At 69.3% G+C, this 57,671-nt stretch carries 28 protein-coding genes (2 of these 28 only partly in view); 25 read left to right on the top strand and 3 right to left on the bottom strand.

The genetic code is table 11. From position 1 onward, the window contains the following. The 3 genes in view from secY to map are tightly spaced (at most 29 nt apart) and all read left to right on the top strand, a layout consistent with a single transcriptional unit that may run on beyond the window. Positions 1–406, top strand: partial view of a preprotein translocase subunit SecY gene (gene secY, locus OHA40_RS11430; RefSeq protein ID WP_330233031.1) — the final stretch only. Its footprint begins 917 nt before the window's first position; 406 of the gene's 1,323 nt are visible here — the last part of the coding sequence; its start codon lies off the left edge, out of view; it ends in the stop codon at positions 404–406. Next, positions 403–948, top strand: coding sequence for an adenylate kinase (locus tag OHA40_RS11425; protein WP_330233030.1), 546 nt, complete (start codon positions 403–405; stop codon positions 946–948). Before secY ends, OHA40_RS11425 begins: the two co-directional genes overlap by 4 nt. A 29-nt stretch (positions 949–977) precedes the next feature. Then, on the top strand, positions 978–1,775 hold the full coding sequence (gene map, locus OHA40_RS11420) for a type I methionyl aminopeptidase (RefSeq protein ID WP_330233029.1): 798 nt from the start codon (positions 978–980) through the stop codon (positions 1,773–1,775). Between the two features lie 761 nt (positions 1,776–2,536). Here the strand turns inward: map and OHA40_RS11415 are convergent. From OHA40_RS11415 to OHA40_RS11405, 3 genes are all read right to left on the bottom strand, one after another. Then, positions 2,537–2,965 carry a DUF4254 domain-containing protein gene (locus OHA40_RS11415; protein WP_330233028.1) on the bottom strand — a complete coding sequence of 143 codons (429 nt, stop codon included), beginning with the start codon at positions 2,963–2,965 and terminating at the stop codon, positions 2,537–2,539. After that, positions 2,962–3,420: a DNA-directed RNA polymerase subunit beta gene (locus OHA40_RS11410; protein ID WP_330233027.1), complete on the bottom strand. Its 459-nt coding sequence runs from the start codon at positions 3,418–3,420 to the stop codon at positions 2,962–2,964. The genes OHA40_RS11415 and OHA40_RS11410 overlap by 4 nt, the downstream gene beginning before the upstream one ends. A 356-nt stretch (positions 3,421–3,776) precedes the next feature. Further along, a complete protein-coding gene (locus tag OHA40_RS11405) occupies positions 3,777–5,300 on the bottom strand; it encodes a hypothetical protein (protein WP_330233026.1) in 1,524 nt (507 codons plus the stop codon). 165 nt (positions 5,301–5,465) lie between these two features. Here OHA40_RS11405 and dtd point away from each other — a divergent pair, with 165 nt between their 5' ends. The 22 genes from dtd to OHA40_RS11295 all read left to right on the top strand — a co-directional run. Next, positions 5,466–5,909: a D-aminoacyl-tRNA deacylase gene (dtd, locus tag OHA40_RS11400; RefSeq protein WP_330233025.1), complete on the top strand. Its 444-nt coding sequence runs from the start codon at positions 5,466–5,468 to the stop codon at positions 5,907–5,909. Positions 5,910–6,116: 207 nt separating this feature from the next. Further along, positions 6,117–6,443, top strand: a complete 327-nt coding sequence (locus OHA40_RS11395) for a WXG100 family type VII secretion target (protein ID WP_330233024.1) — start codon at positions 6,117–6,119, stop codon at positions 6,441–6,443. 18 nt (positions 6,444–6,461) lie between these two features. Continuing rightward, positions 6,462–6,989: a YbaB/EbfC family nucleoid-associated protein gene (locus OHA40_RS11390; protein ID WP_330233023.1), complete on the top strand. Its 528-nt coding sequence runs from the start codon at positions 6,462–6,464 to the stop codon at positions 6,987–6,989. 14 nt (positions 6,990–7,003) lie between these two features. Continuing rightward, on the top strand, positions 7,004–25,981 hold the full coding sequence (locus tag OHA40_RS11385) for a WXG100-like domain-containing protein (protein WP_330233022.1): 18,978 nt from the start codon (positions 7,004–7,006) through the stop codon (positions 25,979–25,981). Positions 25,982–26,018: 37 nt separating this feature from the next. Further along, positions 26,019–26,315 carry a hypothetical protein gene (locus OHA40_RS11380; RefSeq protein ID WP_330233021.1) on the top strand — a complete coding sequence of 99 codons (297 nt, stop codon included), beginning with the start codon at positions 26,019–26,021 and terminating at the stop codon, positions 26,313–26,315. A 298-nt stretch (positions 26,316–26,613) separates the two neighbouring features. Continuing rightward, complete coding sequence (locus OHA40_RS11375) at positions 26,614–28,203, top strand: hypothetical protein (RefSeq protein ID WP_330233020.1); 1,590 nt, start codon at positions 26,614–26,616, stop codon at positions 28,201–28,203. Between the two features lie 42 nt (positions 28,204–28,245). Next, the gene (locus tag OHA40_RS11370) at positions 28,246–28,554 is read left to right on the top strand and encodes a hypothetical protein (protein WP_330233019.1); all 309 of its coding nucleotides are present in this window, start codon (positions 28,246–28,248) and stop codon (positions 28,552–28,554) included. 114 nt (positions 28,555–28,668) lie between these two features. Next, positions 28,669–28,995 carry a hypothetical protein gene (locus OHA40_RS11365; protein ID WP_330233018.1) on the top strand — a complete coding sequence of 109 codons (327 nt, stop codon included), beginning with the start codon at positions 28,669–28,671 and terminating at the stop codon, positions 28,993–28,995. A gap of 17 nt (positions 28,996–29,012) precedes the next feature. After that, a complete protein-coding gene (locus OHA40_RS11360) occupies positions 29,013–29,537 on the top strand; it encodes a YbaB/EbfC family nucleoid-associated protein (protein WP_330233017.1) in 525 nt (174 codons plus the stop codon). A gap of 18 nt (positions 29,538–29,555) precedes the next feature. Continuing rightward, entirely contained in the window at positions 29,556–48,281 is an 18,726-nt protein-coding gene (locus OHA40_RS11355; RefSeq protein ID WP_330233016.1) for an alpha/beta hydrolase, read from the top strand. After that, positions 48,278–48,970, top strand: a complete 693-nt coding sequence (locus tag OHA40_RS11350; RefSeq protein ID WP_330233015.1) for a hypothetical protein — start codon at positions 48,278–48,280, stop codon at positions 48,968–48,970. Before OHA40_RS11355 ends, OHA40_RS11350 begins: the two co-directional genes overlap by 4 nt. Before the next feature lie 244 nt (positions 48,971–49,214). Beyond that, positions 49,215–51,071 carry a hypothetical protein gene (locus OHA40_RS11345; protein WP_330233014.1) on the top strand — a complete coding sequence of 619 codons (1,857 nt, stop codon included), beginning with the start codon at positions 49,215–49,217 and terminating at the stop codon, positions 51,069–51,071. Further along, a complete protein-coding gene (locus tag OHA40_RS11340) occupies positions 51,068–51,850 on the top strand; it encodes an ESX secretion-associated protein EspG (protein WP_330233013.1) in 783 nt (260 codons plus the stop codon). Before OHA40_RS11345 ends, OHA40_RS11340 begins: the two co-directional genes overlap by 4 nt. A gap of 443 nt (positions 51,851–52,293) precedes the next feature. Then, positions 52,294–52,608: a hypothetical protein gene (locus OHA40_RS11335; protein ID WP_330233012.1), complete on the top strand. Its 315-nt coding sequence runs from the start codon at positions 52,294–52,296 to the stop codon at positions 52,606–52,608. Between the two features lie 14 nt (positions 52,609–52,622). Beyond that, a complete protein-coding gene (locus OHA40_RS11330) occupies positions 52,623–52,928 on the top strand; it encodes a YbaB/EbfC family nucleoid-associated protein (RefSeq protein ID WP_330233011.1) in 306 nt (101 codons plus the stop codon). A gap of 129 nt (positions 52,929–53,057) precedes the next feature. Continuing rightward, positions 53,058–53,375, top strand: coding sequence for a type VII secretion target (locus OHA40_RS11325; protein WP_330233010.1), 318 nt, complete (start codon positions 53,058–53,060; stop codon positions 53,373–53,375). Continuing rightward, positions 53,372–54,652 carry a hypothetical protein gene (locus OHA40_RS11320; RefSeq protein ID WP_330233009.1) on the top strand — a complete coding sequence of 427 codons (1,281 nt, stop codon included), beginning with the start codon at positions 53,372–53,374 and terminating at the stop codon, positions 54,650–54,652. The genes OHA40_RS11325 and OHA40_RS11320 overlap by 4 nt, the downstream gene beginning before the upstream one ends. A 12-nt stretch (positions 54,653–54,664) precedes the next feature. After that, a complete protein-coding gene (locus OHA40_RS11315; RefSeq protein WP_330233008.1) occupies positions 54,665–54,958 on the top strand; it encodes a PE family protein in 294 nt (97 codons plus the stop codon). Between the two features lie 12 nt (positions 54,959–54,970). Continuing rightward, entirely contained in the window at positions 54,971–55,951 is a 981-nt protein-coding gene (locus OHA40_RS11310; RefSeq protein ID WP_330233007.1) for a PPE domain-containing protein, read from the top strand. Between the two features lie 259 nt (positions 55,952–56,210). Beyond that, positions 56,211–57,002: an ESX secretion-associated protein EspG gene (locus OHA40_RS11305; protein WP_330233006.1), complete on the top strand. Its 792-nt coding sequence runs from the start codon at positions 56,211–56,213 to the stop codon at positions 57,000–57,002. An 86-nt stretch (positions 57,003–57,088) separates the two neighbouring features. After that, the gene (locus OHA40_RS11300; RefSeq protein ID WP_330233005.1) at positions 57,089–57,385 is read left to right on the top strand and encodes a WXG100 family type VII secretion target; all 297 of its coding nucleotides are present in this window, start codon (positions 57,089–57,091) and stop codon (positions 57,383–57,385) included. 37 nt (positions 57,386–57,422) lie between these two features. Continuing rightward, a protein-coding gene (locus OHA40_RS11295) for a WXG100 family type VII secretion target (RefSeq protein ID WP_330233004.1) crosses the window boundary here: on the top strand, positions 57,423–57,671 show its 5' portion. 39 nt of this gene lie beyond the right edge of the window; 249 of the gene's 288 nt are visible here — the first part of the coding sequence; it begins with the start codon at positions 57,423–57,425; its stop codon lies beyond the right edge, outside the window.

Genomic DNA, 57,671 nt, shown 5'->3' with positions numbered 1-57,671 from the left:
CATCCAGAAGTACCTGGTGAATCCGAGCAACCCGGTCTACATCGGGATCTACTTCGGTCTGATCGTCTTCTTCACCTACTTCTACGTCGCGATCACCTTCAACCCGGAGGAGCGCGCCGACGAGATGAAGAAGTTCGGTGGCTTCATCCCGGGCTATCGCCCCGGCAAGCCGACTGCCGACTATCTCAACTTCGTCCTGAGCCGTATCACCCTCCCCGGCTCGATCTATCTCGGTCTGGTCGCTGTGCTGCCGAACGTGTTCCTCGACATCGGCTCCGCCGGTGGCGTGCAGAACCTTCCGTTCGGCGGTACCGCGGTGCTGATCATGGTGAGCGTTGGTTTGGACACCGTGAAGCAGATCGAGAGCCAGCTGATGAATCGAAATTACGAAGGGTTCCTCAAGTGAGAGTTGTACTGCTCGGTCCGCCGGGCGCCGGCAAAGGCACCCAGGCTGTCCTGCTGTCGGAGAAGCTGGGCGTTCCGCACATCTCCACCGGGGACCTGTTCCGTGCGAATATCAGCCAGCAGACCCCACTGGGTCGCGAGGCGCAGAAGTACATGGATGCCGGCGACTTGGTGCCCAGCGACGTGACCAACCGGATGGTCGAAGCCCGGGTCAACGAGCCCGACGCCGCGAACGGTTTCGTGCTCGACGGCTACCCGCGCACGGTGGACCAGGCCGACGCGCTGGAGAAGATCCTCAAGGACATGGACACCAAGCTCGACGCGGTGCTGTGCTTCGTGGTGCCGGAGGACACGGTGGTCGGGCGGATGCTCTCCCGCGGTCGCGCCGACGACAACGAGGACGTGATCCGCAACCGGCTCCGGGTGTACCGCGAGGAGACCGAGCCCCTGCTCGAGCACTACGACGGCCTGGTCGTCTCGGTGGACGGCGTCGGCGATGTCGACGACGTCAACGCCCGCGCACTGCGTGCGCTCGGCCACTGATGCCGCTCACGATGGAGCGCTGAGGCCGCATGGTCTTCCACCGCAAGAAGAAGGTCGTGCCGTTCCGGACAGCCGGTGAACTGGATGCCATGGCGGCGGCCGGCGCGATCGTCGGTCGCGCCCTGGTCGCCGTGCGGGCGGCCGCCAAGCCCGGGGTGTCCACTCTGGAGCTGGACGAGGTCGCCGAGCAGGTGATCCGTGACGCGGGCGCGGTGCCGTCGTTCAAGGGCTACCACGGTTTCCCCGCGTCCATCTGCGCCTCGGTCAACGATCGTGTGGTGCACGGAATCCCGACCGGCGAGGAGATCCTCGCCGAGGGTGACCTGGTCTCCATCGACTGCGGGGCGATCCTCGACGGCTGGCACGGTGACTCGGCTTGGACCTTCGGTGTCGGCACGATCATCGAGGCCGATCGGTTGCTCAGCGAGGCCACCAGGTTGTCGATGGAGGCCGGTATCGAGGCAATGCTGCCCGGTAACCGGCTGACCGACGTCTCGCACGCCATCGAACTGGGCACCCGCGCGGCGGAGAAGCAACACGGACGGGCCTACGGCATCGTCGACGGCTACGGTGGGCACGCCATCGGGCGGGAGATGCACCTCGATCCTTTCCTCGCCAACGAAGGTGAGCCGGGCAAGGGCCCGAAGCTGGTGGTGGGGTCGGTTCTCGCGATCGAGCCGATGCTTACGCTCGGCACCACCCAGACCAAGGTGCTCGATGACGACTGGACCGTGGTGACCACCGACGGCAGTCGTGCGGCACATTGGGAGCACACTGTCGCCGTCACCGATGACGGCCCGCGGATCTTGACCCTGCGTCCGGAGTAGTACCCGGCGGTCGCCTGTCGGACGTTCGATTCGGTGACACTGCGCGGCGAGGATCCGAGCCGCACCGACGCCAGGCATCCTGGTCGATCTCGCCGCGTGTCCCGTGTCGGCGCCACGCGCCGACCGCGGATCACCGGACGATACCCAGCTTGCGCTGGATCGGTGACGTCGTTCCTTGCGCCCGCGTCCTGTGCGTCCAACCGAAGCGATATGCCCGCGGCTGTGCCGGTGCGGTGTGTTCGCCCTCCTTCGTGCCGACTGTCCTGAACGATGCCGTCAGCGTATGGCGGGTCCGGTACCGGGCACCTGAGTAGATCGGTACTCGAATTCGATTGGCGCACCACGCAGTTCGATTCCGGGTACCATGCGCGCCGATTCGCCTGCGGTGACGGAAACCGCCGTGGGGTGCATATTTCGTATGCCTAGGTAGCGAGTCGAGGGCGCAGTGGTGCAGCGCCGCGATCACTCCGATCGCGGCCGGGTGCTGAGCCGATGTGGGCGCTGCCGATCCGAATCTGGGTGCGGGGATATGGAGACGCGCGGAATCCCGCCGACTCGACGCGGCTCAACGGCACCCGGTTGGCGCGGCGCGGCGCGACTCGACGGCACCCGGTTGGCGCGGCATGGCGCGGTTCGCCGATGAACCGGCCGCGGTGTGGGCGCCGAGTTCGCCCTGCTGGCGCAGGGTGCGGTGCCCGCGTCGCGACCAGTCCAACTCCCCAGGGCGTCCCACTCGTGGGATGGAACGTCGCAGCGGAACTCTACGAGGCGCCGGGCAATCTGCGGACGCCCGCGCTGACCTCGGCGGCCAAGTCGTCGTAGCCGACGGCCAGTTCGGCCAAGCGCTGCCAGGCGTCCCACAGATCCCATTCCGAGGCGCTGGCCAGCGCCGCATAGGCGTGCGCGGTGAACTTGGCCATGCGGTCGATCACGGCACCCATGGTCTCGGTGTGCACATGCGCCGCGCCGTGCGCGGGTGGCAGCTGAACGGTGATCCAGCGATCGATATCGCGAACCAGGCTCGCGCGCAGCGCATCGATCTCGTCCATCGACTCGCATCCCGCGCTGAGTCTGCGCTCGTGCAGCGCGGTGAGCTCGTGTGCGCAGCGCAGCATCGGGTTGCCTTCTTGGAGTTCACCGCGGCAGGCTTGCAGCACCTGATGTTTTGCGGGCAGGGCCCCGGTGTTCATCGCTTCCCTGCTTTCGCGCAGGACCGGACGGTGTCGACGATGGATGAGCCGTAGGGGCGGAAACCGTTGCGTGGGGCCACGATCCAGTTCCGATAGCGGCCCTTGACATCGGCGGGCGATGGCAACGCGATCTCGCCGCCGCTGGGCACGATCGAGACGTTGAGACGGAACATCTCGGCGAACAACCGGACGTCGTCGGGCAGATCCGGACGGGTCAGGAAGGTCCACCGTTCGGACCGTACGTGAGAGATGATCGGACCCAGCCCGGTTCGGTGGGCGGTGAGATCATCGCGGACCTTTTGTCCGAGCGCGGCGGGCATCGTGATCGCGCCGACCAATCCGGCGCGGACGATGATTCGGCCGATCTCCGGATGGACTCCGGCGGGCAGGTCGCAAGTGCGTCGATAGTAGGCGCATCGGGCGGTCGGGGTATCCGCCAACGCCGTTTGGTCCATGGGGCCCTCGGGTAACTTCGTGTGACAATTTCTGAGCTGCCCGGTCGGTGATGTGGCATCAGTGCTGTGATCCGTAACACCATTGGGCGCTGTCTCAGTAGAGCACTCCATGGAAGGGGATAAACATTCCGTTCAATTAGTTCGCAAGAATTTCGGACGCATATCAGTTACCGGTAGTTTCGGTAAATATTGCGGTTCAGCGCGAAGTGCCATCGTCACGGCGGCTTACCTAACATCTGGTCAGATGACCTGGGTGGAACCGGAGTTCGGACCTCCGGAATTTTGTTCACCGACGGCCCGGGCCGGTGCCCCGTATTGCGGGAAATCAGCCGACTCGGCGTCCGCCTGAGGGGCGATCAGGGCGTGGTGCGGAAGAACAGCACACGGTCGCCGTGCTCGGACAGCGGCGTGTTGACACTGATCTGGCGCAGGCCGCTGTCGGGCAGATATGTGAGGTTGGCGAACACCTTCGTGTTGCCGAACGCCGCGCGCAGCTTGGTCTCGGTCGCCCGGTCGGGGTTGTACAGGGCCAGCGTCTCGAAGTCCAGTGGCGCGAGCGGTTTGTCGAGCGGAGCCTGTCCGGCCGGACGGCCGAGCGCGGCGTATTGGGTGGCCGCGCCGTGTTCGTACCAGCACAGCTCGTAGGCCACGTTCTCGGTGACCGTGATCGCCGCCACCGGCCAGTCCTGGGAGAGACGCAGGGCCAGCGGATGTTTCGCCACCGGGGTGAGTTCCCAGTTCAGGCTCAAGACGGTCACCCAGCCGCCGTAGGGCTGATCGATCAGCACGATGTCGTCGCCGAGGGTGGTCGACGTGTTCTGCTCGGGCTCGCGGATCTTCCACTTCGACTCGTGCGTACCGAGGTAGCTCTCGCGGTCGAGGGGGTAGGCGTCATCGATGGCGTATGCCGCGATGATCGCGGCGCGCACCTGGGAGATGGCATCGCGTTCCGGGCAGTACACGCTCATCGCGCCGAAGGTGGCGCCGATGTGCACCGGCGTCGACGGCTGATCCGGCTCCGCGCCCGGTGCGAGCGGCCGCAGGCCGACCAGCGCCAGCTTCCAGTTGATTTCTTCGACGGTGGACAGGTCACCGGAGGACTTGAACATGATCTGCTGCTGGGTCAGCCGTCCGGCCTGCTCCAGGGTGCGGCAGCCCAGCTCGAGCAGCGCCCGGTGCGACTTGGGTGTGAGATCCAGATCCTGGACGCCGCACGCGCGCAATCGGATCGACATGGTGGTCGAGGTGAGCGCGGCGTACCGTTCCCGATACATGGCGATGGCCTGCTTGCGCGAGCGACCGATCATGAGCGTGCGCAGCAGGGTGCTCAGGCTGGCCAGATACTTGCCGGACAGCTCGGGGTTCGCCGCGGCCAAGCCGGCCCGAATGCGAGCGGCTTCCTCGGTCGCCGCCACCGCGGCGTCCTGGTCCAGCCTGCCCAGCCACACGCCGCATTTGGACAATCCGTCCGCGCATGGACCCGCGACGTCCGGATGTGCCTGCGCCACCTGGCGATAGACGTCGCAGGCGCGGCGGATCGTCGTGGTCGCGAGTTCCCGGCGACCACTGTGCCGCGCCGCCTGCTCGAAGGAGCGCAGCGCATCGTTCAGTTCGCCGGCCAAGCGGGCGGTCAGCACCTGGCCCCGGGACAGCAGGCGCAGCCGGATCGCCACCGCTTCCTCGGCGGGCGCCAGCGCCTCCCTGGTCCGGTCCCGCACCGAGCCGTTGGTCTTCGTGGCGATCAGACCCTTGGCGAGTTCGCCGAGAGAGGTGGCCAGACGCAGCTCGGACTCGACCGAACGGTCGAGTGCCGCATACCGATCCGCCGCGATCTGGCGCTCCAACGCGTCCAGATCCATCGCGCTCCTCGTTTCCAGCATGATCCTCCGCCACCGCGCGGCACCCGCGCACGCATCCTTCTGCGCACCGAGTTTGTCATGGTTGCCGCCTGCGCGCATCTGTATCCGGCCAGGCCGATCAGGCTGGGCGGTGCGGGCCCACCCATGTGCTCGGCCAGGCTGGGTGAGGCGGCATGATCGAGTCTTGTGCGAGCCATTTTGCAGCGTGTGAGTTCGGCGCGGGTGACCGTCGACGACCAAGTCGTCGGCCGCATCGATCCGGTGTCCGACGGTGTACCGCACGGCCTGGTCGCCCTGGTCGGCGTGACGCACTCCGACACCGAGGCGACCGCGAAGGCGTTGGCCGACAAGGTGTGGCGGTTGCGCATCCTCGACCGCGAGCGGTCGGCCGCGGACCTGCGGGCCCCGATTCTGGTGGTCAGTCAGTTCACGCTGTACGCGGACACCGCCAAGGGCAGGCGCCCGTCCTGGTCGGCGGCCGCGCCCGGCGCTGTCGCCGAACCCCTCGTGGAAGCGTTCGAGCGGGCACTGCGCGAACTGGGCGCTACCGTGGCCACCGGGCGATTCGGTGCGCATATGCACATCGATCTGGTGAACGATGGCCCGGTCACCCTGATGGTGGAGATGTGAACGGTTGGCATCACCAAACCCGCACGGAAATACCGCAATTCATCGTGCACGTCGATAGGTGTCCATCGCTGTCGCATGTAACTGGCGTGGCACTCTCCGTTCATTTCCGAGCCACGGGCGAGTTGCTCTCGGCTGTCATCGTCAGAGGCGTCCGAGTCGAACCGAAGGGGCGGGCCCGCCCCGCGTGAGCCCAGGAGGAGCGACGCCATGGCGGAGGAGCGGATCGAACTCGACCCCGACCTGCTGCGGCAGGCGGCACGGAAGACCGGACATGTCCGCGATCGCATCAACTCCGTGATGTCCACCCTGCAGACCTCGCTGGCCGGTCGCGGCGCGCCGTGGGGCAACGACAAAATCGGCGACAACTTCTACAACGGGCCCAACGGCAACGATGGCTACCGGGCCTCGCGAGAGAACCTGACCACCAACTCGGCGAACACGGCCAGCACCCTCGGCAATCTCTCCACCAACCAGACCGACACCGCCGATTACCTGGCTCGCCAGGATCGCCGCAACGGCGATGGCTTCCGGTAATCCGAGACGGCGCGGACGATGACGAACGAACTGGCCAAGGCGGAGATGGCCGCGCTGTTGGAGGAAGTCCAGGAGCAGATGCGCACCGCCGCCAGGGTGCAGCAGGAACGTGCTCGACTGGTCGGCAGCGCTTCGGTGCGCGGCAAGCGGGTGACAGTGTTCGTGAACGCGGACGGCACGGTCATCGAGACCAAATTCGGTCCCGGTATCGAGGACCTGAGCTACGCCGAGATCGCCAAGGCGATCACCGAGGCGGCGCAGGCGGCAGCCGTCGACGTCGCCCGCCGGGGTCAGCAGTTGATGGCGCCGCTGCACGATTCGCGAGCGCGGTTGCCCAAGCTGTCCGACCTGATCGAGGGCATGCCCGACTTCACACGTCAGGTCCCGCAACCGCCGAAGGTGTCCACGGCCCCGCCGGGTGCGGCCGAGCGGCAGGTGCGTGCCGCCGGTCCGGAAGACGGCAGTACCGCCATGGAATTCAGCAATGTGGAGACCTACGACCACGCCGGGGCCACGGACCGCGGAGTCACCGATTCCAGTTGGTGATCTGAGGTAATCGCATGGCTGAGCTGCCCGGGTATCTGCGGTGGCTGGAATGGGTGGCCGGCTCCGACTGGCCCGCGGGTGAGCCCGAGGGCATGTGGGCCATCGCGGGGGATTGGCGTACCGCCGCCGATGGTTTGCGCGACATCCTGACCGACATCGACGCGGCCAAGAGCGCCATGCTGGCGGCGTATCCGGACGGCAAAGGCAGCGAAGCGGCCGCGAAGCTGTTCGATGATCTGCGCAGCGGCGATCAGTCGTTGGCGAAACTGGCCGAGGTATTCGACAACGTCGGCGAGGGTGCCAACCAAGTGGGCACCGAGATCGAATACGCGCAGATCATGATGATCTCGTCGCTGGCGCTGCTCGCGGCGGAGATCGCCGCGGCCTGGATCTTCCCGCCGACCGCCCCCGCGGTGGAGGCGGCCGCGATCGGCTTCACCCGCGTCGGGATCAGGCTGCTGGCCCAGCGTGTGATGAACAAGATCATCCAGTGGACCTCGCGGTTCCTCGGTGAGAAGCTCGCCACCTTCCTGGTGCGCCACCTTGCCCTCGACACGATTATCGGCACCATGCAGGACCTGGGCATTCAGGCCTACCAGGTGAATGCGGGGCATCGGAACGGGATCAACTGGGAGCAGGTCGCGGTCACCGCGGTGAGTTCGGCGGCAGGCGCCGGTGCGGCGAGCCCGTTCGGCGACTGGATCGGCAACAAGCTCGGCCAGGAGATGCGGCCCTGGTTGCGTGGCGCGATCACCGGCGCTTCCGCGGGCGGGGTCGGCGCGGTCGCGGGATTCGGCGCCAGCGTGGTCACCCAGTTCGGCATCGACTGGGCGCAGGACGGCTGGGGTGCGGCGGTCGCGAACGCGAAGAACACGGAGTTCGACCCGCGGATGATCACGGCCGGTGTCTCCAATGGCGCGATGTCCGGAGCGAGCCGGGCGCAGGCGGATAGTTTCTACCGCTCCCGGCATCCGGAGTGGTACGCGCCGCCCGGGGGCAACGGCCCCATTCCGGAGCCGCGGATCGGGTTTCGGCCCGATGGTGCTGGTTTCGGTAACGATGGCGCGCTCGATCCCGCGGCTGCGAACGGCTTGGCGCCTGGTCCAGAAGGAGGGCCGAACGGGCAGGCCGCGGGCGACGGGGCGGGGAACGGCCACGGGGCGGGCGACGCGAACGGCCGCGGTGCGGGCGACGCGACGGCGAATGGGAATGGGAATGGGAATGGTTCTGACGATGCGAACGGGCGCGGGCCGGGGGACGCGACGGCGAACGGCCGCGGTGCGGGCGACGCGACGGCGAATGGGAATGGCTCTGGCGACGCGAACGGGCGGGGGACAAGCGACGCGAACGGCCGTGTAGCCGAGGACAATTCCGTTGGCGAGCGCGGCACCGCAGACGGCACGGCGAACGGCCATGCGACGGGCGACGCCGCCACGAACGGTCGCGCCGCTGGCGAGGCCGGTGACGGCACCGCGAACGGACGCGAAGCCGGTGACGAGACCGGCACCCGCACGCAGGACGATGGGGGCGCCACTCGTTCGGACAGCCAGGCTGAGGCAGATCGTCCGGCCGCGAGTGACGCGAATGCGCGCGGGGACGACGATTCGGTGCGTCGACCGGAACCGGCGAATTCCGATAGCGCGGTGCGTCCCGCCGCCGACCAGGATCAAGGCGCGAGTCAACCGAGTGCGCAAAGGGAAGCGAATATTGCTGCGGCACAGCAGGATACCGCTTCTCCCACGCGCAACCCGGAGACGACGGCGGTGCACAGTCCCGAGTCCACGGCGACCCGCGCTGTCGACGGCACTGTGCCGCGGACGGACGGTATGGCCGCCGGTCCGCTTACCCCGACTGGACCGGCAACCGCCGCGCCGCCATCGGCCGCCCCCCTGGCACAACCCGCTGGAACCACGGCCGGACCATCGAACAACCCGTCGGCCACCCCGGCACACGCGGCATCCGACACGCGCACGAACACGCCCGCTACCAGCGAGCCGCGCACGCAGGCCGGAGCCAGCGACCCGGCGCGCAGGCCACCAGGCGTGCCGGAAACCCGAGCGGGCGCCGCGGAGCGCACCGCCGGGCCCGCTACCCGCGAAGGAGCGACACAGGCGCGGGTCGCCGACTCCGAGGCCCCCCGCACACGGGCGTCGGACGCCGCGGAAGCCCGTGCACGCACGGACGAGGCAGATCTCCCCGAAGTTCGCGCCGACGCGGACCCGGACATCTCGATTCCACCGGAGAGTCTGCTCGTCGCACCGCCGCTGCTTTCACCGGATGCGGGCGCGGGTCAGCCGTCGCGTGGCGCGGCGCGGGTCGACCCTGGTAGCGACACGAACAGCGCTACCCGCGCGGAACCGACCGGCACGGCCGAACCCCCTGTGCCGCAGGTCGATCCGGCCAACCGGGGGGAATGCGCCAGGTTGGCGCTCGACGAGATCCAGCAGGGCACCGACAGCGACGTCATCCATGTGCCGGAGGACCCAGTGGGTCCCGCGGGCATGTCGCGGGCCGAGGTAGAGGATGCGGCAGGGGCTCCGCTGCGCGACGTCCCCGAGGCGAAGCCCGGCGAACCACGGCACCAGCCGATCGCAGACGCGTTGCTGGCGCGGAAAGAGGAGGGTGCGCGCGCCCTGGTCGTGGATGAATACGCGGGCCCGACCGACGAGCACGGCGTCGGCGCACACGCCTATGTGCTGACGGTGCGGCGGCATCCGCAGACCGGCGAGCTCTTCGTCGAGGTGTCCGATCCCGGCGCCGGTATCCGCGAGGGATTCCCGCCGCACGTGCCGAAGGAACTGCGCCGCGTCTCCGCGATCCTGTACGACGCGCAGGGCAATCCGCTGCATCCCGCTGGTTCCGATGCGGTGTGGTCCGGCGACCGCACGGGAGACCGGGACGGGCACCGGGTCGGCGATTCGGAGGATCGGCAGCCACCGTCCCGCCCCGATTCGGACTCCGCGGCGGGCATTACGCCGCAGAATGTCGATGTACTCGGCGAACCGGGGCCTGGGGTCACGCCGGAGATGCTGCGGGCGGCGATGCGGTCGGTGGCCGAAGACGGTGTCCCGCTGGTCATCTTCGGCAGTCGGCAGACCGGTGTGTCGGAGAAATCGGGCCTTCCGTTCCGTCCGGAGAGCGACCTGGACATCGCCGGAACAACCGCGGAATCGCTGTTCGCACTGGTGGACACGCACGGCGAGGGCCGGAGCCCGATTCCGATGGTCAAGGACGTGGCGGGCGTCTTCACGGAAGAGGAAGCCCTTGCCAAGGGATACCTGGTAATCAAGCCTGCGGAGCAGGCGGCTGCGCCACCGCCGGAGGACTCCGTCACGCCTGAACTCGGCCTCGACGACCCGCGGGAGCCGACCCCGCCGTCCGACTCCGACGACACGGCGGTGGAACCACCGGAGCGGCACCGTCATCCGGATGGCTGGCTGAGGAGTCTGCCGGACGAGGACGCAGCGGGAGTCCGGCAGGTGCTCGACCAGACCGAGGTCGGCCGGGCCGCGGCGGCCACGTTGCGGGAGGCCGGGGCGGCGGTTCGGTTCGGCGAATCCGGTGACGGCGCGGTGCGACCGGATGCGTTCAACGGCAGAACCATGGATGTCCTCGTGGGGACGCGGGATCGTAGCCAATTGGCTCAGGCTGCCGCGGTGGTACGGGCCGCGGCGCTGGCCGAAGCCGTGCTCGCCGGTGACGTGGAAGTGACACCGGCGGGGATCCGGGCAATGGATCGCGCGGACTATGTCGCGGCGCACCTGCGTGCGGAGGCTGCCGCGTTGGGCCGCGAGGCCGAGTTCAACCGGGAACTGCGTGCGGCGGGCTACGACCCGACACCCGGCCCGCTGCATGACATGACGGAAGCGGAGTACCGCAGGGCGCTGGAATCGGCGTATCTCGATGCCCATGACGCGGCGGTCGACGCGGCCCGCCGACAAGATCCGGGTATCGACGCCGATCAGCTGCGGCGTATCGGTCGCGAAGCCGGTGTGTCGGACCTGCTGGCGAGCGAGCGGTTCGATTCGCCGGACTACCCGGCCGCGGGTCACAGTCACCGCGATGTGGCAGGCCGGGAATGGGATGCCCAGCACCGCAGCACCGCACCGGACGGCATGCACGAGCATGTCCCGTCGTCACCGGAGTCGGCCAGGGCGCTACAGCAGTTGGTGCGCGAGCACGCGGCACTCATGCGGGAGATGACCCGGATCGATGCCGAATGGGATCGACTCGTGCAGCGGCTGCAAGGCGGCCTCAGCGTTCCGGACCACCTGATCGGACCGGACCGGCAGGCCGTGCTCGACCTGCTGATGGATCGCTCCAGGTTCGTCGTCTTCCGGAACTCCGACGCCGACATGCGGCTACTGGCCGATCTGGCCCAGCGGCGTGCGCAGGCCGAAACCGAGCGCACCCGGATCATCGAGGCCATCTCCGCGACGGTCCAGCGAGCCATGCCGGACACGCCGGTGCGGACCGACTCCGACACCGCGCCGACCAGACCTGTCCGGATCCACCTGGACGAATCCGGTGTCCTCTTCGTGTCCCCGGACGGCGCGGACCCGGTGCGGTCCGCTGGACCGGAGGCCGCGCCGCCCCCCGCGGCGGACCTGCCGAGCAACCTGACGGCGGTCGCCGACCGAGCGGAAGACGCGCTCACCCGGACCCGGAATCTGCTCGCCTCCACCGATTTCGGTCGCTGGGCAGCCGATGTCCTGGAGCGGCACGGGGTGCACATCCGGTACAGCACCGAGCCGGAGGCGCGCGCCCAGCGCAGCGATGGTGGCCGGTTCGAACTGGGCCGGGCCGCAGGCTACGACCCGATCTCGAACACCGTGGTACTCGACCTCGCCGACAACGCCCGTCAGCAAGCAATGGCCCTGGTCCGTGCGGCCGTGCTGGCCGATCAGCTGAGCGTGACCGGAGGTCACCCGCTGGAGCGGTTCACGCTGTCGCGCGACGAATACGTGGCGCTGATGCTGGACCGCCAAGCCGAGGCACACGCCGCCGGGTTCGCCTTCAGCAGGCAGCTGCGGGATACCACCGGCGCGATCGGATCGCTGGCGGATCCGTTGGCGAGGGAGTACGTGGCCGCGCGCGAACAGGCCAGGCAGACTGCGGCCGACATCTACCGCAGGCGCAATTACGGCAAGCGATTCATCATCGGCGGGGACTGGCTCGACGCGGCGGCGCACCGTGCCGGTGTCCGTGCGGTGCGTGCGCACTTGGCCGATCTCGGCCCCCTCGTCGAGGGCCACGACTACGCCCAGCGGTACGGGGCGGAATGGGACCGGGCCCATGGCATCGGACCGGGCACGGACGCCGGGGTGACGTCCCACCCCGCGCGGGCTCCGCGCGGTGACACTCCCGCGATGCGGGACCAGCGCAGCCGGGACTATGCGCTGGACATCGAGACCTTCCGGATGCTGCGCGAGTCGGGGAGGTTCGTCCCGATCAGTCCCGCGGAACGTGCTTACGCCGATGCCTACGACAAGGCGTACCGCAAGGCGAGCCGGGCCGCCGAGCGTTCGGCCGATGCACCGCCGCCGGAACGCGTCGCCTACGAGGCCGGGCGAGCGGCGCTTCGGCGCTACATCGACAAGGTCGGCCTGGAGACGGCCGAAATCGCCTTCGATGTCGTGCGTTCCGTCGACAACGACGGCCCGCGATGGGCGAATCCGCGCCATGCGGAGCCGAACGTCTCGGACAGCGCCCCGGTTCGCGAACCCGCCGACGCGGCGCCGATGCCGGCCGATGCCGCCGATCTCGTACGCCGTGCCGTCGAGGGGCAGCTGCGCCTCGAACCGGGCGGTGAGCCGCTGACCGACCACGTCCTGGCCTATCCGCGCGCGCCGGGATGGGGCAGGGTTCCCCGATTGGTCGTCATCGCTGTCGACGGGCAGCACATGGACGCTTTGCGTGAGCTGGCGGCGAACCGGCCGGAGTACAGCGATGTGCTGTGGAACGGCACGCACTGGCTCGACTACCGGCAGGTGTCGCGCGGACCAGACGGTGAGCTGGTGACGAAGGAGATCATCGCGTCGAAAGCCGAGGGACCGCACCGCCGCCCGAACCGGGATGAGACAGTCGCGGAAATGCTCGCGCATTACTTGCGCTACCGCGCCGAAGGCTTGACCGAACTCGGCTACGACGCATGGATCAAACAGCTCGACGCGGATGCGTTCTACACCAAGGCGGATCAGCGGGATGCCCGACCGACGCTGAAGGCCTGGCGTGCGGAGGGCAGGCTCCGCGACAATTTCCCCGCGGTCGGCCACCGTGCCGTCCAGGCCGATCCGACGCTCGGGCCGCCGCATCCCGCGGAGGTGGCGCATCGGTTGTACACCCGTCAGCTGATGCTGCCGGTGCAGCTGCCTGCCGATGGGGCGGCGCCCGCGCAACGGTACGACCTGCGGTGGAGGATGGAACACGTCAGCGTGCGCGGCGAATCCCTGCCGATCCAGCTCCTCAGCGATGGTAACGGCGGGTGGCGGGTGCCGCCGCCGACCGGGTCGGACACGATCTCCGATGTGCTGGCTCGTCAGTTCCAGGGCTTGTCCGAGCGAACCGCGGAGCGGCTTGCGGACCGGATCGGCCGATTGCTGCAAGATGGTTCGGCGGACCTGAACGAGCGCGGTGCGCCGCGCGGTTTGCTGGGGCGGATGTCGGAACGGTTGTCGTTCGGACCGCGCCAGGATGGCGGTGCCGCGTCGCCGGAGAAGCCTGCTTTGCCCGACCGTTCTCTGCCGGATGAGATGGCCGTCGACGACGACGGCACAACCCATGCCGCGCCGGACCGGGCCCACGCGCCTATCCAGGACGAGTGGTCGCGCCTGGATCCGGAGCAGGTCGGCGAACGCTTGACGGAGCTGACGGGTCTGGAGACGTTCGGATTCGACCGGCCCGGCCTGGATCCCGAAGCAGTGCGCGAATACGCCAGGGCCGTCATGGATATGCGGGCCGCCCACCCGCATGTCGATCTGCGCCGGGTCGGTATCGGGCCACTGCGCGGCTGGGTCGCGGGCCGGGCGTATTCGGCGATCGATCCGGCGACCGGCCGGACGTATACCGACCGGATCATGATCAGCGACCGGGATCTCTCGGATCCTGACGCGTTCCGGGATCGCTTGCGGCGCAACGTCGACGCCGGGCGCTTCGACCAGAGTGTCCTCGACCGGCCGATCTACAGCGTATTCGTGCACGAGTACGGGCACGCGATGGATCACGCGGGCAATCGAGCTGTCCACGACGTGGTCGATGACGTGCTGCTGCAGCACTACACCACGAACCATGCTCCGGCGACGGTCGAAGGTTACCGGACCTGGTTGCGCCAACTCAGCGGCTATAGCTTCGACCAGCACGATGTGCTCGACCCGAAAGAGGCCGTGCCCGAGGCATTCCGCGACGTGGTGCTGCGCGGCGCGAACGCCAGCGAGCCCGCCCGGCTGATCTACGACCTGGTGCGCCGCGCCGCGGGCTTGCCGCCGGACGGTCTCGGCCTTGCCCCGCGACCGGATTCCGCTGACCCGGGAGGCATTCAGGAACCACCGCAGGCAGGCGACGACGGACCACACCGCGACAACGACGCACTCGAAGCGCCCGACGAGCAGCAGCCCGTATTCGACGACGAATGGTCGCGGCTGGACGCCACCGAGATTCAGCGAACGCTGGAACAGCGGCATGGGCTTCAGGTCATCGGGTTCGACAATCCGAGAGCCGATGTCGACATCCTCAGAGAATTCGCCAGGGCGATCGATGAACGCCTCATCCGCTTCCCGCAGATCCACCTGGACAGCGTCCGGATCGAACCGCTGGACGACGGGATCTTCGCGAAGACCGTCTCGATTCACCGGCCGACCGACGGACGTCCGCCGTACGCCGAGTCCATCGTTCTCAACGAGACTCTCGCGACGGACCCGGTGAAGCTGCGCCGTGCCGTCGCGCTCAATGTCGAAGACGGGCGGTTCAATCCGGCCTACAACCGCAGACCCACCTACAGCATCATCGTCCACGAGGTCGGCCACGCCATGGACACCTCGGGCTCACCGCTGACCAGATTCCGCGTCGACGCGGACCTGGTGCGGCGTTACACGGCGACGCACGAGAACCCGACGCCCGAGGGCTACGACGAGTGGCTGCGCCAGCTGCCCAGGTTGTGCTTCGACGCCAGGGACGCCCTCTACAACTCGGAGGCATTGCCCGAAGGGTTCGCGGACGTAGAACTCAACGGCGACAACGCTTCCGAGCCCGCGAAGGTGCTGAATGCCGCGCTGTTGCGCGCGCTGGAGCAGAACGGGACACCACGCTCGGGAACCGGAACGCCGCGCACCGACTCCGACGACATGGCGGTCCCGCCTGGTGACGACTCGCCGCCGCCCGAACCACGCGACGACCGTTCGGAGTGGAAGCGGCGGATGGATGCCGAGCAGGACGAGTGGAACGCCCGGATGCACGCCGAGCTGGACGATTGGGTCGCTCGCCAGCGCGAGAGCGAAGCGTCCCGCGGGCTCGCCCCGCCCGAGGGAGCCGAGCCGGTAGCCGAGGCAGGCGGCGGGTCGAAGAAGCCCCCCGAGGAACCGAAGGCGCCGCCGGTATCCGAACCCGACGAGCCTCCGGCGTCCGGGCAGGAGGAACCCGAGGACGGGCAGCGCGACTCGGCACACGAGGAGGCGGTCCGCGCCCACGCCGACGCGATCACCCGGCTCGACGAACTGGCCGCCAGGATCCGTGTGCTCGCCGATTCGCTCCGGACCTCCGTGGCCCCGGAAGACCTCGCCCCTGAACGGATTCGAGCGACGGTCGCCGACTTGTCCAGCCGGACACTGTTGCCGGAGGGCGACGACGCGCGCGTGGCGGAACTCCGCATGCTCGTACCGGAATTCGAGCGCGCGGCAGCCGAGGTGGGCGACCTCGCGGCGCGGATCGGCCTGATCGAGGAATACGACAGGTTGCTCCAGCAGCGCCAGGACCTCGTTCGTGAACGCGAGTTCGTCCGTGCCAAGGCCAACGAACGCGCGGCCAACCTCGGCGTCGATGATTCGACCGAATGGGTGCGCCGGGACGCGGATTCGCGGGACGAGGCGATTCAGGCGTTGCACGCGAGCTCGCGCACCGACATCGTCGACGTGAGCGGCGGTCTCGAGGAAGCCGACCGGCAGGTGCGCAAGCCGGTGACGGACGAGGAGCGGGAGCGACGCACCGAGGCGCTGCGCAAACTGGTGGCCGCGACCGAGGAGTTCACCACCCTCGACGACCGGATTCGCCGCGTGGACCAGCGCCTCACCGAACTGGAGGAGGCGGGCGTCGCGCGGCACCGCCCGCCATCCGACGAGGCGGCCGCCGAACTGGACCGAATGGCACGTGAGCGGGCCGAAGAGCTCCGGCGGATCAAGCCCCGGCGTGGCATGCGCGACGACCTTGCCGTCCGGCTCGGGGTGGTCGATGACTCGGGCAACCCTGACGAGGCCGCGCTGGGCCCCGCCCGGCGCGAGGAGACGATCGCCGCGCTTCGCGCGCAGGCGCAGGACGAACTCCGCAACGGAGCACTGCGGGTCGACGAACTGCCTGCGCGGTTGCTCCAGATCGACGGGTTGGCCGATGCCGCGGACGACGTCAACCGAGCGCACAACCGGATCGGCCGATTGCAGGACGAGATGGCGCGGGCCGCCGGAGTGTGGCGGCGACTCGTCGAGGCCGAGGGCGGGCGGATGGTCACCGACCGAGTCGGCATCGTGGAAGGCGAGCGGCCGCGGATCATCGTGCTCGGTCCGCGCAGCGACCCGGCGGCGCCGCGCGCGGATCATGATCGCGCCCTCGCCGATGCGCTGCGTCGCGACGCCGCGGTCGCCCAGGCTTTCGTGCGCGAGGAGACGACGGTCGAATACCGGCAGGTGCTGGCCGACCGCGAGGGTAGCGCGCGGACGGCGGACATGACGCCGCCGGAAGTGGAACACCTCAGCAGCGGCTGGCACGACGGACGACGCCTGCACATGACCGCCTGGCGAGACGCCGAAGGGAACCTGCACCCGGTCGACCCGACTCGCCCCACCTGGACGACCAACCGGGACGGCGGCACTCTGCCGAAGAAGTACAAGACGAAGGACCTGCCGGACGGCGTGAGCGGGTGGGCGATGGAAGACGTCGTCAACGACATCACGCTGCCCACCGATGACGTACCACCGGGTCAGATCCCGGAAAGTTCGCTGCCGGTGCACATGCCGCAGGCGCCGTCGCAGTACGACACCTCCCATCTGCCGCGGGGGATGGACGTGTTCAGCCAGCACTGGGGCGCCGACTCCTACAACATCGTGCGCCTGATCCTGATGGCGGCGTTGGTGCCGAACCACCCGGCGGTGAAGGCCTGGATCCAGCGTCATCCGGAGATCGGCGAGTGGGTGCTGGCGCGGCCGTGGCTGCAGAAGATTCCGCCGTTCGGCACGGTATTCCGTGACTACGAGTGGTTCGCGCCGCCGGAGCGCAATATCCAGCCGATGCATCGGCCGTGGGATCCCGCCGAGCACGGCAACCCCGCCGATCGCGTCGAGATTCCGGAATCCCTGCAGCGCGAATGGGATGACGACGTAGCCGACTGGCGCCGCGTGCAGGAGTGGGCCGACAGCGAATACGACCGGTTCCTGGCCGACGACAGTGATGTGGACCGGATCGTCGAGGGGCTTGAGGCGTACCGGCGGGCGCGACAGGAGGCGGCGGCGCGCGACGTGGTCGACATCGTCCGCGACGAGCTGATCACGCGGGACCCCGGCATCAACCCGCTCTTGGACGTCGACGCCCAGCTGTTGCACATGCAGGATTCCATCGATCGGGTGGCCGGAGAGTTGGCCGACCGCTTCGCCTCCGACGACCTCGACGCCGTGCGCGACACCGTTGAGGACATTCGCGAACTGCTGCACTTCGGCACCGATCCGGACGCCATCGCGGCGGTCCTCGCCGAGCACATGCGCGACGACGTCCCGGTGTTCACCCGCGACCAGCTCCAGCAGATCAAGAACCACCTCATGGTCGACGAGCATCGGGTGCGCGATTACACCGACCCCAACGGTGCGTATCTGCGGCGGCCGATGGACCGGCTCGCCGATGTCGCCGAGGCGTGGCATCGGCTCATGGCGGGCGAGCCGCTGCCGCAAGATCTCGTGCTGCTGCACGATGCCCTGGCCGAGTCGGAGTTCTTGCGCGCCAATCCCAGCGCGGGTTGGCGCGAGGCGAACATGCACGCCATCGGTCTCGGCTATCACTGGGACGCGGACCGCCCGCCGCTCACCGGCTGGCGCGCAGGCATCCCGTACGCGGTCCATCCGGTCGCGCCGAATCCCGCCTGGCTGCCGCCCGGCTCGGGGACAGACGGCCCCGAACTGCCGCCGCCCGATGGACCCCGGCCCGCGGTGAATCCACCGCGACCGGACGCACCGGGTTCCGGCGGGGTCAGACGTCCGGAACCCGCCGACCCGGCGGAGTCACCGGAGTCCGCGACGGGTCGACACGAGACCTCACCGGACGAACCCCCGGCCCCAGCTCATCCGAACGAGCTGCCGGGGTCCGGAGCAGACAGGCTCGACGCGGGATCTGGAGAACCGCCCGAATCCACAACTGATGGACGCGACGCGGAGACCGGTGAGCTTCCCGAGTCCGCGACCGGCACGCGGGAATCCGAATCCGGTGTGCTGCCGGAGTCTTCGACCGGCCGTCGGGATGACGCGTCCGACGTCCCGACGCCTTCGGCCGGTGAGCCGGGCGATGTGCGGGTGTGGCCGCCGGAGTCGCGTCGAACTCCGGGGCAGCCGGAGCCTACGGATGCGTCCGAGTCTTCGGCCGGTCGTCGGGAGGGTGCGTCCGGTGCCCCGGAGCAGATAGGCGGTGCGCCAGGGGAGGTTCAGGGGCGGTTGCCCGAGACCGGGCAGACTCGGGACCGGTCGGGATCCTTCGATGGCCCGGAGGTGAATGCGGGCGGCGGAGCGCAGAAGCCGCCCGGCGAGCCGCCGGCGCCGCCGTCCTCGCCCGAGGACGGGCCATCGCGACCCGATCGGCTACCCGGTGAACCCTCGGACTGGTTCCTCCGCATGCAGATCGAGCAGGCTGAATGGAACGCAAGGATGGCGGCCGAGCACGCGCAGTGGCTGCATGAACTTGCTGAGCAGCCGTTGCCGCCGGACGCGACGATCGTCGATGAGATGCGGCAGTTCGCCGCTCGGATGCGCGCGGAGAACGCGGATATGGCGGCTCGGGTGGCGCAGCAGCGCGTTCAGGAGTTGCGCGATCTCGCCGCCGCCCGCAGGACCGCGGAGCCCGAAGCCGGGGCGCCCGAGCCGGAATCGCCTGCCGCCCATCGGGATTCCTCGGCTGGGCCGCCGCGAAGCGATGATCGCCCGGCAAGCCCGGACGACTGGTTCGAGCGGATGCGCGTCGAGCAGGCCGAATGGGAAGCCCGCATGGACGCCGAGCGCGCCGAGTGGCTACGTGGACTGTCCGACCGCGATCCGGAGGACAGCTGGGCGCGCTTGCAGGCCGAACAGGCCGAATGGGAAGCCCGCATGGGCGCCGAGCGGGCCGCCTGGCTGCGCGAGATGGCGGGACCGGAGAGCGCGAACCAGGTCGAAAGGCGCGGTGCAACACACGAATCCGAGGCGGGGACGGCGGAGCGCGCTACCGAGTCGCGGAGTGCCGCGCAGCCCGGTGAAGCAGCGACTCCGCCGCGCTCGGATCGTTCGGAAAGCGAGGCCGAGCCGCCGGACTCCGGCAGCGCGGGTCTACGGCCCGACACTTCCCGCGCCGATGCGGACGGCGCATCCCTGAAGCAGGAGGGCGCGGCCCCCGCGCGACCGGACGCCCAACAGCCTCGTCCCGGCGAGCAGGCGCAGGACGAGACGGTGCGGCCGCAGGCACGGGACGCCGAGGAACACTCGTCGCGGCAGCGGGATTCGGCATCGCAGGGCAATGGCGAACCCGGCGACGTGCGGGTGTGGCCGCCGCAGCCGGGACAAACTCCGGAGCAGCCGGGATCCGCCGATGCGCCCGAGGCGAATGCCGAGGGCGGATCGCAGAATCCGCCGGACCAACCGCCGAGCCCGCCGCGACCGGACGAGCCGGAAGAGCCGGGCTCGCGCGGATGGCGCCGAGACGGTCCGTCGCGGACACACGAGCCGGTGACACCGGAACTGCGCGACGCACTGCCCGCGCTGCAGGATCGGATCGCGCAGGCCGCCGCCGCCCGCCGAGCGCTCGCACGGAGCATCGCCGATCGCGCGCGGCAGATCGGGCTGCGTACGGAGGGGATGACGCCTCACGAGATCTCCCGCGCGGTCGACGAACGGATGCAGGCGGAGATCGCGCGCGCCGAGGCATTGCGCAACCGCGAGAACGTGCCGAGCGGCGAAATGGTGCAGTACTTCGACGATCTTCGCGCGGCCGAGCGACGTGTCGCCGATCTCACGACTTTCGTCCGCGCCATCCGGTCGGACCTGAACCGCTACCACCGGGCGGTCGCCGAGGAGAACAACGCCTGGACCGAGGCCGGGATCCTCGCCGCTCGCGACGTACTGGCCGCCGAAGGCGCGCGGATGGTCGCCGAGGGCGTCGGTGTGCTGCCGGACGGGCAGCGGGTGATGGTGGCGTCACCGCTGGCCGAACCGGATCCGGTGCTGGCGCCGGAGACCAGGCGGCAGCTGGCCGATCAGGGTGTGCGCATCGATTACCGCCTTGTCACAGTGGACGAGAACGGCGTACACGTCACCACCCTCCGGCCGCCGGAGGAAGGGGGGTCGCCTGCGCCGCCGGCACCAGACAGGCCTGGTTCCGGCCCCGCGCAGGGGGATTCGCGTGCGGCCCAGCCGCAGGCCGGACAGCCGCGTACCACGGCCGAGCCGAGCAGGCCCGAGCAGGTTCGCGCAGACCAGATCACGCCCGAGGCACAGGCGGAACTCGAACGCCTTGGCGCCGAGCGTGCGGAAGCGGTCGCGCGCAGCGAGGAGCTGCACACTCGGCGTGATCAGTGCGCCGAGCGGCTCCCGGTGGACCCCGCGGCCGACCTCACCGCCGACCGGCTCGACGAGACGCTGGCGGAACTGCGCGGCAAGACCATGCGGGTCGACGAAATGCCGCGCAGGCACGCCGAGATCGATGCGCTGGAAGACGCCGCGAGGGCCTGCAACGACGCGGACGAGCGCGTCGCCCGACTGGACGAGCAGATCGAGGCCGCCCGCTTGGCGGGAACGCCGGAAGGCGTCTACCACGCGCTGCTGCGTGAGCGTGCCGCCCTCGCCTCGGAGCGCGAGTTCTGGCGGGCGAAGCGGGACGACCGGTTCTCCCGCTTCGACACCCCCGGCCGCACAATCCACGACCCGGACGTGGCGCTGAACCAGGACAACTTGACCGCGATGATCGAGGAGCTGACCGCGGACCTGGTCGGCGTGCGGGACATCGCCGGTTTCGGTGACGAAACCGACACGCAGATACCGGAAGTGGTGGGCGAGGCGGAGCGCGCGCAGCGCTTGGCGACCATCTTCAAACTCCAGGAAGCCGCGGAGCGGTTCAACGAGGCGGATCAACGCCTGGCGGAACTGGATCAGCGCATCGCGCGACTGGAAGCGGCCGGCGCGGGGCCGTATCGCCGTCCGGACCAGGAGACCATTGCCGAGCTGGAACGACTGGTAGCCGAACGCGCCGAGATCAAGAACGCGAAAGACAAGTTCGCAGACCCGGACGCCGCTCTCGCGGAACTCGATCGGCGCATCGACGCATTGCGAGCCGACCTCGCGCCGCAACGGCCGTTGCCGTCCGCGGAGGTCGCCGCCGAACTCGACCGGCTCGGACGAGAGCGGGCCGATCTGGTCTTGGGCAGCAAACCGTGGCGGGTGATGCGCGACGACATCGCCGCGCGCCTGCGCGTCGATCCGGACCGGCTGGGTCCGCATGATCTGGCCGACACGCTCGACGAAGTGGCCGGCCGGACCATTCGTGCCGATGAGGTGGCCGAGCGGGCCAGGAACCTGGAGTTGCTGCGTGAGGCGGCCGAACGGGTCAACCGCGCCGAGAACGAGATCGGCAGGCTCCAGGACCGGATCGCCGAGCTGGGCGGCGCCTGCCGCGACCTTCTGGCCGAGGCGGGGGCGCGCGGCGTCACCGATCGCGTCGGCATCGTCGACGGGGAGCGGCCGCGCATCATCGTCGTCGGTCCGCGTGGCTCGCTCGACAGCCCGCGCGCCGACCACGACGCGGCGCTGCACGACGCGTTGCAGCGCAGCGCCGCCGTCGCGCAGGCGTTCATCCGGCCGGAGACGACCATCGAGTACCGGCAGATCATCGCCGACCGTGAAGGAGGCTGGCACACCGAGGATCTGGCGCCGCCGCGCCGGGAGTTCGTCACCTCGCGGTGGCGCGACGGCGCCCCCGGCATCCACCTGACCCGCTGGCAGGACGCCGACGGCGAATGGCATCCGGTGAACCCGGACCGGCCCGGCTGGGAGCCGCGCGGCCACTCGGGAACCGTGCCGAAGAAGTTCACCCCACGCGATCTGCCCGAGGGCGTCAGCGGGTGGGCTGTCGATCCGTTCCAGTCGGCGCTGGTCGATCCGTTCGTCGACAACGGCCCCGGTATCAACCAGGACCTTCTGCCGGTCATCCCGGGCGGCAAGCCGCTCGACCCCGGCGTGCCCACCTATGAGCTGCCATTTGCCGACGTCTTCTACAACACGATGCGGATCATCCTCGAGTCGGCGAAGTTGTCCGGATTCACCTGGTTCAGCGACAAGAGTCATCCCGGACGGATACGCCCGGGATTCAAGGGGCATCCGTGGTTCCGCGCGCCGCGTCCAGACGTGCAGCCGATGGCGCGGGAGTGGAACGTGCGCGACGAAGTGCCCGACCGCGGCGAGCTCAGCGAGCCGTTCCTGGAAAGACAGCGTGCGGCGCAAGCGAACTGGGCGCGGGTGCAGGACTGGGCCGATGGCGAGTACCAGCGCTTCCGCGCCGATGACAGCGACATCGACACGATCACCGACAACCTCGCCGCGCACCGCGAGGCCGACCGGACCGCGCGCGCACGGGATCTCATCGCCCAGATCGCACACCAGCTCGCGACCCGGGGCGATGTCGACCTCGACGCGCTCGCGGAAGGCCTGGCCGGTCAGTTGCGCGACGAACAGCCCGGCGACGCGATCCAATTGGTGACCGATCTCAGGGACATGCTGCGCGAGGCCACCGGCGTGGTCGACCTCACGGACCTCGCCCGGCCGGTGGCCGATCAGCTCGCCGACACCACACCCGAGTTCACCCGCGACGAGATCGAGCAGATCAAGAACCACCTGATGCGCGACGAGCATTTGGTGCGCGACCCGCGCGACGGTGTACTGGTCCGCCGTCCACTGGACGCGGTGGCCGACGTCGCCGAGGCATGGAACCGGCTCATCGCGGGCGAGCCACTGCCGCAGGACATCTTGCTGTTGCAGGACGGCCTCGCCGAGTCGAATTACCTGCGCGCGAACCCGACCGCCACCTGGCGCGACGCCAACCAGCACGTCATCATGATCGGCCTGGACTGGAACGCCAACCGCCCGCCGCTGACCGGCTGGCGTGCCGGAATCCCCTACGCGCCTGCCCCGCTCACACCGGACCGCCAGCTCCCGCCCCGCGCGGACACCCCAGAGCTTCCCCCTGGCCCGGAACCTCCTCCCAGGACTCCACCGAACCCGCTTCCTCCCGCAGAGGACGCGGCGACATCGTCGCGTGCGGAGGAACGCCCTGCCGCCGCCCCGTCGCACTCGACTGAGGGAACGGACGGCGCCGACCGGTCGCGGCGTATGCCAGAGGAATCCGAAGGCGGCCGCCGACCCGCTGAACCCGCGACCGATCGCGGCGACAGCGGGCCGGAAGAAGGTGGTGCGGGGACGGTCGCGCCGCGCGATCCGCTACCGCATCGACCGGGCTCTGGCGCCGCCGCCGCACCGCCGGTGCGGAAGGATGATGCGCCTGCTAACGACGGCGAAGACGCGGAGCCCGGCCGATCGTCGGTGCGGCCGCAGGATTCCGGCGAAGGAGAATCGCCCCGTGCCGGTACCGCGGAGCCGAGTCAGGCCGACCGGTCGACGGTGGTGGACGGGAAACCGCGGCCGGACGAGGAAGATACCGAGTCCACTCGGGACTCCGACACGCAGTTGCCGGAGAGCCCGGAGACCGGAGCGCGGTCCGGGCGCAGCGATACCCCGAACCCGCCGGAGGCAAACACCGGCGAGAACGGCGACGACGACTCGGAACCGCCAGGCTCGCAGCCCAATCCGCAGGGCACCCCCGGTCGTTCTTACCTGCCTGGTTCGTCGTTGCGATCGCATATCCCGCACCCGCCGAAGCGCTACGACTTCGATATGCCGGATCCGCTGCACATCCTCGTGCAGCACCTCCCACCCTTGCTTCCACAGCCACAGCCACAGCCACAGCCACAGCCACAGCCACAGCCACAGCCACAGCCACAGCCACAGCCACAGCCACAGCCACAGCCACAGCCACAGCCACAGCCGCCGGAGTTGCCACAGCCACAGCCGCCGGAGTTGCCGGAGCCGCCGGGGTTGCCTGAGCCCCCGGAGTTGCCGGAGCCGCCGGGGTTGCCTGAGCATCCGGAGTTGCCGGAGCCGCCGGGGTTGCCTGAGCCCCCGGAGTTGCCGGAGCCGCCGGGGTTGCCTGAGCCCCCGGAGTTGCCGCAGCCGCCGGGGTTGCCTGAGCCCCCGGAGTTGCCGCAGCCGCCGGAGTTGCCAGAGCCCCCGGGCTTGCCGGAGGGCCCGGACTTGCCGCGGCTTCCGCAACCACCGCGGCTGCCGGGGTTGCCCGATCATCCGGGTATTCCGCAACTGCCGGAGCTTCCGCATGCGCCGGATTTGCCGCGCCCGCCGGGGTTGCCGCTCGGCCCGGACCAGCCACCAGCACCAGGGCCACCGGCCGCACCGGAGCTACCGCATCGGCCCGACCTGCCAGGCTCTGCGGGGCACCCGACTGCGCCGGACGCGCCCTTCACGCCGGACCTGCCCGAGCCGCCGCGACTTCCGCATGTACCGGACCTCCCGCCGCCGCATTCCTCTGGTCCGCAGCAGTCGTTCCCGCCGGAATCCTCGGTTTCCCAGAATGGCTCGACGCCACCGAGCGAATCTGCCCTGTCGAATGGTGCGGGCCCGGGCGCCACGAATGCACTTGGGACGCCGATGTATTCGGGCGCGCCCACCGGTTCGCCCGACACGCCGGTGCCGACGACGCGGCCGGATACGCCGGATGCAACGGGCCCCCCAAACCCCGCACCAGCCCTGGATGACGCTTCCGGAAGCAACGAAGGTCCGTCATCCAGGCACACCGCACCAGACCCGGCACGCGAATCGCCGAGCCGCCAGGAATATTCGGCTCCCAGGGCGGACCCGCACATCCCGCAGCCGGACGTCGGCGCATCCAACTCCGCGACTCCACCGACCATCCAGCCCGGACAACCCGGTGCGCCGGGTATCCCCGCCATGCCGCCGATGGGCTCGCCGTCGTCCGGTTCCGCGCCGTCGCGTGCGTTTCCACGTGCGTCGTACGGCAACGGGCGAGATCAGAGTGGCAATGACGGGCCTGCCATCAGGAGCGGGATTCTGGTTCGCGCGCACACCGGGTTCGGTGAAGTCGCCGACTTCGACCCCGTGACGGGAGCTCTGCGCGGCGTCGCGCTCGGCGTCGGGCCGGTCGGCGGGGTCTTCGGCGAGCTCGGGCCGATGCAGATGGTCTTCTACCGGGATGGCGCCCGCCTGGTTCTTCGCGTGGGTGAGCGGGTGATCGATCTGGAGGACGAGCATGTGGGCGCGCAATGGCAGCAGGTGGACAATCGCACCACACGGTTGGTGGTGACCGTGAGCGGCACGGTGGTGTGCGACGTGCATTATCCCGCGGTGCCGCCCGACTTCGACCTCGGCATGCTGATCCGCGACGTGCTCGCCGACCCGGTCCGGCGCACCCGGATATTCGCCGGGTGAGCCAGGAGCGAACAATGGACGAGAGTAAGGAGGGATCGTGCGCTACGACTATCCGAGCGACGACGAACTGCGCGCCAACTTCGACGAGCTGCTCGCTTCGGTGCTGACCGGTGGCGGCATCTATTCCGAGAGCGGCTTGGACATGGAAACCGAGGAGGCGCTGTGGACGATCGCGCGCGCCTACCCGGACGTGCCCGACGAACTCGTCGACGCCGCCCGCGCCGCGTTCGCCGGTCAGCTGGACGGTTCGAACGCCGCGGCTCGGCAGGCCGCGCTCGTCCGCAAGATCGAGGAGTTCAATCGCCGCAAGGCAGCGGGTCGATCGGGCATGTGAGCGGGCCGCTGAGCCGACGGTCGCCGACTGCGAAGGACACTGGCGCACCGAGGTTCTGACCGGCTGTAACGCGAATTCCCGGCCGCGAGTTCATGCGACCAACCTTCCGGCATCCCTGACTGCGGGTCTATCGACATCCGATGGAACCCGAGCCGACGCGGACTACCGCGTAGTTCGGCGGCCGCCAGGTGGGTCGTTGTGCCAGGATGGGAGCACTGACACAGCTCGGGCACCGGCGCGCCGCCTCCCGCGTGGGGGGCCGTCCCTCGGTGCGGACGAATGAGGAGATTGCGCCGACGTGACCAGACCAGACGACGAGGCCGACGACCGCGGGGCCGGCAACGACGCGGGGTCCGGCGGCGGTCCCGAGGAACCGACCGCGGAAGGCCGCGACGCCAACGACGCCTTCATGCGGCAGTTCATGGCGAGCTTCCAAGAGCACAACGACGACCCGGACGTGGAATTCACCCTCGTCGAGGACGAGAATCCCGACATCGCCGAGCGGGCCAAGCAACTCAACCACCAGATCGCTCGCGAGCTGGCGGCATTGGGTCCGCAGGGCTGGGCGCGGCTGGACGCGGTGTTCGCGCTGACCACGGCGGCCGAGGTGGCGCAGGTCTTCTTCGCGGACGAGCAGGAGCGCTCGGTGCGCATCCAACCGACCGAGGCGGTGCTCGCACTGATACGCGAGCATCGGCAGCTGTCGGCGCAGCTCAGCGACGGCCCTTGGTGGCGCTTGGTGCTGACCTTGACCAATGTCGGAGAGATCGAGGTCGATTACGACTACGGCGACGAGCCGTTCCCGGACGATCAACTGTTCCCGCCGGAGATCTACCGCGCGGACCTCGAGGTATATCCCCGGGATGCTCTTCCGGTGTGGCTGGCGGCCTATGCCGGACATGGTGACAGGCAGTCGCGCACCGCGCAGGAGGCCGCGGCACAGGCGCGGGCCGATCGCGCGGCGGGTGTGCGCGGGGTCCTGTCCGAGCGGGATTTCCCCGCCTTCCCGGTGATGTGGCCGCGGTGGGCGGTGATGGCCGCGGCGTTCGTGGCGGCCGGATCGCAGTGGGGCCCGCGGATATTGCCCGCGCTCGGCTGGTTCGAGGGCGCCAAGCGCAGCGGCTCGACGCTGTATGTCCTGCCAGGTGGACGGGCCGTGCTGTCGGGCGGAGTGTGGAATGCGCCGGAGCTGGATGCCACCTACAACGGCGGCGATCCGATGCCCGAGTTCTTCGCGGGTGCGCCGGAGTGGGTGGCGAATCCGGTTTTGAATCCGCGTGCGGCCAACGGATTGTTGTCGTTCTGCTACTGGTGGGATAACGGAAACTGGTATCGCGGTGAGTCCTCGCCCGCGGATCAGCTCAGTGACGCGGTGCCCGGTATCTGGACCGCCGACACGGTGGCCGAGGTGATCGCGGGACTGGTGGCCGAGCAGCCGACCGACCGGCAGCGGGCGGCGGTGGCCACCCTGGTGTCGGCCGCCGAGGTCGGCGTCGTCACGCGCGACACCCTGGTGGACGTGTTCGGCGACGACGGGAGTTTCGACGTCGACAGCGCTCTCTACCAGCTGACCATGGCGGGTGTGGCGATGTCGCTGCCCGAGCCGATGGCCGCGGACGAGGCGATCTCCCGGGTGCGCAGGTTCATTCGAGACCGCGGCCTGGATACCAGCGGGTATCCGCTGGACGAGCTGCGGGCCGACCGGATCAGTGTGGGCTGGATGGTCTACGTGCCCACCCAGCCGGGTGAGATCTCGATCGGCCGGGCCATCTTCTACATCGCCGACGACGGTGTGCTGGAGCAGTCCTCGTCGTCGGTGGCACCGTCTGTGTACATCGCCGAGTTCGAGCAGCGGTTCCAGCAGCGCCACGGCTCGGTGGAGGCCTGACCAGGGCGCTACGGAAAGCAACGTCGCAGGAACCCTACGCACATGGGAGAACTGATGGTACGAGGCCGATTTCCCTCCGAAGACGAACTGCGGCGCAACTTCGAGCGTGAACTCGGGTCGGTCACCACCGGCGGTGGGCTGCATTCGGAAACGGGGCTGGACATCGAAACCGAAACTGCCCTGATCGACATCGCCAGAGCGTATCCCGAGGTCGGCGAGGGGCTGGTGGCGGCGGCGCGTGCCGCTTTCGCCGGGCAACTCGACGGCTCGAACTCCGCCGCGCGCCGCGCTGAGCTGGAACGGGCGATCGAAGAACACAATCGGAAGAAGGGGCAGAACCCAAGCAGGTGAACCCATCCGGCGCAGTCCGCGGATGATCCCTAGCCGCAGAGATTTTACGTGCTGGACAGTTGACGTTCATGCGATGATCGAAGGTGGGTGTTCGATCAGTCGAAGGACAGCAGCATGGCAGCAGACGAAATCGAGACGTATACCGAAAAGCTGCGGACTGCCGGTGCGGATACTTCCAAGGCCGATGAGGATCTGCTCAGTATCGTGGCTGCCGCGGAAGGCGCCGCGACGCGAGCGAGCATCGCCGCGGGACCCGACAAGTTCGGCAGCAAGTTCCGCGACGGCAAAGAGGGCTTCGACAACACGATGGACAGCATCAATGACGGCACGCGGAACATCGCGACCTCGTTCCGTCGGATGTCACGGGGCCAGTACCAAGCCGCCGACGCGATCGACGCGAAACAACAGGCCGCGACCGAAAACTTCGACCGCCTCGTCTGACCCGGGTAGGGGGCGGAATGAGCAACGCAAGACGCGATGAGCGGGACATGGACTCGCTCCTGGACGCGTTCCAGGAGCAGATGCTTGCTATCGCCGAGGCCCAGCAGGAGCGGACGAAACTCACCGGGACGGCGACCTCGCGCGACAAGACGGTGACGGTGACCGTGAACGCCAATGGCGTCGTCATCGAGACCAAATTCGCCGCGGGCATAGCGGATTTGAGCTACGCGCAGATCGCCAAGACGGTGACCAAGGTTGCGCAGGATGCCGCGGCAGAGGTGGCGCGCAAGAACCGGGAACTGGCCGCGCCCATCACCGATCGGCGTGCCCGGCTGCCGAAGCTTTCCGATCTGATCGACGGTATGCCCGATTTCGTCAGTGAAATCCCGGTCGAACCGCCGGTATCGCTCGCACCGCCTGGCTCACCCGAGCGCTCGGAGGGCGACGAGGATACCGCCGCAATGCGATTCACCGATGTCGAGGAGTTCGACCACGGTGAGCGTGAGGATCGGCCGGGGAGAGTCACCGACTCCAGCTGGTAGCACGAGGATTACGCCGCCATGTCGATCATGATTCCTTCCTGGCTGGAGTGGCTGGGATGGGTGGCGGGAGCCGAGTGGCCGTCGGGTGACGAGGACGAGGAGCGAGCCGGCGGGGAGGATCTGAAGCGGCACGCCGAGGAACTGCGCACGCGTACCAGGAACACGGTGGAGACGGCGATCAATTCCACCCTGCTCTCCTATCCGGCGGGGGCCGGCCGCGAAGAGATGGAGAGGTCGCTCAAGAAGCAACTGGCGGCCATCGACGAATTGGCCAAGTACTACGACGAGGCCGGGCAGCGCGCAATCGACTCTGCGGGCGAGATGCGGGCGACCAAGCTCAACGACATCTTCTCCCTGGCGTGGCTCGCGGCGGAGCTGGCGTATGCGGCCTTCCTCGGTCCTGGGGCGCCCTTCGCGCAGGCGGGTGCCATCGGGGCGACGCAGGTTGCGTGCCGGTGGATGGGCCGCCTTCTGATGAGCAGAATCGAAGCGATTCTGGCCAGGACGGCGTTGTCTCAGGCGAGCCAGGTTTTCATCAAGAAGGTCGTGTACGAGATCGTCCAAGAGGCGGTCACCGAGGTCCTCCAGGGCACCATCCAGGAAGTGGCGGTCCAGGGCCTGAATATCGAGGCCGGCTTCCAGCAGGGTGGCCTGAACTGGGGCGCGGTCGGCCAGAACGCGTGGATTTCGGCCGTTGCGGGTGGCGCGGGCGGTGCGGCGGGCTACGGCCTGAACAACCTCGTGAGGCATCTGCCGGGTGGTCCCAACGGGTGGGCGGGTGCGGGCAAGGGCGCGATCACCGGTGCGGGCGCAGGCTTGGCCGGTGCCGGTGCGGCCTACGTGGCGACCGGATTGTCGGGTGGTGGTTGGGAATTCGATCCGCGCATGTTCACCGGCGGCGCCCTGTCGGGCGTCGGGCCGAGCGTGGTCTACGGCGCCAGGGGCGGGTCGAACTACTCCGGCGGACCGATGGGCAACGGGCCGGGGCTGAGCCCGAACGTCGGCACGATGCCGGATGGCACGAGCCAGCCTCCGGCTGCGGACACCGGAACCGGCACGGGTAATGGGGCAAGCGCGGGTACTGGGGCGGGCACAGGCAGTGGGGCAGGCACAGGAACCGGTTCCGGTACCAACGGTGCAGGAGCGGCGACCACCCCCGCGGGCACGAATGGCAGCAGCACCGGCGGAACGACTCCGCAAAGTACGAATGGTGCTGGCGCTGCGGGCGATACGTCAGGTGGCGCGCAGAGCGCGAACGGTGCTGGCGCTGCGGGGGATACGTCAGGTGGCGCGCAGAGCGCGGATAGTGCTGGCGCCGCTGGGAATACGTCGAGTGGTGCGCCGAGTGCGAATGATTCCGGTGGTGGTGTCGATAGTTCCGGCGCTGGGCACAGTGCGAATGGTGCTGGCGCCGCCGGTGATACCTCGGGTGGCGGGCACGACACCGGCGGCGACACCTCGAGTGGTTCGCAGAGAGACAGCGGGGCGGATCCTGCCACGGCGGGCACGAACGGCGACAGCCGTGGCGGCACGGAAGGCCCCGGTACTCAGCAGGCCGGACCCGCCGATTCCGGCGCGGACTCCGCGGGCCGATCCGATCCGGCGGCAAGTCGATCCGCACCCGACGCGAGTCAAGGCCCCGGTACCGGCCGGGACGGGGTAAGCGTCGGCCAAGGCCCCGACGCGTCCCATCCAGGCGGCTCCACTCCGTCTTCCGCCTCGCAGCTTGCTAGCCCACCGCAAGGTATGGCTGCGGGCCCGCACGCGGCAGGCGCCACCCCGGGCGCCTCGGCTGGATCAGTCGCGGCACCTGGTGCCGGGACCGTGCCGGGAGCTGGAACGCCCTCGGGTGCCGCGCCGAACTCGACGACACCCAGCACTTCGACGGGCTCGCCCTCGACCACATCCAGCACTGCGGCGAGCTCGTCCTCGACGAGCCCCACCGCGGGTCCTCGGATGTCCGGTGCGGTGGGTGGCCCGGACCAGGGCCGAATATTGCCGTCGCAGAGCGCCGATCCGCAGGCGGGTCGCGCCGGAGATCGAGACGGCACTGTGGCGCACGACAGCGACACCGCGGCGCCGGACGGTTCGCAGCAGCGCGCCGGTGCCGCGAGCCGGACGTCTGGGCCACCCGAGAGGGAAGGGGCAGTCCAAGCCCAGACGGCCGATTCCGAAGCGCCCCGCGCGAGGTCGGAGGCGGACGCGGACCAGGGTGAGCGAGGTATTCCGGACGACGCCGTGCGGCCCGAGGATGTCGCGCTGGTCGCCGGTCCGATCGCGGCCTCGTCCAGCGCGTCACCGGATGTCCGCACCGCCGAAACCAGCCGTGGCCGTCCCAATCCTGATGCCGACCGCCGGACGGATGCCGACCGCCGGACGGATGCCGACCGCCGGACGGATGCCGACCGCCGGACGGATGCCGACCGCCGGACCGGTGCCGACTCCGATATGTCCGGAGACGGCGAGACCTCCGGGCGGACCGCCGCCGACACCGGCAGCGACGCCGACGCCGACCGGAATCGCGCAGGCGCCGATCGGGTTCGACTCCTGCCGGAGGACACGAGTCCGCCGAGTCGAACCGAGATCGACGACGCGGACGCCGCGCTGCACCGTCTGGGTGACGACGCGCGGGCGGAGGATCTGCTGCACGGCGAAAACGCCGATGCCGACGCCGCGAGGGACCGGGCACGCAGGAATGCGGAATGGTGGAACTCGCTGCGCGACAGCGAGACTCCAGACGGTGAGCTGAGCCCGATGCAGCGGGCGGTGGTCCGAACGCATCCCGGCGTGATCGGCAACGCGCCCGGTATCGACGCGGCGGTGGCGAACCAGGCGAACCGGCTGCGGATGGCGCGCGAGATCGAGGACCTCCGGTCGCGCGCCGATCTGAGCCGTGCCGAGCGTACGCAGTTGCGCAATCTTCGGGCGACGGTACGAGCCCTGGCCAGGGCGCACCTGCGGGCTTCCTCCATCGATCCGGCGTTGCCGGTGCATGTGGTGGCCTACGACTCGACGGCGTTCGGCGGGAAGGGCCGCGCCGCCGTAGCTTTCGGGGATATCGATACCGCGAACCATGTGTCGTGGCACGTGCCCGGCATCCGGCACACCATCGCGAACCTGCAGGCCGGTGTGGATATCGTGGCCCGCCAGTATCGGTCCTCGAGGGGCCGGGTGCGTCAGGGAGAGTCGGTCGCCTCGGTCGTGTGGGTCGGCTACGACGTGCCGGGTGGTCGCGCGCAGGGTGTTTTCACCCGCCGGGCTCGTTCCGGCGCTGAACTCCTGGTGCGCGACATCGCGGCCGCCGCCGCGTCGCGGGAGACCAGGGGCGGACCGGAGGCCGTGCCGACCAACAAGGTCTTCGCACACGGTTATGGCATCGATGTCGCTGAAGCCTCGGGCCGGGGCGGCAGGCTGGAGGGGCTGGCCGGTGATGTCGTGCTGTCCGGGATGGCCGAGCCGAACATCAGGGACGGGCACTTCGGCGACGTTCGCGTGCACGTCCCCGATGGCGGGCGCGGGCTGTTCGGCACGATCGATCCGGTTGTACCCGACCGTGCTTCGGGTCCGCCCACGGGAGTGCCGACGCGCGCGCTGCATGATGTCGGCCGGATCGGCGCCGACCTGGTCGGTTCCGTCGAACACCAGGCGCCCGACACCGCGCCTGATCCCGACCAGCCGCCCGCGCACTCGGTGAACAACTGCGGCGAGCTCGCGCTGTGGCGCGCCGCCGTGCGGACCGGCAACGGCTCGATCTCGCTGGTCGAACCGGGATCGATCGGCCCGGAGGGCATGTCCTGGCACGACTTGGAGGTCGCGGCGGGCGGTGAGATCACGAGGGTGGCAGGCAGCAAGAAGCGTCCTGCGCACCAGATGATCGCCGATGGACTGCGGTATCTGGGTGGCGACGCGGCGGTCCTGGTTGTCGACGAGCACAAGGGCAAGGCCGACGAGCATGGGGTGGGCGCGCACGCTTACGTCATGTATCACGACAAGGCCACCGGAAAGATCATGGTGGACGACCCGCTGCGTGGCGGAGTCTTCGAATTCGACCCGGACACTGTCCTCAACGCCAAGTCCACGTGGGGTGTCTTCTTCGGCACCGAAGGTGAGCACCTGCGGCCGCTCGCCGACGGAGGCGCGGGCAGCCGGGCCCGCGGGATCGCGGTGGGCGACACCGAACCGGACGACGAGGAAGAACAGACGGCGGGTCCGACGCCCGACGATGCGCTCGCCGACGCGGTGGCACAGCGCGATGAGCTGGAGGAGAGAATCCGGCGCCTGGCCGAGGACATGGGGCTCACTATTGATCCGGAAGGGTTGACGCCGGACAAGATCGACGAGACCGTGCGGGATCTGTCCGGTGCCACCATGGTCGACGACGACGCCGCTCGCCTGGCCGAAATCGCGGATCTAGCACCTGATTACGTGCATGCCGACACCGAAGTGCGGGCGCTGGAGGCGGGACGAGATGAGAGTTCCGTCGCGACCGCGGACCCTGGCGAGAAGGTCGCGCCAGCTCGACCGGCAGATTTGCCGACCGCTGGGAGGGACGACACCGCCGGGGACCGCGACCGTTCCGCCACCCCCGCACGTGCCGAGGATTCGTCGGCTGGCTCGAACCCTGCCGACAGCGCTGCAGCGCAGCATGCTCCCGCTACGGCACCCGGCGACGAGGTACTACCGGATGACCTGTCCGAGCCGACCGACGCCGAGATAGAAATTGCGGACACCGCGTTGCTGAGACTGGAGCCGGACGCGTCGGCACCGGACCTGCTGCACAGTGACCATCCCGCGGATGTGGTGGCAGAACGAGCGAAGGAACTCGGGCGGCGGAACGCGGAATGGTGGAATTCGCTGCGCGACAGCGATACACCGGCTGGTCAGCTCAGCCAAATGCAGCGGGCGATGGTCCGGGTGCACCCCGCTGTGATCGGCAATGCGCCCGGTATCGATGTCGCCGCGGTGGACCAGGCCAACCGGCTGCGGCTGGCCAGGGAGCTGGCCGAGCTGCGGTCGCGCGGCAGGTTGACGCGCGCCGAACGGCGGCAGCTGCGCGTTCTGCGGGCCACCGAGAAGGCACTGGCGGGTGCGCAACGGCGGGCCGCGGCCGTCGATCCCGATCTCCCGGTGCATGTGGTCGCCTTCGATTCGACCGCTTTCGGCGGAAAGGGGCGGGCCCTGGTCGCTTTCGGCGACATCGATGCCGCTCAGCATCTCGCGTGGCACGTCATCGGCATGGGCCACACAGTCGAGAAGTTGCACGCCAGCTTGGATTTCGCGCTCAACGAATACCGTATGACCTCGAGCAGGCTCGGCCCGGGCGAGCGCAGCGCCTCCATCGCGTGGGTCGGCTATGACGTGCCCGCGGGCGGAAAGATCACCGCGCTGCTACAGGCAGCGACCCTGCGCCGCGCCAAGGCGGGTGCGGAGCTGCTGCTGCGCGATATCGCCGCGACCGACGCGGCGCAGCGGCACGTTCGCGGGCTGTACGGGAAGCCGGCAAACCGCGTTTTCGCCCACAGCTACGGCACCGCCCTCACCCAAGAAGCGGGCATGGGTGGCAGGCTCGCGGGGCTTGCGGGCGACGTCGTGCTGTCGGGTGGCCCCGGTGGTCCGATGACCCATGCCGCCCAGTTCGGCAGCGACGTCGATGTCTATGTCGCCGCCGCGTCGAACGACCTCTTCACCAGGCTCGGTTCGGCAGTGCCCGGCCGAGCGGGCCGGATCCTGCCGATGCTCGGTCTCGGGCTCGGCGCGGATCCGGCGAGCGCGGCTTTCGGTGCGATCAGGATCGCCGCCGAACTGCCGGACAGCAGGCGGTTCTCCGTTGTCTGGCAACGGCATTCGGGCTATTACAAGTTCGCCGATACCCGCACCGGTACGCCGACGGAGGCGTTGGACAACTTCGGATTGATCGGTTCCGGTCGCGGCGGCGAGGTGTCCACCGCGCCGCACCGTCCAGAGGTTGCCGATCCGGGCTGGGTGCAGCGCCAATTGGGCGCCCGATTCGAAGACCCGGAACGCGGCCGTGTGCCACGTGCCGGGGACGGCTCCACCCCGCATCAGGTTCCGGATACCGCCCCGGATCAGCGGACCGACCGGCCGGATACCGCGAATCGAGTCGAGCCGCAGCACAATGAGTGCGCGCCGCGTGCCTTGCGCTGGATCAAGCGTTTGACCGGCAGCGCCGAGGTGCGGCTCCCAGCGGGCGATCTCGGCCCGCAAGGGATGAGCGCGGACGAGCTGGAGTCGCACGCCGGTGGTCGGTTGCGTGCGTACGGCGCGGACCCGCGACTGTCGGACCCGCACGATGTGATGGCGGCGCGGCTGCGTCTGCTCGGCGACGGTGCTTCGGTGCTGGTCGTCGACCAATACCACGGTCCAGCGGACGAACACGGCGTCGGTGCGCACGCGTATGTGCTGACCAGCGACAACGGAACGATCATGGTTCACGACGACAGTGTCGGTGAGCCGCACCCGTACCCGCCCACCACACCCACCCGCGACCTCGCCGGAACCTGGGGAATCTGCTACGACTCGCGCGGCAACCCGCTGGACCCGACCGGGGGCGTGGACCCCGCACCGCAAGATGGTGCATTGCCGTGGCATCGCATCGGCGCGCCACCGGGCGAACCCGACTACGTGGTCGCCCCGCGCAACCCGGAGACGGGCTTGCCGGACGACGTGCGGATCACCCGGGCCGACCACGATTTCGTGCGGTCGGCCGAGAATGCCCTGCGCGATCGACTCGGGCCCACCGCGAACGCCGACTTCCTGCTGCGTAGCCTGCATCCCGGCGATCCGGACGGTTCGGCGCGCACCCGCGCCGAGGTGAACGCGGACTGGTGGCACGCGCTGAGTTTCGACGAGCGGCGCGCCATGGTCGCGATCCACCCGGAGATCATCGGCAATGCCGACGGCATCCCCGCCCGGGTGAAGGACGAGGCGAACCGGCTGTCGATCCGGCGCGACCTGGACGCGTTCGTCGATCGACTCGGCGCCTACTACCAGCGCCATCCCGGCCAGCTGGAGCGGCTGCTCGCCGGGACCGAACTCGATCCCGCGGAGCGCAGGCAGCTGCGCAATCTCCTCGCCACCCAGCGGGCTCTGTTGCGGGCCGAGCGACTGGCCGGCGCCGTGCACGCGGATGTGACGCCGCCGCCGGTGCATGTGCTGTCCTACAGCGCGACGGATTTCGGTGGCAGCGGGCGGGCCGCGGTGGCGTTCGGCGATGTCGACACGGCATCCTCGGTGTCCTGGCATGTGTTCGGCATGGATTCGAGCATCAGGACTTTGCCGGAGCGGCTGAGGCTGGCCAGGAACGCCTACGAGATGACCGTGCGGACCGATTCGGGGATCACCGCGGCGTCCATCGCATGGATCGGTTACGACGCACCGGACAATCTGGCGCAGGCCGCGACCACCGCCCGCGCGGAGGTCGGAGCCGCGTGGCTGGCGCAGGATGTGGTGTCCTTCCAGGCCACTCGCGCGTACCTGGCCCAGCACCGGAACGGCGAGCCGCTGCCGGCGAACCACCTCTTCGGCCACCGCTACGGCGCGACCACGGTCAGCGAGGCCGCGGCGGGCGCTCGGCTGGCGCAGGAGATCGGCACCGTGACGATGCTGGCTTCGCCGGGCGCGGGCCGGGTCCAGGGCGCGGCGGAGTACGGCGCGGACGTCGAGGTCTATGTGGCCAGCTCGTCCCGGGACTGGGTCGCCGGAATGGGCGCCAATACGCCAGGCGGCCGGGGCAGGCTCTTCAACGTCGGCTTGGGCGTGAATCCGGCCATCGACGCCTTCGGCGCCACGCGTATGGCGGGCGAGATCCCGATCGAGGGCAACACGGCCACCAAGAAGACGGTGTTCTCCCGGATCTCGCTGGGGTTGCTGGGCTATCCGGACCCGCGGTTCGCAGCGGGCGCGCGTGTGCACAGCCAGTACTACTGGTTCACCGACGAACACACCCGCGAGCCGACCGAGGCACTGGCCAACATCGGACGCATCGCTGCCGGGCACGGCGACTCCGTGCGGCAGGTGGAACACCGTGCCGCGGTGGAAGATCCGAATCCGTGGCAGCGCCGGGTCGCGTCGCGGTCGGCCGACCCCGAGGCGCAACGGCCGGTCCGGTTCCGCGACGGCGCTCTGCCACCGCCCGAACCCCCTGACGTCACGGCCGCTGAGGATACCGACGCGCTGGTGCGGGAAGCGCTGGCACTGCGCGGTGACGGCGTGCGCGCCGCGGACCTGATGCACCGCGGCTACGCCGACGACTACACGCGGGCGCGCGAGCTGGCCACCCAGAACGCGCTGTGGTGGGATGCGCTGCGCGACATCGCCACTCCGGAGGGTGAGCTGAGCCCGATGCAGCGAGCGATGGTGCGGACGCATCCGTTCGAGGTGGGTAATGCCGACGGAATCCCCGCCCACGTCAAGGATCAGGCCAATCGCTTGCAATTGCGGCGGGACCTGGACGCACTGCTGGCCCGCAGGCCGCGCGGCGGCTCGCTCGCACGCATCTTCCGCGGTAGCGATATCACCGCGCTGGAACGCCAGCAGCTGAAGAACATCATCGCGACCCAAGAGGCGTTGAACCGGTCCACCGGCGTGCGACCCGGAATACCCACACCCCCGGTGCATTTGCTCGCTTATGACGGACTCGCCTTCGGCGGTGAGGGCCGCGCGGTTGTCGCCATCGGCAATGTCGACACCGCCGCGCATGTGGCCTGGCAGGTGCCAGGTGTCACCACGACAGTGGAGAAATTGACCAAACGCCTGCAAGCGGCGCGCGACCCGTACGAGGCCATGGTGCTGGCCGATCCCACCGTCGAGGTCGCGTCCATCGCATGGATCGGCTACGACGCGCCGAGCGGCGCGAAGATCTGGCTGGAAACCAGGACCCCCGAGTTCGCGGAGGTCGGTGGCCGACTGCTCGCGCGCGACGTGATGGCCTACCAAGCCGCTCGAGCGGCCCGTGCCGGGCGCCCCGTCGACCAGGCAGCGGTCGATCCTGCCTCGACCGAAACCGGGCCGGTGGGCCCTCCGCCGCCGAAGGTCCACCTTTTCGGCCACAGCTACGGTTCCACCACAACGGGTTACGCGGCCGCGAACGGGCGACTGGCTCGCGACGTCGCCACGATCACGCTGGTCGGCTCGCCGGGCGCCGGGCCGGTCCAGCACGCTGCCGAGTTCGGCATCGGCGCCGAGAACGTCTACGTCGCCAAGCTCTCCTACGATCCGGTCACCGGGCTCGGTGCGCTCATGCCCGGCCGCCATGGCCGCTTCCTCAACATGGGTCTCGGGATCAACCCGTCGGTCGAGGCATTCGGCGCGCGGCGCATTCCGTCGCAGTTCCCCGCGGTCGGCCCGTTCGGCCGTGCGTTCCCGGCGCACGGGTTCTACTTCGACTTCATCGACGCCGATATCGGCGAGGCCCCGGAGTCGCTGGCGTACTTCGGCCTGATCGCGACCGGACATGGCGACGAGGTGCCGCAAGCGCCGCACCGCGTCGTACCCGGGGATCCCGGGGTGTTGCACCGCGCCGGATGGGCGCCGAAAGACCCCGAGGGCAGGCGGACGCCGGTCCGGCAGGATCAGCTCGGGCACCGGCCCGCTGACGGAAGTCAGGAGCACCGGACGCCGCGCGGCCCCGAAACGGAACGGGCAGCGCCGGATCGCACGGACTCGCAGGACCAGCCGGGCGAGGTGCGGGAGCCGGCGTCACCACAGCCCGGCGCCGAGCGGACCACGCCGGAAATCCAGGGTCATCGCGGTGGTCGTGGACTGTGGTCGGAGAACACTCTCGCCGGTTTCGCAAGGGCGATGGACCTCGGCGTCGACGTGATCGAACTCGACGTCGGGCTGACCAGGGACGGCGTGCCGGTCATCTCGCATGAGCAGAAGATCGACGGGCACACCGCGCGCGACACCGGCCCGGTACGGCCCAACGATCCGCAATACCCGTACGTGGGCAAGCCGATTCGCGAGCTCACGGCCGAACAGGTCCGCACACTCGACACCGCGGTGGTGAACAAGTCGTTCGCCGGAACCCAACAGGCCGCGCCGCGCGGCAGCGGGGTGCCCACCCTGGCCGAGGCGGCGGCGCTGGCCTCCGGCCGCGGCGTGACGCTGGCGGTGGAGATCAAGACCGACCCCTCGTGGACCGACGCGGAAGTCCATGCCGTGGTGGCGGCGACGGTGGAGTGCCTGCGCGGCTACGACGTGCCGTATCGGCTGCTCGGCTTCGACTGGCGGGTGCTGACGCGCGCCGCCGAGCTGGCGCCGGACGTCGACCGTGTCGCGCTGGTGAGCTCGCGCACCGCCATCGAAGCGTGGCTCGGTGTCGATCCCGGCGTCACCGGGGCAGGCCGGGTCCGTGGCATGGCGGCGCAGGTGGTCGGCCCGCGCCGTTCGCCGGGCGGCGACATCCCTGCCGCCGCACGGCAAGCGGGCGCGACGATGCTCTCGCCGGAGCGTGCCATGGTGACCGACGAGTTCCTGCAGCAGGCCGCCGACGTGGGCATGCCGGTGGTGCCCTACACGGTCAACGATCCGGATGAGATGCGGCGCCTGATCGAGGAAGGCGTCGCGGGGATCGTCACCGATTTCCCGGACGTGCTGCGCGCGATCTTGGTCGAGCAGGGCTACGAGGTGCCGGAATCGGTGCAGCCGCAGGGGGATTACGGCCCGGAGGATCCGCCGCCCGCCCCCGGCCCGCACGGTCGTGGTCCAGATCGAGGCCCGAGCGACCGCGGCCCGAATGATCCCGGCGACACCCAGTCGGCGGCTTCCGACCCGCACGAGCCGGGGCCCGGCGATAGTGATCAAGGCGGCGCGGATGCGAAGCCGCCCCACCTCGGGCCCGCTCTTCCGGTGGATCACGGATTCACCGAAGAGCAGCAGCGGCTGGCCGACACGGCACTCAGGGACGGCGGCTTCGACAGCCCGGATGCGTTGCAGCGCAGTGGAACCCGCCGTATCGCCGCCTCCGCCCGGCAGCGGGCGACCGAGAACGCCGACTGGTGGCATGCGCTGGCCGATCCGGCCCGCCCCGGCGAACTGAGCGCGACACAGCGGGCTCTGCTGCAGGTCTACCCGCATCAGATCGGCAATGCCGACGGCCTGCCCGCGCATGTGCGCAACGACGCGAACCGGCTCGCGATCACCCGCGACTTGGAGGCGTTCCTCGCGCGACGGCCCGAAGGACGCGGCATGTGGTGGTCGCGCGCCGTGCTCAGCGCGGCGGAACTGAAGCACCTGAGCAACCTGGTCGTAACCCGGAACCACCTGGTGCAGTTGGATCAGCAGGCGCGTCGGTTGCCGGGCAATCCGCCAGTACACGTCCTGTCCTACGACGCCACGGCGTTCGGCGGTGACGGCAAGGTGGTCGTCGCGCTCGGCAACATGGACACCGCCCGCACGGTGAATTGGCATGTACCCGGCACCAATACCACCCTGCAGTCGTTGCATTACCAGTTCACCCCGCTGCGCCACCTGTACGAAGAGACCAAACGGGTGGACCCCGATCTGGAATTGGCCTCGGTCATCTGGATCGGCTACGACGCGCCGACCGGGCCGGTCAATACCGGGTACGTGAAGGCGGCCTTCCGCGGTCGTGCGCAGGCGGGCGGCGATCTCCTGCTGCACGAGATCGCGGCCTTCCACGCGACCAGGGATCACGCGGGAACCGCTGGCCCGCAGCGGCTGACGAACCGGATCTTCGCGCACAGCTACGGTTCCGTCACCGCCAGCTTCGCGGGCAAACACGGCAGGCTGGCCGGACTGGTCGGCTCGATCACGCTGTCGGGTTCCCCCGGTGCGGGCCCGATGCGCAGTGCCGCCGCGTTCGGCATCGGTGCGCAGAACGTCTACGTCGCTGCCTCCTGGCGTGATCCGGTGACCGGGTTCGGCGCCGACCAACCGGGCGGGTGGAGCCGTTACCTCGGTACCGGGCTCGGCCTCGGTATGGATCCGTCCTCGGAAGCATTCGGCGCCAGGCGAATTCGCGCCGAATTCCCGCGGTCGGAGAACTTCGGCAATGCCGAACAGGTGCACCAGGGCTACCTGCGACCCAGCGATCCCCGCACCGGGCGGCCCACCGAGTCCCTGGCCAACTTCGGCCGGATCGCCGCGGGGCGCGGCGACACCCTGCCCCCCGTGGATCATCGCCGTCCGCCGCCGGATCCGGGTTGGGCACAGCGTCGGGTCGGCACCGCGCCGATCGACGTCGAGCGCGGCCGTTACGACGACGGCACCAGCGATACCAGGGCGCCGGACCAGGCGCCGCGCTATGTCCCGCACGTCGTGGAGGCCGGTCCGCGTGACTGCGCCGTTCGGTCGCTGCGGCTGATCCAGGACCGAACCGGCAGCCGGGCGATCAATGTCCCCGCGGCCAGTGACGTCGGCCTGGACGGCATGCGCTGGCAGGATCTGGAAACTCATGCGGGCGGACGGCTCCGGGCCGAAAGTCACGCGACCATCGCGGCACGCCTGCGGCGCATGGGTAACGGCGCGACCACCCTGGTGGTCGACGAGTATCGCGGCGTCGCCCAGCGCAATGACGGCGTCGGCGCGCACGCCTACGTGATGACCAACGACAACGGCACCATCCTGGTGCGCGACCCGGCGACGAACGAGGTCCGCCGCTACCAGGACTGGACTCCGCCTCCCGGCGTCGCGGGAACGTGGGGAATTCACTACGACGCCGCCGGTGTTCCGCAAAACCCGCATGACCTCGGCGTGGACGATGGCTTCCGTCCGGCGAGTCTCATCGGTGCAGCGCCGCACCCGCGCGGCGATCCCGATGCGCAACTCGCGCGGGCGCGCGCCCAATGGACCGCGGTGGAAGAGGCGGTGCGTGCGAAGGGCGAACCGGTCCGCTACGAGCGCATTCCGACCGGGCCGGAGAGCAACGCCGTCTACATCGTCGAATTCGCCGATGGCAGCAAGTGGGTCTACAAGCCCACATCCGGCCAGACGTTCGGCCAGATCCAGGTGCTGCCGTCGGGCTCGGTCATCCGTGAAGTCGCCCGCTACCGAAGGGATCTGCTGCTCGGATACGGGCACGTGCCGCCGACCATCGCATGGACCGGGCGTTCTGGCGAGGGTTCGCTGCAGGAACTCGTCCGGGCGCTGCCGAGCAGCCCGGTGTCGGCGTATTCGCCGGCGGAGCGGCACGCGGTGGCGATCGGGGTCTACATCGACGCCGATCAAGATCACAACGATTATCTCACCGCGGCCGGTGACGCGCGCCGCCCGCGCGGATCTCTCGTGATCCACGATGGTGAGCACACCGCGCCGCTGGACACCAGCCGCATCGGCATCCGATCGAGTTTCGTGGTCGACGCGCTGCACGAGTCGCTGCATCCGGATCCGCTCGCGGCGGCCAGGGAACTGCATCCGGATGCGTTGCGCGCCGTGCTCACCGAGTTGGGCATCGAGCCGGAAGCCGTGGACGGCGAAGTCCGGCGGCTGGCGGAAATCCAGACCGACGGCGTGATCAGCGGCAGAGAATGGCCGGGACGGATCAGGGACGTCCCGCGCATCGCCCCGCCCCCGGAGCCCGAAGTCGCGCCCGCTCCCGAGCCGGAGAGCACCGAGCCCGACGCCCGCGCGGACGCACCGAGCCTGTGGCGGCGCATCCGCGGCCTGTTCTCGGGCGACAGCGGCACCGCGCCGGACGCGGAAGTCATCGACGGTACTAGCGAACGACACGTACCCGACGACACCCCGACCGACAGCGCCCGCTATCGCAATGACTGTGCACCGCAGTCACTTTCGCGGGTGGTCGAGCTGACCGGCAGCACGGTCGTTCGGGTGCCGGAGGCGGCGGTCGGCCCGGAGGGAATGACGGCCGATCAGCTGGAGGATTCGGCCGGTGGACGTTTGGAGAGCTTCGACTCGCGCGACGCGATCGCCGACCGGCTGCGCGGAATGGACGACGGCGCGACGATTCTGGTGGTCGAGGATTACCACGGCCCCACCGACCGGTACGGCGTCGGCGCGCACGCCTACGTCATGACCAACGAGGGCGGCACCATCGTGGTGTACGACTCCGCCCTCGGCTTCCCCCACCCCTACCAGCCCGGGCAGCCCACCCCCGACGTGCGCGCCATATCGGGCATTGTCTACACGCCCGACGGCACGCCGACGCGCTCCATCGAGACGTTCGGGCCGGAGACCTCCGCGCGCCCGGTTTCGCGGATCGGTCAGAGCCCTGACGAGCCCACGGTTGATCCGCCCCCGCCAGAGCCGCACAGCGGTCCGCCCGCCGACCCAGGCGAGCAGGAAACCGATCCGGTCGCCCACACCGAGTCGGCCACGCGTACTTCCGGTCCCGAGCCGGGACACGATGCGGCGACCGATCCGCCCGCGGAAACGGACCAGCCCGCCGAGGAGCGCGCGGACCGGAATCCGCCTCCCGCAGGCCGCAAGGACGCCCCGACTGAGGGCGACGACAGCACGCCGCTGTCCGCTCCGTCGGCGACCGGCGCCAAGGACGCGCCCACCTGGACCATGACTCCGGCGGAGCTGGCACTGCTCGACATGGGACCGGTGCTGCGCGTGGAGGTACTGGAAACCGGCCGATTCCATCTGAACGAGGTGCTGTTGGTGCACTTCGAGAGGGGCACAGCGGTGTACCGGCCCGGCGCGCGTGAGCCGATACCGGGGATGGAGCTGCCCGCGGCGGGGCCGGTGGCCAGCGAGGTCGCCACCTTCCGGTTCGATCATCTGCTCGGGTTCCACCAGGTTCCGCCGACCGTCCCCTACGACGGAAGCCGCGGCCATGGATCGCTGCAATATTTCGTCGCCGAGCTGACGGAAACGCTTGCGCCGCAGGAATATTCCGTTGAGCAGCGGTTCATGACGGCGATCCGGGACGCCATCACGGGCGAGTGCGACCGGCAGGACAGCGACGGTACCGCGGGTGCGATCGCCATCGCGGCCGACAACGACTTCTCGTTCCCCGAGAACCCGGGTTCGTTCGTCGTCGCCGATCCGGATCTGATCCTCACCGACCGCCCGGATGTGCGAACCGATCTGCCGTTCCTCGGCACCAGGTTCCCCTACCTGCTGGAAATGATGGATCAGCCGATCCCGCCCGACATATTGGCCAAGGTCCGCGCGGTCACGCGCGCGCAAGCGGAGGCGGTGCTCGTGGAACTCCGGCACTCGCCCAGCGCGATCGATGGCGCGCTGCACCGCCTCGCGTCGATTCAGGCCCGCGGCATGATCACCGCGGAAGCCTGGGCGTACACCGGCCCGCCACCGCGCCGAAGCGACGGGATCGGCCACGCCGACGAGACGACGCCTGACCGACCGGACGATATCGCGCCTGGCGACGGACCGGCCCCGACGTCGGCCCGGTCCGGTCGCGCCGACGAGGGTTCCGCGACAGCGGTCGGCCCGATGAACCGGGGCGCGGACGAGGGACCCGCCCCGGACGCCGACCGACTGGACGACGGCCGCACATTATCCAGTGCGGCAACCGAATCCGCGCGCGAAGTGCCGATCGACGACGACTTCGCCCGATGTGGCACCGCGGAAGAGGTCGGCGCACTGCTGACCGCGAAACATGGTCTGGCGGCAGTGGGATTCGACACCCGTCGGCTGCCCGATGGCCGGGTCATCGATGTGGAGGCGGCACGCGAATTCGCCAGGGCGCTGGACGCCCAGCTCCACAAGCATCCCTGGCTGGATATTCGCCAGGCGCACATCGGGCCGACCGACGATCCGGAGAACTTCGCCGAGACCGAATACGGGGTCGAGAACGGCAGGCTTTATGCGAAGTCGATCGTCCTCAACGAGCTGTACGCCGCCGATCCCGAGCGCGCCATGCGGGAGTGGGCCGAAGACCTCGCCACCGGACACCACGTGGGCCCTGAAAACCGGCCTTGGTACGGCAACATCGTGCACGAGATCGGCCACGCGGCGGACTACGCGGGCGGTGTCGCAGCCCGGCGGGAGGCGCCGTTCGCACTGCTCGAGCGCTATCTGTCCCTGCGAGGTCAGGAAGGCGTCCAAATCGAGGCGGATATCGACGGCTACGAGAACTGGGTGCGCGAGCAGTTCAGCAGGTACTGCTTCGACGAGCGTGGCGATCTGAAGTTCGGCGAGGCATTGGCGGAGGCGTACGCCGCCGTCGAACACGACGATACGGATATCACCGAGGGCGAAGCGGTGCTGTACGACCTGCTGATGCGGCATGCCGGAGTCGCCTCCGACGCACAGGTCATCATGTCCGACCTCGATATGCCCGAGTCGGGCAGGGAAGCCGTAGCCCCAGAAGGTGACCGCCACCACGGGACAGTCGGCAATCTGGGTGAGTTCCGCGGCGACGCACGTGAGCCCGGCCGCGCCGCTTGGCGTCAATCCGTTCTGATGCGCCAGGTCGAAGGCGCCCTGCGGCTGATCGCCCCGGACGACGTGAGCTGGCTCCGGCCGCGGCCGGTGGGTCCGGCGGGATCGATGGGCCGCGTTCGCGAAGACGGGTATTTCACGCTGCCGGACGGACGGCCGGTGCACCTGCGCGTCGGTCAGGTCAGCGCGGAAGCGGTCGCCGAATATCACGAGCGCGCCGACCGTTCGGCCTTCGATCTGACCGTGTCGGACCGGGCCCGCTCGCGGGACTTCGCGCGTGCGGTGGCCCATCTGCTGGTGCAGATCCGGTCGGCCACCGATCCCACCTTCCGGCATCCCGGCGGGCGCTACGCCGAGCTCAAAGTGGTTGCCGCCCACTTGGACCAATCGATCTTCGATCCGGCACGCTCGAATCTGACGCCGGACTACCGCAGGGATCTCGCCGATCTGCTCGGCCATCTCGGGATCACCGCCGACCCGGTCGGCGAGGCCACCGAGCTGCTGGCCGAGCACGATCCCGAGTTGGCGCGGCGGATCGAACTGGAGTACGGCGGTGTCGCGGCCGCCCGCCCGGTCTTCGGACTTCTGCTGACCGCACCGGCCTTCGGCAACGCGGCCAGGGCACATCTGGCCCGCCTCGGTGAACTGCTGCGCGGCGAGTACGCGCCCGACATGCTGACCATCGAGGCGTTGGCGCTGCACGGACGGATGCACGAGGAACAGGTACGCCGCATCTTCGACCCGATCTACCTGGATTCCACCGCTGACGCCGCGCGGCGAACCGTGGACAAGGATGTCCTGATCGAGGCGCTGAACCCGCTCAAGGCGGCGATCAACGACCCGCTACCGCACGGCCCGCAGCGCGCGGCCGCGATCGAGGCGGCCATCGACGAGCTGCACGCGTCACCGCTGATCACCGACGAGCTGCGGGGCGCGGTGAATTGGGCGCTCATGCGCCAGGCCGCGTCCGCGTTGGCGGCGATGCCCGACTGGATCGGCGGCGTGCTGGACCGGACCACGGGACAGGTCGAGATCCGGGCGCATTCTCCGGGCACGGCGATGTCTCTGCTGGACTTCCTGCACTCCGTGGATCGAGCGAATCGCGGTGCGGCACAGCATGGTTTGAACGCCGAGTACGTCGTCGTGATCCACGACCAAGCTGACGGACGGTCCTCGGTGGAGGTGCTCTCCCGCCCGCTGCCGGCCTACCGACTGCCCGCCGAGCGCAACGATCCGGTGCTCTTCGCCGCCCGTCCGTCGGTTCCCGCGGCGCGCGCGGGCGGGCACACCGTCGACGTCGGCGTGGGGCGCAGCGCGTTCGCGGTGGAGCTCACCCCGACCCAGGACACGATGGGCCGCGGCCTGATTCTGCAGACCGAATTGCCGCAGGACTTCGCCGACGCCGGGCAGCGCCGCCGCAACCTGGGTGTCCTCGATCCAGGTCCGCTGCCGATGCCGGGTGCGCTCGTGCTGTTCGCCGACCTGCTCACGCACGGCGAGGTGCTGGCGGCGGGCGGCAACGGCGGTGTCGCCAGGTTCTACATCAACAACGTCAGCGCGCACTACACCGCCGCCCAGTACGACGCGTTGGCCGCGCAACTGCCGCGGACCCTGGCGCCGGGCGCGCGCATCGAAGTGCAGTGGGACATGACCTCGGAGCGCGCCGAGGGCGGCAGGCCGGGCGACCGCGGACACATCCAGGGCGATCTGCTGATGGAAGCGATCCAGCGGGTTCTGCCGCCCGCGGTCGGCGGCGCCTTCCGGGCCGTGGAGCACACCGTCTTCGACCCTCCGGGCAACGAGGACTACCTGTACTCGATCGATGCGGGCGCGAGCAACGTCCTCAACGCCGGGACGATGGCGCTGTACACGCCGCCGAAACCCGACCACCGCATGGTGATCGCCTACGAGCCGGACGCGGGCGCGCCGGTGGCGGCACTGGAGCGGGTCGCGCCCGTCGCCGACGTCGACGCGATCCTGGCCCACGACCGCAGACCGGAGGCACTGGCCCACCCGACCGGAGATCCGGCGACCGCGCATCTGCCGACGCTGCGTCAGCACTACATCGCGGAGGTGGGCCGCCTCCAGGCCGTTGAGGACGCGCTGCGCGAACGCGGTGCGTCCGACGAGGAGATCGCCAGGACGCTGCAGAACGCTCGCCGGGAGATCGGCGCCTTCTACAAGACCCAGGACTACGGTGAATTGGAGCATCTGAAGGATCGGATCCGGAGGCGAAACATCCGCGAGTACAAAGACCCGCTCGGCCCGACCGTCGAATATCTGCGCGAGGTCAAGGGCCTGCGCTGGGCGCAGATCATCGCGGGTGCGAAGCGGGCGGGTGGTGCCGATCTCGGACTCGGTCGTGACGAATCGGGAGGCAGCGCGTGACCGCGCCGCGGGCTCGGCTCGACCGGGCGGCGGAGCGGCTGCGCGACTACCTTTTGTGGTTGGCCGCGCGGCTGACGCCCGGCGTGACCCCGCAGGTGTCGGTGCCGGACCATCCGGTCGCGGTGGACTGGCACGAGCCGGTGCGGTATCAGTACCGCGTCAGCGCCCGCGTGCATCCGCCCGGTGCCGTCTACGACCCGGCCGTGGTGCGCCGGGCGGTCGCCGCGCTCACCGAGGCCGGATGGTCGGTCGAAGTCGAGCGTTCCGCGGATGAGTCCGGGGCGGTGCAGTCGACGGTCATCGGCAATCACGACGAGTTCGTGGTTCGCATTCGCGTGCAGGAAGGGTATGGCGGTGTCATTTTCACCGGCGAGACACCGATTGTCGCTGTTCCCGAAGAGGATTCGTTCGTCCCGCCCCAACCGGTCGTCACCGCGGCGACCGTCGGCGCGGGCGCGGTGCTGTGCTACGAGTGCGCGGGTCTGGGCTGGTGCCCCGCCTGTCAGAGCCGCGGCTGGACCGCCACCGGTCCGTCCGGTCGGCAGCGCTGCCGCGAATGCTTCGGCGCCAAGGTCTGCCCGGTCTGCCGTGGGGCAGGCGAACTCGTGATCGCCGAGCTCACCTCGGGCGATCGGGCCCACTATCCCGATCTCCCAAGGACTTTCGACCAAGGCCGAGCCGATGGGTGAACCAGCGGCCTTCAGGATGGACGGTGATGTCACTTGCTGGACATCGGTTGTTCGGATGAACCTTCGACACTTCGTTCCGGAAGGAGAGGTTGCGGCGAGAGCATGGATGGGATGATCAGACGATGGTGCTCTGTGCCGGGGTAAATCCGGCTCGGCATCATCGGCCACACGGCGCGCCGGGTATGCCCCGAGGAATGTAGCTTGGGGATACAGGACGTGCGACGGATAGGCAGGAGCAGGACCTGTGGGCGACGGAGTGAACCCATGGACGGGATTGCAAGGGTTGGCCCGTGACGGCAAGATCACGGTGGACCACGGCGTCGCGGAGACCGCCGCGATCAATGTCGCTGACGCGCTCACGATGGCGGGGATCGTGCACACCGCCGTCGAGCGGGTCCTGAACTATCAGGGTTTCGGGAACCTGGGTTCCGGCACCGCGCTCGCGTCCAAGTTCTTCAAAGCCGGTCGGGATCTGGACGATCGGCTGAAAGACCACAAGAACATCCTCAGCGAGATGGGGGAGACGTTCGTCGCCGCGGGCCGGTTGTACCGGGACGGCGAGACCGATTCGGAGGCGGCGTTCACCCGGATCAAGAACGGACGGTGGGGCGAGTGGCAGGACTTTCCACACGTGCCGGACGCCGGTGAGACCCAAAGACCGGACTGGACGAGCGGGAGCGAACTACCCGCCATGAACGAGCGTCTTCGAAACGTCAGCTCGTCGCGGGAGCGGGACACCGCGGCGGTGACACCGGAGCGGGCTCCGGACCGGCCGCGCGACAGCGCACAGCGCGACGAGCACTGGGACGAGAACTCGGTGCGCGTCGAGAACGCCTATGCGCTGGAGTACAACACCTACTACAGCCTGGGCCAGTCCATCGGCGACCACGCTTCGGAAGTGACCGATGCGGCAGGCACCTGGAAGTGGATGGCCGACCGGCTCGAAACGGTCTTCACCAACCTCAAGAATCAGCTGACCCAGCTGCAGTCGAACGGTTCGTGGACCGGCGACGGCGCAGCGGGCGCGATCACCGCGGCAACCGCGTACCAGGGCAATGTCACCGAGCTGACCGGCGATATGCGGCTGGTCGGCGACAACCTCATGTACACCTCGGGATGGCTGTGGGCCACCAAGATCAACATGCCGCACACTCCCTGGGCGAACGTCGGCAAGCCTTACGCCAGGGACGAGCTGCTGCCGAAGGCCAGGACCGCGTTCAGCACCTTCTACGCGCCGGGTATCACCGCGTCCAGCAACGCGATTCCGCTACTGCCCGCCGCGCTGACTCCCGTCACCGCCCCCCAGGGGCCCGGTCCTGGTCCTGGGCAGCCCGGTCCTGGGCAGCCCGGTCCTGGCATCGCCCCAGGTCCTGGTATCGCTCCCGGCCCCGGGATCACCGGCCCCGGTCCGGGAACGTCGCAGACGAAAGCGCAAGCGGACGCGCAACGCCGGGCCGAAGCCGCAGCACGCCAGCAGCAGCAGGAAGCGCTGCAGTTCCAGCGGGAGCAACAGGCCGCGGCGCGCCGGCAGCAGCAGGATGCCGCCCAATTCCAGCGGGAGCAGCAGGCCACCGCGCGGCAGCAGCAGGCGCAGCAGGCCGCACAGCAGGCCGCACAGCAGGGCCAGCAGGCGATGCAGCAGGCTATGGCGGCCGGACAGCAGGGCCTCCAGCAAGCGATGCAGGCCGCCCAGCAGGCCGCGCAACAGGCGTTGCAGGATCGTCAACGTGCGGGCTTACCCACGATGCCGGGCACCGAGATCGACCCAAAGACCGGGTTGCCGAAAGGCACCGGTGGACCCGGTCCCGGGGCCGCGGGTCCGGGCGCGCCGGTCGGCAAGGACCTCACGCAGGCCGCCAAACTGTTCCCGCGTGCGAGCACGGCCACCGCCGCGGTGGAAGGCACGGCGGTAGGCCGTGGTGCGGGCATGGCGCCGACGGCGGGCATGCCCGGTTCACCCGGAGCCGCGGGAGCCGCGGGCCGAGGCGCGGGAGATGGCGGCCAGGGACACAAGCGAGCGACGTTCCTCGACTCCACCGAGCACCTGGAAGAAGCGCTCGGCGATGCGCCGCGTGTCGTCAAGCCGGTCGTGGAGAAATGACGCGAACCTGGAAGTTCACCGACATCGAGTTCTTCGTGCTGTGGGAGGGCCACGCCAAGGACGCGCTGCCGCCACCGCTGGTCTTCACCAGTCGCACCCCGCTGCTCGACGACTTCGAGCTGGAAAAGAGCAGCACTCGGGAAGCGTTGCGGGACAAGGTGGAGCACACCTTCGGCGCGGTCCTCGAGACGTTCGCCGGGCCGGACATCCGCATCGTGGTGGATGGCTGGGACGGTACGGACCGTGACGATCCGACGAAGTGCGTCCGCTTGCTCGCGGCGCGACGCGGCGACGCCGGATACGTCGTCAAGCAGCTGCCGGGGGAAACCATTTGGCACAGTGGCGGATTCGAAGTGACAGAGTGTACCGCGGTGGGACTCGCCGATGCGGTGGTCGCGCGGATGCCGGAAGCAGGAGCGGGCAAGCTGCCGGAGGTTGTGCTCGCCACGGACAGCGGCTCCGACATGGACTACGCGTACGGCGAATCCGCGGTGGAGGATTCGTTCGACGACACCGTCGCGTACCGGTCGGAGAAGTTCCTCGGGGCCGAGGCCACCACGATCGGGACCATCGCGGTGATCCAGGGCAGCTCGGTGTTCGGGCCGCGCGGCGTCACGCGCCGGGAGATCCGCTGGCGCGACGTGGTGGACGACGGCCGCTACGCGAGCACTCCCAGTCTTCCGTCCGTCGCGGCCGGCGCCGACGCCGCTCGATTGACCGCGATGATCAACACCGAGGTCGCCGCTGTGGTCCGTGCAATCAAGGACGAACGCCGGTAGCCGAGCAGGCCGGGGCCTCCGCTTCCGGACGCGCAATGTGGAGTCGATCGAACACATCGGCGATCACGCAATCGGTGTCGAAACACGTTGCGGACCAATACGCGTGTCCTGGCGATTCACCGATCTGGAGTTCGTGGTCCGTTGGAAGAATTGAAGGAGTATGGCCTCCCCGTTCCAGTCGTCTTCACTGTGCGTTCAGGTCCTATGACGATAATTGCTGAATCGGCTGGCGCGACTCGGCGGGATATGGCAGGTACGCGATGAGGTGAAAACCTCTATCGCGGTGGGGCAAGGGCAGGATCGCTACCATGATCAATTTCGAAACGCCGAGATCATTTTCGTGATCGAAGTGCTCGGGTGTGGCCGGGCCTCGAGAAATGTGGGTGCTACTTGTCGGTAACGGGTCGTACACTGGCAAGTACGACGAGCGGATGAGGGGTGCCATGTGGAAAGCAGCGTCCAGGAGTGGCTCGATCTCGGTTGAGACCACCGAACAGGGACTGCCGGTCCGTATTACGGTCGAACCTGGGGAATTACGGCGCGAGCCAGGCGAGTTGGCGCGGGAAATCCTGAGATTATGCAAACAATCGGCGAATCGCGCTGGGCTTGCTCGCAGGGCGGAATTGGAAGCGGCTGGGCTCACCAGCGAAGTTCTGGCATTGACCGGCTTGCCCAAGCCGGAAGATGTTGCGCGGCAGGAGTTGGTGGACGAGGCCGAGTACGAGGTCGAGCCGGAGAGCTGGCTCAGGTCGGTATGAACGAGGCGGTCGGTATGAACGAGGCAATGGACGCGCTCGAGGCGCGAGTTAACCGTCAGCTCAACCGAATGCGCGATCTGGCCGACCAGATGGCCGCGGTCCGTGTGCGTGAGACCTCACCCGATGGGTCGGTCACCGCTGTGGTCGACGGCAACGGCGCGCTCGTGGATCTCGAACTGTCCGGCGCGATCACGAAACTGTCGCCCGCCGAGTTCGAGCGGATCTTGGTGAGCACAGCGGCGGCGGCGGCCCGCGGGGCGTTCGCCGAGCGCGGCGCGCTGGTGACCAGCTTCAACGAAGAAGCAGCCGAATACGCGTAGGAATTAGGTGCCTGAAATGTCATGGAATTGTCTACCGGTGTTTACGAAATATTACCGGACCGACTGGTGGGATGATCCGGTACATTTGAAAAGAGCGGGCCAATCATGTTCCGGCAGCGGAGGTTCCCGATGAACGAGATCGTTGTAGTTTCCGACGCCATCCGCGGATACGGCGACGCTTCGGCGGCCATGGCCGTCGATGTCGCGGCGGCGGGCGCGGCCGACCAAGCGGCCACCATCGCCGCGGCCATCCCGGTTTTCGGCCTGATCGGGCAGGATTTCCTCGCCGCCTTCGCCTTTGCGCAGGCCAACAACATGATGTCGGTCGCCGAGCTGGCGCATGTGCACGGCATGACCGCGGTGGCCGCGCACGAGAGCGCCGCGACCTACGACCTCACCGATGACGCCTCGGCCAGCGACTTCGGGTCGATCAGCACATCGATATGAGTGCCCCGCTCGACCAGTCCATTCTGGATCTGCTCCGCCAGAGCGCGGTGGCGCCCATGCTCGACCGGCCGGTCAACGATGTTCTGAAGGACATGGGTCTACCGCCGCTGCCGGAGATCTCGGGTTTTCCGCCGCTGCCGGAGTTTCCGCCGCTGCCGGTGATCGACCTCTCCCTGCTGGCCAAGCCGCTCACCGATCTGGCGAGCAGCTTCGGCACCGGGCAGTTGCCCGCCGCGCCGCAGCTCGACCCGGCGCAAGTGTTGTCCCAGGTCTCCACCGTGGTGCAGACCGCGATGCAGCTCGGCACCTCGGCGCTGCAGGTCGTGATGCAGCTGTGGCAGAGCATGGGCGCGACATCGGCGGCGGAGAAGGCAGGCCAGGCGGCGAGCGACGGCACTGCGGTCGCGAGCCAGAGCGCGGCGACCTCGGCCGGTACCACGGCGGCCGCGGGATCGGTGTTCCAGGGCGCGAGCCTGATGGCGGCGATCATCACGAAGTTCATGACCTCGCTCGCCGCGTCGGCGCCGTTCCTCGGCACCCCCGGCGGCCAGCTCTTCGTGGTCGCGCTGACCACCGAAACGCTCGCCGAGGCAACGACCGTCGTCGCCAAGACCCGCGGCGAACTCACCGTGCACAGCGCGGAGATGACGAAGACCGGGCAGAAAGTGCCGGTCACCAACGCGCCCGAGAACGTGGACCCGATGCAGACGGTGTCGCAGCTCATGCAGCTGCTCGGCCCGCTGACGCAGATGGCGACCACCGGCGCGCAGGCGTTGCAAGCCGCGCAGACCGCGTTGAACGTGCCGAAGTCGATCTCGGACGCCGACAAGGACCGGGAGCGGCTGAAGGACGGCGAGCACCCGGACGGCGTGGCAGGTGCTGGTCCCCTCGGGGCGGGCGTCGGTGCGGCCGGCGCAGCGGGAACTCCTGCGCGTCAACTGACCCCGTGGGCGGGCGCGCGCGGAGCGGGATCGTTCGGCGCCGCAGGCACGAGCATGCCTGCCGCCGAAGGCGCTTCCACCACGTCGGCTTCGGCGATGCGTGGCATGGGTTCCGGTCCGGGCATGGTGCCGATGGCAGGCGCGGCTGGGGCCGCGAGCATGGCGCGCTCGGGCGAGCAAACCACCGACGGTATGCGTGGACTACTGGTCACCGAGCAGCACGGCAACGAGGTCGTGGGGGAAATCGAGGGCGCCTCGCTGCCGGTGGTCGGCGCGGCCGAACGGGTCTCCGAACCACTGGACTCCGAGCCACCGGACAAGTCGCTCACCCTCTGACAGGAGGACGTCATGGAATTCGATCCGACCCTGGCCCGCAAGTCCGCCGCAGACCTGGACGCGCTCGCCGCGCGTCTGGAAAGCGATCTGCGGCTGAGCATGCCCGCGCTGGCCGTCGAGCCCGCGGGCTCGGACGAAGTGTCCGGTCGCGCGGCGGAGACGTTGCGCGGTGTCGCGTCCTCCTATGACGAGGCCGCGTCCGACGGAGTGCTGGAGATTCGAAAACTGGCCGCGGCGTTGCGTTCCCACACCGATGTGCTGGTGCGGATGGACGACGACAATGCCGCCGGCTTCGGAGCGAACTGACACGGAGCGCGCATGGTCGAACCACCGGTAATCGGATTCACCGGTGTGGTCTGGCAGGCCAGGCCAACCGAACAATTGGCGCGGGATCTGACCACAGGACCCGGTGCCGCGCCGATGGCCGACGCGAGCACGGCATGGGCGAAGCTCGCCGCGAGTTTCGGCGCGGCCGTCGTGGAATACGACCAGATCGTGGCGAAGATCCGTGAGTCGTGGCGGTCCGGCGAAAGCGAAGCCGTGCTGGAGCGCATCACCAAGCTGCGTGACTGGCTGGTCGACGCCGCCGCGGCGGCCGGCCAGAACGCCGCGAAGGCGGGTGCGCAGGCGGTCGCCCACGAGGTGGCGCGCCTTGCCATGCCGCACGTCGTCGAGATCGCCGCACTGGAAGCGGCGAAGCGCGGGATCGAGCAGGCGGGTGCCGCCCTGGGCGCACCGCTGGTGGCGGCCGCGGCTCAGGTCGATTCCGAACAGGACCTGGCGAAGGCGAACGCGGCTCGGGTGATGCAGAGCTATGAGGCGGCCGCCACACCGCTGGCCACGCCATGGGAACAGCAGCACCCGCCGGTCATCGCGAGCGCCGCGGCGCTGGAGGCCGAGGCAGGCGGGAACCAGGCCACCACCGCTGCGGTAGCCGCTGCGGGCTTCCCTCGCATCGGCGGCATGCCGAACCGGGTCGGGCTGTCCATGCCGCGCGCGAAGACCGCTTACCACGCTCAGACGGTGTCGCAATCAGTGGCCGCGCCGGAAGTTGTTCCGGTGGAGCCGACTCCGGTCGTCACCGACAACGCGGCGAGCCGGATGGTGCCCGGTGCGATGGCTCCCGGCATGGCCGCGGGCGACACCGAACGTGCCGCCCGCGCGGGAGCGCCCGCGGCACCGCGTCCCGGCGAGGGCCTGCAGATCGAGACGGGTGTCGAAGCGGCGCCGCCGGTGCTGGGCGCAGCACCCGAACAAGCCGCGCGGCCGGAGTCGGCACATACCGAGGCGGCACCGTGATCGATCACAGCGAGAGAGCCATCGAGCACAGCACCAGCGGGCGCGGCGCGACCGTGCGCCAGCGAGGCGGCGTTGCGTCCGATTGTGGCGAGCGGGCCATCGAGCACTGCACCAAAGGGTGCGGCACGACTGTGCGCCAGCGAGGCGGTGCTGTCCCCGATTGCGGCGAGCGGGCCATCGAGCACAGCACCAGGGGGTGCGGCGCGGCGGCGCGTCAGCGAGGCGGCGTTGCGTCCGCGCCACGGGGGAGGAGGCCGGTATGCCGACGATGACCAACGATGGACTGCTCGCGGCGTCCGGCCTGGTCGGTGTGCAGACGCTGCCGTTGGTGCTGGGCGTCGGCCCGCGGCAGGATTCGGCCGAGGCCTGGCAGGAAGCGCAGCGGCAGGCCCTCACCGGGTTGCGTGCGTCCGGGCTGGTCGACGGCTACGACGAACTCGACTCCGAACTCGCCGCCGCTCTGCACGCCTTGGCCCAGCCCGATCGTGAACTGGTAGCCCGCATTTACACCGAAACCGGTCCGGTGCGCGTCTGTTTGGCGCGCCGGGGCAGCGCGCACGCGGTGGCTGTCCGCACCGGCGACGCCTTCGACGTACGCACGGCCTGGGCCGACGACGACGGCGCGGCGCTCGCCCGCCCGGTGCTCGCCGCGCTCGGCAGCTGCCCGCCCGCCGAGATCACCAGCTTCAGCGCGCTGTCCGAGGAATTGCGCGACCGCCTCGACGGCGCGACCTCGTCCAGCGATTTCACCCAGGCGGTGTACGCGCTCGGCGTGGTCGACCAGCGCGACGCGATCGAATTCGGTCTCGCCATGTCCAGCTGCCAGGCGCACGCCGAAATCGTCGCCTACGCCCACGAGGACGGGGCGACTCTTCGATCGTCCGGGGCAGTGGCCGTGTACGACACCACGCGGGGTCGTATCGCGGCCAGCCCCGGCGCCGCCGCGGACCGTCGGGTCTGGTCCACCTTCACCCCGGGCTCCGATCACCGGATCGCGCAGGCGATTTCGGCCCTGGTCGAATCCCTGCCCGGAGGAAGGTGGATGCCCTAGCTCGCGCGTCGTCGAGAGCTGCGTGCGAAAACCCGGGAAACGTGAACCGTGAACATGAATGACGACAGACGAAGAAAGGTCACAAAATGTCAAAGGTAAGTCTCGACGATGCCGCGGCCGCCCAGGTCGTGAACGAGTTCATGACGGCCGTCGGTCAGATCAAGTCGACGATCAGCAACATCGGCAGCGACATCGAGGCCGCCAAGCCGGGCTGGCAGGGTGACGCCAACGACGCGTGCGGCCGGGCCGCTCAGGCATGGCAGGACGAAGGCGCCCGCCTGAACAGCAAGCTGGACGACATGACCTCGAAGATCTTCGAGGGCAGCCAGACGAAGAACAACGTCGACGCCGAGAACGTCGACTCGTTCACCAACCTGGTCTGAGCGCGGCGCCGACCCATCTCCTACGAAAGGACCCGAGATGCTCTACGACCCCAAGTACCTGGTGCCGCTGATGGATCAGCTGGACGGACACTACCGCGGCCTGCAGACCCAGATCTCCAATCTGGAGGAGGCCGCGGCCAAGCTGATCAACGTGGCGTGGGAGGACAACGAGTCTGCCGAGGGTTTCCGCGCCGCACACACCGCGTGGACCACCGAATTCGGCGACACCGCCGACATTCTGGAGCGGCTGCGTGACGCGGTCGACCGCGCGCTCGGCAACGCTCAG

This window comes from Nocardia sp. NBC_00508, from assembly GCF_036346875.1.
Lineage (GTDB): Bacteria > Actinomycetota > Actinomycetes > Mycobacteriales > Mycobacteriaceae > Nocardia.
This window is presented reverse-complemented; position numbering and strand designations above follow the sequence as displayed.

What these genes read in the sequence shown, in the direction of transcription:
- map (WP_330233029.1), top strand. Translation starts at nt 978, where the DNA reads ATGGTCTTCCACCGCAAGAAGAAGGTCGTGCCGTTCCGGACAGCCGGT.
- OHA40_RS11415 (WP_330233028.1), bottom strand. Translation starts at nt 2,965, where the DNA reads ATGAACACCGGGGCCCTGCCCGCAAAACATCAGGTGCTGCAAGCCTGC.
- OHA40_RS11410 (WP_330233027.1), bottom strand. Translation starts at nt 3,420, where the DNA reads ATGGACCAAACGGCGTTGGCGGATACCCCGACCGCCCGATGCGCCTAC.
- OHA40_RS11405 (WP_330233026.1), bottom strand. Translation starts at nt 5,300, where the DNA reads ATGCTGGAAACGAGGAGCGCGATGGATCTGGACGCGTTGGAGCGCCAG.
- OHA40_RS11395 (WP_330233024.1), top strand. Translation starts at nt 6,117, where the DNA reads ATGGCGGAGGAGCGGATCGAACTCGACCCCGACCTGCTGCGGCAGGCG.
- OHA40_RS11390 (WP_330233023.1), top strand. Translation starts at nt 6,462, where the DNA reads ATGACGAACGAACTGGCCAAGGCGGAGATGGCCGCGCTGTTGGAGGAA.
- OHA40_RS11385 (WP_330233022.1), top strand. Translation starts at nt 7,004, where the DNA reads ATGGCTGAGCTGCCCGGGTATCTGCGGTGGCTGGAATGGGTGGCCGGC.
- OHA40_RS11370 (WP_330233019.1), top strand. Translation starts at nt 28,246, where the DNA reads ATGGGAGAACTGATGGTACGAGGCCGATTTCCCTCCGAAGACGAACTG.
- OHA40_RS11365 (WP_330233018.1), top strand. Translation starts at nt 28,669, where the DNA reads ATGGCAGCAGACGAAATCGAGACGTATACCGAAAAGCTGCGGACTGCC.
- OHA40_RS11360 (WP_330233017.1), top strand. Translation starts at nt 29,013, where the DNA reads ATGAGCAACGCAAGACGCGATGAGCGGGACATGGACTCGCTCCTGGAC.
- OHA40_RS11355 (WP_330233016.1), top strand. Translation starts at nt 29,556, where the DNA reads ATGTCGATCATGATTCCTTCCTGGCTGGAGTGGCTGGGATGGGTGGCG.
- OHA40_RS11340 (WP_330233013.1), top strand. Translation starts at nt 51,068, where the DNA reads ATGACGCGAACCTGGAAGTTCACCGACATCGAGTTCTTCGTGCTGTGG.
- OHA40_RS11335 (WP_330233012.1), top strand. Translation starts at nt 52,294, where the DNA reads ATGTGGAAAGCAGCGTCCAGGAGTGGCTCGATCTCGGTTGAGACCACC.
- OHA40_RS11330 (WP_330233011.1), top strand. Translation starts at nt 52,623, where the DNA reads ATGAACGAGGCAATGGACGCGCTCGAGGCGCGAGTTAACCGTCAGCTC.
- OHA40_RS11325 (WP_330233010.1), top strand. Translation starts at nt 53,058, where the DNA reads ATGAACGAGATCGTTGTAGTTTCCGACGCCATCCGCGGATACGGCGAC.
- OHA40_RS11320 (WP_330233009.1), top strand. Translation starts at nt 53,372, where the DNA reads ATGAGTGCCCCGCTCGACCAGTCCATTCTGGATCTGCTCCGCCAGAGC.
- OHA40_RS11315 (WP_330233008.1), top strand. Translation starts at nt 54,665, where the DNA reads ATGGAATTCGATCCGACCCTGGCCCGCAAGTCCGCCGCAGACCTGGAC.
- OHA40_RS11310 (WP_330233007.1), top strand. Translation starts at nt 54,971, where the DNA reads ATGGTCGAACCACCGGTAATCGGATTCACCGGTGTGGTCTGGCAGGCC.
- OHA40_RS11305 (WP_330233006.1), top strand. Translation starts at nt 56,211, where the DNA reads ATGCCGACGATGACCAACGATGGACTGCTCGCGGCGTCCGGCCTGGTC.
- OHA40_RS11300 (WP_330233005.1), top strand. Translation starts at nt 57,089, where the DNA reads ATGTCAAAGGTAAGTCTCGACGATGCCGCGGCCGCCCAGGTCGTGAAC.